The organism is Streptomyces sp. L-9-10 (assembly GCF_004151105.1).
Lineage (GTDB): Bacteria > Actinomycetota > Actinomycetes > Streptomycetales > Streptomycetaceae > Streptomyces.
This window is the reverse complement of sequence record NZ_PHRF01000035.1, coordinates 57672-115342: the sequence shown is the minus strand read 5'-3', so window position 1 is coordinate 115342 and position 57671 is coordinate 57672. Positions and strand designations below refer to the sequence as shown.

The following is a 57671-nucleotide window of genomic DNA, read 5'->3' as shown; positions in this document are numbered from 1 at the left end:
TTCCAGAACCGGTACTCCTCGGCGCTGCGGTCGATGATCGCCTCGGCGCCCATCCCCCGGCACAGCTCCGCCTTCCGGTCGCTGGAGACCACACAGACCGGGTTCGCGCCGCCCGCCAGCGCGAACTGCGTGGCGTACGAGCCGAGTCCGCCGCTCGCGCCCCAGATCAGCACGTTGTCGCCCTGCTTCATCCCGGCGCCGTTGCGGGACACCAGCTGGCGGTACGCGGTGGAGTTGACAAGACCGGGGGCCGCGGCCTCCTCCCAGCTGAGGTGCCGGGCCTTGGGCATCAGCTGATTGGACTTCACCAGTGCCAGCTCCGCCAGACCGCCGAAGTTGGTCTCGAAGCCCCAGATCCGCTGCTCGGGGTCGAGCATCGTGTCGTTGTGGCCGTCGGACGACTCCAGTTCGACGGAGAGACAGTGCGCGACGACCTCGTCGCCCGGGTGCCAGGCGTTGACGCCGGGCCCGGTGCGCAGCACCACGCCGGACAGGTCCGAACCGATGACGTGGTACGGCAGATCGTGCCGCCTGGCGAGCTCGCTGAGCTTGCCGTACCGCTCCAGGAAGCCGAAGGTCGGCAGCGGCTCGAAGATCGAGGTCCAGACGGAGTTGTAGTTCACCGAGCTGGCCATGACGGCCACCAGGGCCTCGCCGGGGCCGAGTTCGGGCACCGGCACCTCGTCGAGATGGAGTGACTTGCGGGGGTCCTTGTCCCGGGTGGGGAGGTCGGCGAACATCTCCGTCTCGTCCTTGTGCACGGTCACCGCCCGGTACGAACCGGGCAGCGGCAGTGCGGCGAAGTCGGCGGACGTACTGTCCGGCGAGAGGATCGCGTCCAGGATTTCCTTCACGGTGTTGCCTCCGGCGAAGCTGAGGGTGCGAGATGCGGGGGGCTGCTTGCTGGTGCGGTGGAGGTGTGCCGTCGGTTCGGCGGGTGCGCGTGCTGATCGAGCCGCTCGTGCTGATCGGCGGCGCCGGGTGGGCGCGGAGGTGCCTGTGACGCAGGCGTCCTGGCGCACAAGCGAGATGGCTTGCGGGAACAGCCGGACAACTTCACGGTATGGCACCCTGTGACAGCTGACAAGGCACTGGGTGCCAACAATTTCTCTCGTTTGTCACCCGTAGGGCACGCATGAGCAATGTCTACCGCTCATTCCGCGACAAATATCACCGGGCGCGGCCAAGCGAGCGCATGGCGTAGGCGAGGGCCGGCAGACGAAAGCGCACCGGACCTCGTGGGTCCGGTGCGCCGGGTGAGGTGCGCCGGGGTGATGAACGGGGGCGCTCAGGCGTTTCTGAGCGCCTGCCTGATGGTGCGCATGACCTCGTCCAGCGGGGCGTCGGTGTGCGCCACCGCCACCAGGACGTCCCCGGTGGTGCGTGCCGAGGCCGCCAGATGCTCCGGCTTGCCGCCGATGGTCCGGCCCGCGCCGATGCCCGTACCGAACGTGTCGCGCACGATCGCGAAGGCGTGGTCGAGCTGCGCCTCCACGTCGCCCTGGCCGCCGGCCCGCAGCCAGCGGCGCAGCACATGGTTGTGCGCGGTGACGACGGCGGACGCGGCCACCTCGGCCAGCAGCGGGTCGTCATTGCCGTCGGTGTGGTCGCGCTCGTCGAAGTGGCCCAGCAGATAGCGGGTGAACAGCCGCTCGTAGCGGGCCACCGAGGCGATCTCGCGCTCCCGGAGCGTGGGGACCTCGCGGGTCAGCCGGTAGCGCTCCACGGAGACCGCGGGGGAGGCCGCGTACATCCGCATGACCTCCTTGATGCCCCGGCAGACCGTGTCGAGCGGATGCTCATGGGCGGGGGCGGCGTTGAGGACCGCCTCCGCCCGTACGAGCGTGTCGTCGTGGTCGGGGAAGATCGCCTCTTCCTTGGAGCGGAAGTGCCGGAAGAAGGTACGGCGGGCCACCCCCGCCGCCGCGGCGATCTCGTCGACGGTCGTCGCCTCGTACCCCTTGGTCGCGAACAGTTCCATGGCCGCGGCCGCCAGTTCACGGCGCATCTTGAGCCGTTGGGCGGCGGCGCGGGTACCGGCGGCACTCTCGGGAACGTCGGTCCTGGGGTTCGTACGGGAGGACTTGGCGGGCTGGGACATGAGGTGAACGTACTGCATCGGTGCAGGAGAGCGCGCCTGCGGGGGCGGACCGCCCGGTGTACCGCCGGTCGTGCCGGACGCCGTCCCCGGCGCCCTGCCGTCCGGTGCCCGGTCCGCCGGATCGAGCAGCCCGCCCCAGCCCGCGCCCGGGTCAGCGCCGGGCATACTCGCGGAAGCCGCGGCCCGTCTTGCGGCCGAGGCAGCCCGCGGCCACCAGGTGTTCGAGGAGTGGCGCCGGAGCCAGCCCCGGGTCCCTGAACGCGCGGTGCAGGACCCGTTCGATGGCCAGCGAGACATCCAGGCCGACCACGTCGAGGAGCTCGAAGGGCCCCATCGGATAGCCGCCGCCCAGCCGCATCGCGGCGTCGATGTCGTCCAGCGTCGCGTAGTGCTCCTCGACCATCTTGATCGCGTTGTTCAGGTACGGGAAGAGCAGCGCGTTGACGATGAAACCGGCGCGGTCGCCGCAGTCCACCGGGTGCTTGCGGACGGCCGTGGACACGGCGTGGACGGTGGCCACCGCCTCGTCGGAGGTGAGGACCGTACGGACCACCTCGACGAGCTTCATCGCCGGGGCCGGATTGAAGAAGTGCATCCCGACGACGTCCCCCGGGCGCGAGGTCGCGCGGGCACAGGCGATCACCGGGAGGGACGAGGTGGTGGTCGCCAGCACCGCGCCAGGCCGGCAGACCTTGTCGAGCGTGGCGAACAGCCGCTGCTTGACCTCCAGATCCTCGGCCACCGCCTCGATGGCGAGGTCCACCTCGGACAGCGCGTCGAGTGAACCGGCCGGGGTGATCCGCGCCAGCGTGCCGGCGCGCTCCTCGGCCGTCATCCGCCCCTTGCCGACCGAGCGGTCCAGGGACTTCGCGATACGGGACACGGCGCCCCCGGCCTTCTCCGGGGTGCGGGCGGCGAGCACGACGTCGTATCCCGCCTTGGCGAAGACCTCCGCGATACCGCTCGCCATCGTGCCGGAGCCCGCCACGCCCACCGAGCGGACGGGCCGCCCCGCGCCGCCCTCCCGGCCGGACCGCGGGGTGAGCGCGTCCGGCACGGCCGTGCCGCTGCCCGGCGCCTCGTACGTATAGAAACCGCGCCCCGACTTGCGGCCGGTCAGCCCGGCATCGCTGAGCTGGCCGAGGATCGGCGCGGGGGCGTGCAGCCGGTCGTGCGACGCCGCGTACATCGCCTCCAGCACGGTACGGGCGGTGTCGACCCCGATCAGATCGATCAGAGCGAGCGGCCCCATCGGCAGCCCGCAGCCCAGCCGCATCGCGGCGTCGATGTCCTCGCGGGAGGCGTACTTCGCCTCGAACATCGCCGCCGCCTGGTTGAGGTAGCCGAAGAGCAGCCCGTCCGCCACGAAACCGGGCCGGTCGCCCACCGCGACCGGCTCCTTGCCCAGCTCCCGGGCGAGCGCCGTGACGGCCGCGACCGCCTGCGGCGAGGTGAGGACCGACGAGACCACCTCGACGAGCTTCATCGCCGGCGCGGGGTTGAAGAAGTGCAGGCCGAGCACGCGCTCGGGGTGCGCGGAGTCGGCGGCCAGCCGGGTCACCGACAGCGCGTTGGTGCCGGTCGCCAGGATCGCGGTGGGGCTGACGATCGTGTCCAGCTCGCGGAAGACCCGCTGCTTCGTCTCGTACGACTCCGGCACGACCTCGATCACCAGCTCGGCGTCGGCGGCGGCCCGGAGATCGGAGAAGGTACGGAACCGGGCGAGCACGGTCCGCCGCTCCTCCTCGCCGAGCCGCCCCCGTTCCACGGCCCGCGCGGTGGAGGCGTCGAGTGCCGCGACGGCCCGGAGGGCGGCGGCGTCGCTGATGTCGATACCGATGACCTCGTGCCCGGCCCGGGTGAGGATCTCGGCGATACCGGTGCCCATCGTGCCGAGGCCGACGACGGCGATGGTGGAGAGAGGGATGTCCATCACGGGACTCCAGGGGATGAGAGTGACGGCTGAGGGCGCGCGCGGCGAGCGCCGGGCGCCGGACGCGCGAGCGCGTGCGGGTCGCGGAGATGTGGCGGCGGTGTGGCGGGCGGACTCTGTTCCGGAGTCACGCCGTACACCGCCGTTTGAAGGCCGTGCGTGGCCGTGCGTGGCCGTGCGTGGCCGTGCGTGGCCGTACATGGCCGCACACGGCCGTGCTGAACCGACAGCACTCACGACGGCTGCGTCACCAGGCCGTCGAAAGCCGCGGAGGGTATCCGCTCATCTGAGGCTAACCGACGAGTAACGAGCGCGCCATAGCGGGGACGCTGTGCGCCGTGTCACGGACGGCCGGAATCGTTCGTCCGGGCGCGAAGTGGCCGGTGGAGCACGCTATTTGGAGCCACAGCGATCCACCGGATCGATACGCTGGACCGATGGACGAGGACTTCCGCTCGCTCGCGGACCGGGTGCGGGACGAGTCCCGGGGCTCCGCCGCCTGCGAGCGGCTGATCGCCACCGAGGACCCCGAGGCCCTGGCCGGCGTCCTCGTCGCGCCGGAACAGCCCCTGTGGGCACGGGAGATCGCGGCATTCCGGCTCGGCTGCGCGGGGGACCGGCGGGCCTTCGAGACGCTGGTGCTGCTCCTCAACCACCGGGATCCGGAGCGCTGCGTCTCCGCCTCGTACGCCCTGGCACGGCTCGGCGACCCGCGCACCCCCAGAGCCGCCGCCGCGCTCGCCACCAACGGGCTGCGCACGGCCTACGCGCTCCACCCCGTACGGCTGCTCACCGAACTGCGCGCGCCCGAGTCCGTGCCGGCGCTGATCAGCACGCTGGAACGGCTGCTGGAGCCCGGCGAACCGCACTGGCGGGTGGCGCTCGCCTGCGTGGAGGGGCTGGGGCGGCTCGGCGACGGCCGGGCGCGCCCCGCCCTGGAAGCCGCCGGGCGTCACCCGAGGCTGACCGCCGCCGCGGCCGACGCGCTCGGCCGCCTCGCGTAACGCACCACCGGCCCGACCCGCGGGCTGGGTTCCGGGTGCGGTCTTCCCGGTGGCGAGTGAGCCGAAGGGGCGCGCCGACGTCGAAAGGGAGGCTGTGCCCGATATGCGGCTCCGCCGCGCGGGCGGAGGTTCGTGAGGTACGAGCGAATCGAGCACGGTCGACCGTCGACGTTGGCTAAAGGCGCCCCGGAGGCGAACCGAGCCCTCAAGAAAGCGGGCCGGAATCCGGGACGATCGCGAACGCCTCTATCTCCAGGAGCAGTTCGGGTCGGAACAGCGCGGACACCTGGACCGCCGAGCTGGCCGGGGGACGCGCCGTGTCGATCACCGCGTCCCGTGCCTCCCGTATCGCCGGCAGATGGGCGACATCGGTGACGAAATACGTCAGCTTGACCACATCGTCGAACGAGGCGCCGGCCGCGGCGAGACAGCGGCGCAGATTCTCGAACACCTGGCGCGCCTGGGCGGCCGGATCGCCCTCGCCCACGAGCGCGCCCTCCTCGTCGAACGCGCACTGGCCGGAGACCGCGACGAACCGGCCGGTGCCCCAGACGACATGGCTGTAGCCGTTGCCCGGTGCGACACCGGCGGGGGAGTGCAGATGCGTGAGTTCCGTCATGGCCCCATCCTCGCCGACGCCACTGACAACGGACCCACGAGGGTGCCCTGACCGGCGGCTCTACAGCAGCGTGAGCTGCGTGGCCGCCGGCCCCGGGTCCGCCGCCACCGGCCTGACCGGCAGGCCCGGAAGGTCCGGATCCCGTGGCACGGTGATCCGCCGGGCCTCGCCACGGCTCGCCGGACCGATGCCGAACTCGTCGGCCAGCTCATGCACCTGCCGGGTGATCCGGCGCTGGTACCACTTGGGGGCGTACGCGCCCTCCGCGTACAGCCGCTCGTACCGCGCCACCAGATGGGGATGGTGCCGTGTCAGCCAGGCCATGAACCACTCGCGCGCGCCGGGCCGCAGATGCAGGACGAGCGGGGTCACGGAGGTCGCGCCGGCCGCGGCGATCGCGCGTACCGTCGCCCGCAGCTGGTCGGGCCCGTCGCCCAGGAAGGGGATCACGGGCGCCATCAGCACCCCGCAGCCGATGCCGTTGTCGCTCATCGCCCGTACGACGTCGAGGCGGCGTTCGGGCGAGGGTGTGCCCGGTTCGACCGTGCGCCACAGCTCCTGGTCGACGAAGCCGACGGAGACGGATATGCCCACGTCCGTGACGGCCGCCGCCTCCCGGAGCAGTTCGAGATCGCGCAGGATCAGGGTTCCCTTGGTGAGGATGGAGAACGGGTTCGCGCGGTCGCGCAGGGCCGTGATGATGCCCGGCATCAGCCGGTAGCGGCCCTCCGCGCGCTGGTAGCAGTCGACATTCGTCCCCATCGCGATATGGGCCCCCTGCCACTGGCGGGAGGCCAGCTGGCGGCGTACCAGCTCCGGCGCGTTGATCTTGACCACGATCTGGGAGTCGAAGCCGAGCCCCGTGTCGAGGTCCAGATAGCTGTGGGTCTTGCGGGCGAAGCAGTACACGCAGGCGTGGGTGCAGCCGCGGTACGGGTTCACCGTCCATTCGAACGGCATACGGGACGCGCCCGGCACCCGGTTCACGATCGAACGGGCGCGGATCTCGTGGAAGGTGATGCCGCGGAACTCGGGTGTGTCGAAGGTTCGGGTGGTCACGGCGTCCGTGCCGAAGAGCGCGATGTCCCCGGTAGGCCCGGTCGGCCCGGTCGTCGAGGCGTTCTCGACCAGATTGTCCCAGCGCATGGGTGCCTCCTCGGTAGCACTGACGACAGAATAGAACACACGTTCCCTTGATCGCCGCAACCGCGATTTGGGCGGGCGTACCGGAGGGTGGTTGGCTGGCCGCACCCCACCGGAAAACGAGTGCTGGAGGAAAGCCATGGCGCAGGTCGAGGCCACGACGGAGCGAATCATCGCGGCGGACCCGGAGACGGTGTTCGACACTCTGGCCGACTATGAGAACACCCGCGCGAAGCTTCTGCCCGGACACTTCAGCGAGTACGAGGTCCGGGAGGGCGGCGACGGCGAGGGCACCCTCGTCCACTGGAGGCTCCAGGCCACCAGCAAGCGCGTCCGCGACTGTCTGCTGGAGGTGACCGAGCCCAGCGACGGCCGGCTCGTGGAGAAGGACCGCAACTCCTCCATGGTCACCACCTGGACCGTCACCCCCGCCGGTGAGGGCAGCTCGAAGGCCGTCGTCACCACCGTCTGGGACGGCGCGGGCGGCATCGGCGGCTTCTTCGAGCGGACCTTCGCCCCCAAGGGCCTGAGCCGCATCTACGACGAGGTGCTCGCGCGGCTCGCCAAGGAGACCGAGAAGGGCAGCACGGACTGATACCTGTCCTTAGGACAGGGACCGGCCGAGTGCCCCTGCCCCCGGGCCGCCTTCGGGCGGTTTGAGGGTGCCTCCCGGCGGATAGTTGCCGGGGTCACCGTTTCGAGTGGTTTTCCCCGCGGCGCCGTAGCGTGCCCCCGCACGACGCGTCGCGGGAAAGCTCCTGATGAGCGCCTCGGCGTCAGCTCAACCGGTCAACCCGCCCCCGTCACAACCCCGTTCAGGGGAGGGCAACCCGCTTGCTCCTGCTTGGCGCGCAATGCGAACAATGACGCCGCGCAGGTGTGACGAGGGGAGCAGTACGTGGGCGGGACCACTCTGGTGAAGGACGTCGGGAACGGCCCCGGGAAAGGTGCCGACGGCGCCGGGAACAGTGCCGACGGCGCCGGGAACGGCGCCGACGAGGCCGCACGGGCCGCGCCACCGCCCGTCCCCGCCGCGGCCGACCGTCCGCCGCCCCCGCCCGCCGACGCCGCCGCCGCGGAAGCCCTCAGCCCCCGCCGGGTACGGCTGGTCTTCGTCGGGCTGATGCTCGCCCTGCTGCTGGCCGCGCTGGAACAGATGATCGTGGCCACCGCGCTGCCGAAGATCGTCGGTGAACTCCAGGGCCTGGACCGGATGTCGTGGGCGATCACCGCGTATCTGCTCACCGCCACGGTCGGACTGCCGATCTACGGCAAGCTCGGCGACCTCTTCGGCCGCAAGGGCGTCTTCCAGTTCGCCATCGTCGTCTTCGTCATCGGCTCCGCGCTGGCCGGCTGGTCGCGCACCATGAACGAACTCATCGCCTTCCGCGCCATCCAGGGCATCGGCGCGGGCGGGCTCATGATCGGCGTCCAGGCGATCATCGCGGACATCGTGCCGCCCCGGGAGCGCGGGCGCTTCATGGGGCTGATCGGCGCGGCCTTCGGTCTCGCGTCCGTGGCCGGCCCGCTGCTCGGCGGATTCTTCACCGACCATGTCTCCTGGCGCTGGTGCTTCTACATCAATGTGCCCTTCGGCCTGGTCACGCTCGCCGTCGTCGCCGTCGTGCTCAAGCTCCCCAAACCGACCGCCCGCGCCCGGCTCGACGTCCTGGGCGCGCTGCTGCTCACCGCCTCGTCCATCTGCCTGATGCTGCTGACCAGTTGGGGCGGTACGGAGTACGCCTGGGGCTCACGCGTCATCCTCGGGCTGACCGCGGGAGCCGTCGGAACTGCCCTGCTCTTCCTGGTCGTTGAGCGCTTCGCAGCCGAACCCCTCATCCCGCTGCGGCTGTTCCGCGACTCCGTCTTCAACATCACCAGCCTGGTCGGGGCGGTGGTCGGCGTGGCGCTGTTCGGTGCCGCCAGCTATCTGCCGACCTATCTCCAGATGGTCGAGGGGTCCAGCGCCACCGAGTCCGGTCTGCTGATGCTGCCCATGATGGGCGGCGTCGTCATCGCCTCCATCGCCTCCGGCCATCTCATCAGCCGCACCGGCCGCTACAAGATCTATCCGGTGCTCGGCGGGGCCCTCTCGGTGGCCGGGATGCTGCTGCTGTCCAGGCTGGACGCCGACACGTCCATGCTGGAGTGCGGTATCGCGCAGGGCGCCCTCGGTCTCGGGACGGGGATGGTGATGCCCGTACTGATCGTCGCCGTGCAGAACGCCGTACCGTCCGCCGACCTCGGCACCGCCACCAGCGCCCACAACTACTTCCGGCAGATCGGCGGCAGTGTCGGCGCCGCCGTCTTCGGCACGCTCTTCGCCAACCGGCTCGCCGACGCCCTCGCCGACCGTGTCCCCGCGGACGCCGGCCTCCCCGACATCGAGTCCATCACCCCGCAGGCGGTCCACGCGCTGCCGCCCGCACTGCGCGAGGGCTATGTCCAGGCATACGCGGACGCGATGCCGCGGGTCTTCCTCTATCTCGTGCCGGTGCTCGTCCTCGGCCTGTTGATCGCCTTCTTCCTCAAGGAGAAACCGCTGGTGTCCCAGAACGTCTCGGCAGCCGAGTCCGGCACCGTCCCCGCCGCGCGCAGCGCGTCCGACCCCGGCATCCCCGCCGCACCGGGACCGGCCCCGTACATCTCGGGTGTCGCGGTCTGCGGCACCGTGCAGCACTACGACGGCTCCACCGTGCCCCGCGCCGCCCTCACCCTCATCGACGTCCACGGCAAGCAGATCGGGCGCGGTGCGAGCGGCGAGGACGGACGGTACGCGCTGAGCGTGCCCGGCTCCGGCTCGTACGTGATGATCGCGGCGGCCGGCGGGCACCAGCCCCAGGCCGTCACGGTCACCGTCGGCGAACGCCCCGTCGAACTGGACGTGGTCCTCGGTGGCGCCGGACGGCTCGCCGGGGCCGTGCTCACCGCGGACGGCACGCCGGTGCGGGACGCCGCCGTGACCCTCACGGATGTACGGGGCGAGGTGGTGGCGAGCACCCGCAGCGGACGCGAGGGCGCGTATGTGATCTCGGAGTTGGTGGCGGGCGAGTACACCCTGGCCGCGAGCGCCCCCGCCTTCCGGCCCGCCGCGCTGCCGGTCAGTGTGCAGGCGTCCCGGGAGACCCGGCAGGACATCGAGCTGGCCGGCGGGGCGGTGCTGCGCGGCACCGTACGCGCCGGGGGCGGCCGTCCCGTCGAGGACGCGCGGGTCACCCTGCTCGACGCGGCGGGCAATGTGGTGGACACCCTCACCACCGGCGCCGACGGCACGTTCCGGTTCGTGGATCTCTCGTCGGGTGAGTACACGGTGATCGCCGCGGGCTATCCGCCGGTCGCCACGGTGCTCCAGGTGGCGGGCGGCGGACGTACCGAACGCGATCTCCAACTCGGCCACGAAGACTGACTGAATTTCAGTCAACAGGGGGTTGTGCGCGGGCGCACTACTGATTAGTTCATTGCCCCGCGCAACCCCGCGCAGGGCCGTACCGTGGAGGGCGGAGCCGCGGATCCTGGCGGCAGGGAAGGAGCCTCCCACCCATGGACAGTGGTGTTCCGCCGGGAGCGTCGCGGCAGCGGCCCGCCGCGGCCGGCCGGATTCCGCTCGCCGTGGTCGTCGTGGACGGGGACGGCCTGGTCTCGCACTGGTCGACCGGCGCACGGAGACTTTTCGGCCATGCGAAGGACGAGGCGGTGGGGCAGCCGGCCACCGATCTGATGCCGGTCGCCGGCGCCCTCGCCGCGGAGGAACGCGGCGTGGCGCACGGCATGTACGACACCGACACCGACATCGAGATCGGCACCGTCCTCGATACCGGTGGCGAGGGCGGCCCGGGGCTGCACCGCCGCGGCTCCTACCCGACCGCGGGGTACGCGACGCTCTCCGAGCGGGGCCGCGACCGGCTCGACGTGGTGTGGTGGGTGTATCCGCTCGTCGGCCCGGGAACCGGGCGCCATCTCGTACTCGCCGCGGACGCCGCCCAGTTCAAGAATGCCGGAGCCAACGGCCCGGACGGCACGGAGAGCCGGGCAGGCGCGGACGGCCGGGCCGGTGACCGGCGGATCTCTCCGGCCTTCGCCCTGCACACCGAGCTCCCCGACGCCGAGGCGCTGGCCCGGCGGCTGCCGGACATCCTGCCGAACATGGGTCCCGCCGAATCCGGTCGCATCGTCGCGCAGGTCCTCGAACTCGGTTATCCGGTCCTGGAGTTCAGCTACCACGACCTGGTGCCCGTCACCCCGGACTGGGGTGTGCCGAAGCGGCCCGCGGGCCGCTTCGGCGTGACGGAGCCGCTGGACGGGGGCGGGGACGGGGATTCCCGGCGGCGGCCGGTCCCCCGTCCCGAGCTGGACCTCGAATACGCGGCGGTACGCGAGCGGCTGGAGTTCCTGAACGAGGTCAGCGGCCGGATCGGCTCGTCCCTCGATCTGGCCCACACCATCCGCGAGGTCACCAGCGCGGCCGTGCCCCGCTTCACCGACTTCGCGGGTACGCATCTGCGTGCCGCCGTACTCGCCGGGGAGGGCTTCCCGGACGGACCGCCCGACGCGACCACCGTCTGGCACCGGGTCTGGGTCGAGCACAACGACGAACCGGGCCGCTGGGACGACACCGTGCCCATCGGCGAGGCCATGGCCTTCCCCGAACACACCCCGTTCTTCCAGTGCATGAGCACCGGCGAGCCCGTGCTCATCCCGCGCCTCAGCGAGGAGGCGGGCGACCGGATCTCGGGCGAGTTCGAGAAGCGTGATCTGCGCCCTCTCATCAACCACCGGTCGATGCTCCTCGTCCCGCTGAAGGCGCGTGACGTGGTGCTCGGCTTCATGGTGCTGATGCGGCGGCCCGACCGGCAGCCGTTCGACGACATGGACCGTACGACCGGCGCGGAGCTCGCCGCCCGCGCCGGGCTCGTACTCGACAACGCCCGGATGTACACGTACCAGGAGAATGTCGCCGACACACTCCAGGACAGCATGCTGCCGCGGGTCCCGCCGCACATGGCGGGGTGTGACATCGCGACCCGCTATCTGCCGGGCGCCCGGCTCGGCCGGATCGGCGGCGACTGGTTCGACGCCGTCAAGCTGCCCGGCTCGCGCACCGCGCTGGTCGTCGGCGATGTGATGGGGCACGGGCTCAACTCGGCCGCGATGATGGGCCAGTTGCGCACCGCCGTGCGGACCATGGCGACCATGGAGCTGCCGCCCGCCCAACTGCTGCGCAATCTCGACGACGTGGCGCAGCGGCTCGGCGAACTGTATCTGGCGACCTGTCTGTACGCGGTGTACGACCCGATCAGGTCCGAGCTCCAGATCGCCAACGCCGGGCACATTCCGCCGGTGCTCGTCCGCGCGGAGAGCGGCGGGGCCGAGGTGCTCGATCTGCCGACCGGTGCCCCCATAGGAGTGGGCGGAGTGGCCTTCGAGACCGCGACCGTGAAGGTGGGGCCCGGCGACCGGCTGGTGCTCTGCACCGACGGTCTCGTCGAGGTCCGCAGGGCGGACGTCGGGGACGGTCTGGCCGCGCTCTGCGCCTCCGCCGCGCACCCCGCCGCCTCGATGGACGACGCCTGCGACACCATCATCCGCGCGTTCAACACCCGGGAGGGGCGCAAGGACGACGTGGCGCTCCTGATGGCCAGGCTGAACGGCATCCCGGACAGGGACGTCGCGGAGTTCCACCTCGCCCTGGATCCGCGCGAGGTGGCCAGGGCCAGACGGCTGGTGCGCGGACAGCTGCTCCACTGGGAGCTGCCGGCCGCGGTGGAGACGGCCCAGCTGATGGTCAGCGAACTGGTCACCAACGCCGTGAAGCACGCGCGGTCCCGGCGGGTCGGGCTGCGTCTCGTCCGTACGGACGCGCTGCTGTGCGAGGTCCTCGATGACGAGCCGGCCCCCGCCGCGCTGCTGGACGCGGGCCGGGACGACGAGTTCGGGCGCGGACTGCGGGTGGTGAGCACCCTGGCCAGGGAGTGGGGCACCAGCAGCTCCGCGCGCGGCAAGACGGTCTGGTTCGAACAGGCCCTGGTGCGCACGTAAGGGCTGCCCCCCGCCCGGCGCGAAAGGACGGGCGCGGTCCAACGGAGTGTGAAAGAGGCATCCTTCCCCTTGCCCCCCGACCTGCGCGGACGGTAGTCCGGTCCTCTACAGCCCGCCTTCGGCGGGCCGGAACAGGGGAGGCCGTATATGGACGTGTCGCAGCGTTACCGCGAGGCATGGGAAGGTTTCTGGGCGGAGACCTCCGACGCGCCCGGCGAGGCGATCTGGGACTCGGACCCGTCCTTCACCTCCGTACCGGACAGCGCTCTGCTGCTGCCGTACGCCGACACCACCCTGCCCGTGGCCGACCTCGGCTGTGGCAACGGCACCCAGACCCGCTATCTGGCCACCCGCTTCGCACGGGCGATCGGAGTGGACCTGTCGCACGCGGCGATCGCGCACGCGCTGCGTGCCGACACCGAGAAGTCCGCGGAGTTCCAGCAGCTCGACCTGGTCGACCACGACGCGGTGCGCGCGCTGCGGGAGCGTACGGGCGACACCAATGTCTATATGCGCGCGGTCATCCACCAGAGCGAGCCCCAGGACCGGCCGGCGGTGGCGGGCGCGGTCGCGGAGCTGCTGGGGGAGCGCGGCCGGGCGTTCGTCGCCGAGCTGACCAGTGCCTCCAAGGCCGTGCTCCAGCAGGCCGCGGCGGGGCCGGGCGGCCCGCCCGCGAAGCTGCGGCGGGTCTTCGACCACGGGCTCAGGCCGGCCGGTGCCGGGGACGAGGAAGTGCCCGAGCTGCTGCGCGCGGCGGGGCTGCGGATCCTGGCGGACGGGGACACCGCGCTGGTCCAGACGGAACAACTGCCGGACGGCACCCGTATCGATCTGCCGGCCAGGTGGTACATCCTCGCCCGCGAGTGAACCGCACCGGCCCCTGAGCCCGCGGTCCAGGCGAGTCACCCGCCCGGGGTCCGGTCGAGTCGTCCGAGCCCCCGGGTCCCCGGTCCGCCGCGGAAATGAGTTGCCGCCCGCGGCGGCCTCTGCTGTACTCCCCGCGACAGCCCATTGATCAAGGAGAAGATTATGCGTGGAGCGTCAATGCCCATCCGGAAGGTCACCACCGCCTATCTAGAGGACATGACGCTCCATGAGTACGTTGAACCTGGGAATTCTGGCGCATGTCGACGCCGGTAAGACAAGTCTGACCGAGCGGCTGCTCTTCACCGCCGGTGTCATCGACGAGATCGGAAGTGTCGATGACGGCAGCACCCAGACGGATTCCCTGACGCTGGAACGACAGCGTGGCATCACCATCAAATCCGCGGTCGTCTCGTTCGTCGTCGGCCACACCACGGTCAATCTGATCGATACCCCCGGCCACCCGGATTTCATCGCCGAAGTGGAACGGGTCCTCGGCGTGCTCGACGGCGCCGTGCTGGTCATTTCCGCGGTCGAGGGCGTGCAGGCGCAGACCCGGGTGCTCATGCGGACGCTGCGGCGGCTGCGCATTCCCACCCTGATCTTCGTCAACAAGATCGACCGCACCGGCGCGCGATACGAAGAGGTGCTGCGGGCCATGTCCGAGAAGCTCTCCCCGTCGGTGATCGCGATGGGGGCGGCCACCGGTCTGGGCACACGCGCCGCGCTGCCCGTGCCGTACGGCGCCGGCGACGCCGCGTTCACCTCCGGGCTCGCCGAACTGCTCGCCGAGCACGACGACGCACTGCTGGCCGCGTACGTGGACGACCCGGCGGCGCTCCCGTACCACCGGCTCCGCGAAGAACTGGCCGGCCAGACCCGACGGGCGCTCGTGCACCCGGTCTACTTCGGCTCGGCGATCACCGGCGCGGGTGTGGACGCGCTCATCACCGGCATCAGGGAACTGCTGCCCAGGGCGGGAGGCGATCCCGAAGGGCCCGTCTCCGGCACGGTCTTCAAGATGGAACGGGGGCCGGCAGGGGAGAAGATCGCATACGTACGGATGTTCTCGGGCACGGTAAGGACGCGGGACCTGCTGCGATACCACCGCGATCCGCAGACCGACACGCAGAGCGATACCGCGGGCCATGCTGGGGGCGATCCGGTGAACGAGGTACGGGACATGGAGGACAAGGTCACCGCGATCAGCGTGTTCGACCGCGGGTCCGCCGTCCGGCGCGCGTCGGTCTCCGCCGGGCGGATCGGAAAGCTCCGGGGCCTCGGCGACATCCGCATCGGCGACGAGATCGGAATTCCGCCCGCCGTCCCCGCGGAGCGCCGGTTCTTCTCCCCGCCGACGCTCGAAACAGTCGTCGTTCCCCGCCGAGCCGCCGACAAGGGCGCGATGTACGCCGCGCTCACCCAGCTCGCCGAACAGGACCCGCTGATCAATCTGCGGCAGGACCGGATCCGGCGGGAAATCTCCGTCTCCCTCTACGGCGAGGTGCAGAAAGAGGTCATCCAGGCGACGCTGCTGGACGAATTCGGGGTCGACGTCACCTTCCGCGAGACCACGACGATCTGTGTGGAACGGCCCGCGGGCAGCGGAGCGGCCGCCGAGATCATGGGAAAGGATCCCAATCCCTTTCTGGCGACCGTCGGGCTGCGCGTCGATCCCGCTCCCGTCGGCGCGGGCGTGGAATTCCGGCTGGAGGTCGAGCTGGGGTCGATGCCGTACGCGTTCATGAAGGCCGTGGAGGACACCGTGAAGGAGTCGCTGCGGCAGGGGATCCACGGCTGGCAGGTCACCGACTGCGTGGTCACCATGACGCACTCCGGCTACGCACCCCGGCAGAGCCACTCCCACGGCGTCTTCGACAAGAGCATGTCGAGCACCGGCAGCGACTTCCGCCATCTCACCCCGCTGGTGCTGATGAGCGCCCTGGAGAGGGCGGGCACCACGGTGTACGAGCCGATGCACCGCTTCCGGCTCGACCTCCCGGCGGACGCGCTCGGCGCCGTACTGCCCGTCCTGGGGCGCCTGCGCGCCGTCCCGCGCACCTCGTCGGCGAACGGCCACGCGTATCTGCTGGAGGGGGAGATTCCGGCGGCCCGGGTCCATGAACTGGAACAGCGGCTGCCTACGCTGACCAGTGGAGAAGGTGTGCTCGAAGCGTCCTTCGACCACTATGAAGCGGTCCGCGACACCATCCCGGCCCGGCCCAGAACGGACCACAATCCGCTCAACCGCAAGGAGTATCTGCTGCATGTCGTACGACGGGTGTAACGTCCCGCCGACGCCCGTGCCGATGCCGTCAAACGTCTCTCCCCCTGGAGAACGGAGCACCTGTGAAGATCCTCATCAGCGCCGACATGGAGGGTGCCACGGGGGTGACCTGGCCGGCCGACGTCCTGCCCGGCACGCCCCAGTGGGAACGCTGCCGCTCCCTGTTCACCTCCGATGTCAACGCCGCCGTACTCGGCTTCCTCGACGGCGGCGCCGATGAGGTGCTGATCAACGAGGCGCACTGGACCATGCGCAATCTGCTGCTGGAACGGCTCGACGAGCGCGCCGAGATGCTGACCGGCCGGCACAAGTCGCTGTCCATGGTCGAGGGCGTCCAGCACGGTGACGTCGACGGCATCGCCTTCGTCGGCTACCACACCGGCGCCGGTACGGAAGGGGTGCTCGCGCACACCTATCTCGCCAACTCCCTCACCGGCGTATGGCTGAACGGCACCCGGGCCAGCGAGGGGCTGCTGAACGCGCGCGTCGTCGCGGAGTACGGCGTCCCGGTGGTCCTGGTCACCGGCGACGACCTGACCTGCGTGGACGCGGAGGGCTACGCGCCGGACGCGCGCAAGGTCGCCGTCAAGGACCATGTCTCGCGGTACGCGGCCGTCTGCCGGACCCCGGCCCGTACCGCCGCCGACATCCGCGCCGCCGCCAAGGAGGCCACGGCCCTCGCCGGACGGTACGAGCCGGTCGCGGGCGGCCCGTTCACCGTGGAGATGGAGTTCGACGCCGCCCATCTCTCCGACGTGGCCACGGTCGTACCGGGCGTGGCCCCCAGCGGGGAGCGCCGGGCCGCCTACACCAGCGGGACGATGTATGAGGCCATTCGTACCTTCAAAGCGGTCACGACGATCGTTTCGGCCGCCGTGGAGGAGCAGTATGGCTGACATGACACCCAGCGACACGAGTGGTGGCCCCGACGCGGCCGCGCTCGACGAGGTGGTCGCGTTCACCTCGGAACTCATCCGTATCGACACCACCAACCGGGGGAGCGGGGACTGCCGCGAGCGGCCGGCGGCCGAATACGTCGCGGAGCGGCTCGCGGACGCGGGGATCGAACCCACGCTGCTGGAGCGGACCCCCGGGCGCACCAACGTGGTGGCCAGGATCGAGGGCACCGACCCCTCGGCCGACGCGCTCCTCGTCCACGGCCATCTGGACGTGGTGCCCGCCGAGCCCGCCGACTGGCGCCTGCACCCCTTCTCCGGCGAGGTCCGCGACGGAGTGGTGTGGGGCCGCGGCGCGGTCGACATGAAGAACATGGACGCGATGGTGCTGTCGGTCGTCCGCGCCTGGGCCAGGGACGGGATCCGGCCACGCCGGGACATCGTGCTCGCCTACACCGCCGACGAGGAGGCCAGCGCCGAGGACGGCTCCGGATTCCTCGCCGACCAGCACCCTGAGCTGTTCGAGGGGTGCACGGAAGGCATCAGCGAATCCGGGGCCTTCACCTTCCACGCCGGGCCCGGCATGGCGCTCTACCCGATCGCCGCCGGGGAGCGCGGCACCGGCTGGCTGAAGCTCACCGCCCACGGCAGGGCGGGGCACGGCTCCAAGGTGAACCGCGCCAACGCGGTCAGCAGGCTCGCCGCCGCCGTCGCCAGGATCGGCAGCCACCCCTGGCCGGTCCGGCTCACCCCGACCGTGCGGGCCGCCCTCGCCGAACTCGCCGCGCTCTACGACATCGACACCGATGTCAACGCCGAGCACTTCGACACGGAAGGGCTGCTCGGCAAGCTCGGCCCGGCCGCCGCGCTGGTCGAGCCGACGATAAGGAACAGCGCCAACCCGACGGTCCTGGAGGCCGGTTACAAGGTCAATGTCATCCCGGGCCAGGCCACCGCCTATGTCGACGGGCGCATGGTGCCCGGCGGCGAGGAGGAGTTCCGCACCACCCTGGACCAGCTCACAGGACCGGATGTGGAGTGGGAGTTCCACCACCGGGAGGTGGCCCTCCAGTCGCCGGTCGACTCGCCGACGTTCGCCAAGCTGCGCGCCGCCGTCGAGCGCTTCGACCCGGCCGGGCATGTCGTGCCGTACTGCATGTCGGGCGGTACGGACGCCAAGCAGTTCTCCCGGCTCGGCATCACCGGCTACGGCTTCTCGCCGCTCAAGCTGCCCCCCGGCTTCGACTACCAGGCGCTCTTCCACGGCGTGGACGAGCGGGTGCCCGTCTCGGCGCTGCACTTCGGCGTCCGTGTCCTCGACCACTATCTGAAGTCCGCTTAGGAGCGTGGCTCATGCTGTCCATGGGGGCCTACGGAACGTGGGCGTCACCGATCGACGCCGCGCTGGCCGCCTCGCACGACGGGCGCCCCGAGTATGTGGGCGTGGTCGGCGACGAGGTGTGGTGGACGGCGCCGCGTCCCGCCGAGGCCGGCCGGCGCGCGCTCGTACGGCGCCGGGCCGACGGCCACGAGGAGTCGCCGCTGCCGGCCCCGTGGAACGTCCGCAGCCGGGTCATCGAGTACGGCGGGGTGCCCTGGGCCGGTGCCACCCGCCCCGAGGGCGGCCCGCTCGTCGTCTTCGTCCACTTCCCCGACCAGCGGCTGTACGCGTACGAACCGGACGGCGGCGGTGCGCCCCGGCCGCTCACCCCGGTGTCCGCGACCGGCGGCGGACTGCGCTGGGCCGACCCGCGGCTCCTCCTCGACCGCGGCGAGGTCTGGTGCGTGCTGGAGGAGTTCACCGGCGAGTCGCCCACCGACGTACGGCGGGTGATCGCGGCGGTCCCGCTCGACGGCTCGGCCGCCGAGAACCGTACGGCCGTGCGCGAACTCTCCGACGACCGGCACCGCTTCGTCACCGGGCCCCGGCTCTCGCCCGACGGGCGCCGGGCCGCCTGGATCGCCTGGGACCACCCGCGGATGCCCTGGGACGGCACGGTCGTGATGCTCGGTGACGTGGCGGAGAGCGGCCCGTTCACCGGCGTCAGGGCCCTCGTCGGGGGCACCGGCGAATCGGTCCCGCAGGCCGACTGGGCGCCGGACGGCTCGCTGCTCTTCGTTTCCGACAGCGACGGCTGGTGGGAGATCCGGCGCATCCGCCCCGAGGCCCTGGACCAGGCCATAGGCCCGGACAGGGCCCCCGGCGTCATCCGGAGCGCCGGCCTCTGCCCCGGCCGCGGGGAGGAGTTCGGCGGACCGCTCTGGAAGATCGGCCTCCAGTGGTTCCATCCCATGGACAACGGGCTGATCGCCGTCATCCACGGCAAGGGCTCCACCGCGCTCGGCGTACTCGACCCGGCGACGGGTGAAGTGGTGGACGCCGCCGGGCCCTGGACCGAATGGGCCGCCACCCTCGCCGTCCAGGGCGACCGAGTGATCGGCGTCGCGGCCAGCCCGCGCAGCGCGTACGAGATCGTGGAGCTGGACACCGGCACCGGACACGCCCGGGTGATCGGCGCGGCACACCGGGACCCGGTGGACCCCGCCTACTACCCCGAGCCCCGGATCCGTACCTTCACCGGGCCCGACCACCGCGAGATCCACGCCCATATCTATCCGCCGCACAGCCCCGATCACAGCGCGCCCCACGACGAACTACCGCCCTATGTGGTGTGGGCCCACGGCGGACCCACCAGCCATGCCCCGCTCGTACTCGACCTGGAGATCGCCTACTTCACCTCGCGCGGCATCGGCGTCGCCGAGGTCAACTACGGCGGCTCCACCGGCTACGGCCGGGCCTACCGCGACCGGCTGCGCGAGCAGTGGGGCGTGGTCGATGTGGAGGACTGCGCGGCCGTCGCCTCCGCGCTCGCCGCCGAGGGCACCGCCGACCCGGCCAGACTCGCCGTACGCGGCGGCAGCGCGGGCGGCTGGACCACCGCCGCCTCCCTCACCTCCACCGATGTCTACGCCTGCGGCACCATCAGCTATCCGATCCTCGACCTGCTGGGCTGGGCCACCGACGAGACCCATGACTTCGAGTCCCAGTACCTCGAATCGCTGATCGGCCCGCTCGCCGAGGTCCCCGGCCGCTACCGGGACCGCTCGCCGCTCAACCACGCCGACCGGGTCAGCGCGCCGTTCCTGCTGTTGCAGGGGCTCGACGACGTGATCTGCCCGCCCGCGCAGTGCGAACGGTTCCTGGAGCGGATGGCCGGAAGCGGTGTACCGCACGCGTACCTCGCCTTCGAGGGCGAGGGCCACGGCTTCCGCAGGGCCGGCACGCTGGTCCGCGCGCTGGAGGCCGAACTGTCCCTGTACGCGCAGACCTTCGGTATCGACCGTACCGACGTCCCCCGGCTGGAGTTCCGCGGATGACGCTCACCCCACTGACCCGGCCCGCACGACTGCGGCCCGGGGCCCGCGTCGCCGTCGTGGCACCCAGCGGCCCCGTGCCGGCCGAGCGGCTCGAAGCGGGCCTGGACATCCTGCGCGGCTGGGACCTCGATCCCGTCGTCGCGCCGCATGTCCTGGACGTCCATCCCCGGCTCGGCTATCTCGCGGGAACGGACGAGGACCGCGCCCGCGACCTCCAGGACGCCTGGTGCGACCCGGCCGTCTCGGCGGTGCTCTGCGCCCGGGGCGGCTACGGCGTGCAGCGCATGGCCGACCTGCTCGACTGGACCGCGATGCGGGCCGCGGGCCCCAAGGTCTTCGTCGGCTACAGCGACATCACCGCGCTGCACGAGGCGTTCGCCCGGCGCCTCGGACTGGTCACCCTGCACGGTCCGATGACCGCCGCGATGACCTTCCTCAAGGACGCCGCCACACAGGAGTCGCTGCGCGCCACGCTCTTCGAGCCCGAGTCGGTGCGCGTGCTCGGCCAGGACACCGCGCGGGGGCTGGTGCCGGGGCGTGCCGCGGGCGTCACGTTCGGCGGCTGCGTCAGCCTGCTCGCCGCCGAACTCGGCACCCCGTACGCGCGGACCTCGGCGGCGGGAGGGCTGCTGCTGATCGAGGATGTCGGCGAGGAGCCGTACCGTCTCGACCGCATCCTCACCCAACTGCTGCGCTCCGGCGGGCTGGACGGCGTCGCGGGGGTCGGCCTCGGCTCCTGGGCGGAGTGCGGGGCGCCCGAGGATGTCAGGGCGCTGCTGCTCGACCGGCTCGGCGGGCTGGGCGTACCGGTCGTGGAGGAACTGGGCTTCGGCCACGGCGAGTCGAACCTGACCGTGCCGCTGGGCGTGTCCGCCGTTCTGGACGCGGAGAGCGCCACCCTCACCCTGGACCTCCCCGCCCTCGTCTGAGGTGGCGGGGCCGGCCGGTCCGGAGTGAGGGTGGCGGCGCTCGGACGTACTCGTCTCAGTCCGTACGGCCCTCCGGGTCGCGGCCCATGGCCTCCGGATGGCTGATGGGGTGGTCGAGAAGGATCTCGTCGGCGATGGCGAAACCACGCGTGAGGGCCGGGGCATGGGGGGCCAGCGCGACGACGGCGTCCTCCGCCAGGTCGGGGAGCAGCCTCACCTGGTCGGCGGTCAGCCGTCCTTCGGCGAGGAGGTCTCCGCTGTGGGCGGCGATACGGCGCAGTGCGAAGAGCCGGTGCAGCGTGTGCAGGAGAGGCCGTGCCCCGGGCTCCGCGGTCGCGTCGGCGGCGGTCAGCAGGGCCTCGGCGGCCCGGCGGTGGGCGTGGGCGTCGACCAGTTCGAGGGCGGGCGTGACCGCCGCGTTCCACCGGTTGAGCGGGTTGCCGGCCTTGCCCGCGCGCAGCCGGGTCCTGGCCCGCTGGTGCCAGACGCTTTCGATGTCCGCCAGGAGGTCCTGGAGGAAGGCCGGATCGGTGAGATCGCGGTCCTCGGGCGCGATGGCGCTCGGCCGCTTCGGGGTGAAGTGTCCGAGAAGCATCTCCCCGGCCGCCTTCACCCAGATGACAAGGTTGTCACCTTCCGCGGTGATGGTGCCCTCGTTGGCCGTCAGCTGGGCGGCGATGCCGTTGGCGAGGAACAGCCCCTGGGCGCCGCACCGTTCGCGGCACTCCGTCATCACGGCGCGGGCCCGCCAGGTGATCCAGCCCTTGGCGACGGCCGCCAGACGTTCGCCGTCCTCGCGCTCCGCCTCCGTCGCCTCGGTCCACTGCCGCACGGCGGTGCGGTGCAGCAGCGTCGCGGCGTAGGTGGTGGCGAGGGCGTCGATCAGCGGGGTGTGATGGCTGCGATGGGCGAACAGCGGCACGCTCCCCCCGGCGGTGACGCCCGAGGTGTGCCGGGTGTGGGCGTGGCGTACCGCGACCGCCAGGGCGTGACGGGTGACCCCGAGGCTGTAGGCGCTCATGCAGAGCTTGCCGGCGGTGACCCGGCTTATGGAGTGCAGGAAACGCTTGCGGGGGCTGCCGATCGCGCTGGTGAAGACGCCGTCCGGGGTGAGCCGTCCATGGCCGGACTGGAGGAGCGCGTCATGGGGCAGCCGGACGTTCTCGAAGGAGGTGACGCAGTGGTCCACCGGGCTGGTGGCCGTCTGCGGCAGCCTGCGTATCTCCACCCCCGGCAGCGGGCCTCCCGTGTCGTCGCTGAGCGGGGTGAGGAACAGGAAGACGCCCCGGTCCGTGCCGTCCGTGATCAGCCGGGCCGCCACGACAGCGGTCTTGGGGCCGCCGGTGGAGCTGGTGTTGGGCATGAACTTGCCCGCGGACGGGGACGGCGTGTGCAGGACGAAGCCGCCGGTCGCCGGGTCGAACGTGGCGGTCGTCTCCAACTGGGAGGCGCTGTTGCCGTGCCCGGCCTCGGTGCACAGGAACGTACCCGTACGCCGCAGTTCGGTGAACGCGCGCAGGTCACGTTTCCCGCCCGCTCTGTGATCCAGGAGGCTGCCGAGGAAGAGGTTGTAGTGGATGCTCGCGACTGTCGTTAATCCCGGGTCCACCGGCCCGGACCACTCGTGGAGGGCGCTGAGGCGTTCCACGTCGGCGACGAGGTCCTCCGGGCTGTCGAGTACGTCATTGACCAGCCGCAGCCGCTCGTAGGACAGCGCGGCACGCTCCTGCGGTGTCAGCCCCTCGCGAAAGCGGAACGGCCCGGTGCTGAAGAGCTTCCGCCAGGGCTGGTGGACCTCTTCGAACCGTTCGCCGAAGAGGACCGTGGTCAGCGCCGCGGCGGCCGGGGAGTCCTGGACAGAGGGAAGCGCGGAAGCGGAAGGGGAAGTCACCATAGTCACAGGGCGGAACGCTAACCCAACGACCAGTCACGTCCCAGTGTGATGATCAACACCCCGTCCGGAGGCGCCGGGGACGTTTGACGGAGTCGGTTCCGAGCCACCCTGGTCCACCCGGCTCAAGATCACGTAGGGTGGCGCGATGCCCGACCTTCCCGAACGGCTCGCCGAAGGCGGGACGGCCGGGCCTGCGGTCCGGTCCGCCCCTGGCCGCACCGGCTCAGCGGCCCTTGCGGTTGATCTTCATGGTGTCCATGTCGGTCACCGTGGAGCGCAGCTCGCGATGGCCGCAGCCCAGGGCCTCCAGCGCCGTCTCCGCACGGTCCTCGGCGAGCGCGCCCGCCATCTCCTCGCCGTCCGCCGCGTCGGAGACCACCACGAAGCGGTAGCTGAAGTGCTTCAGCGCCGCGTCGTAGGTGAGCGAGCCTTCCGGGGTGAACCGCATCTGTGCCAGACCGTGCTGGTCGACGTCCGCGAGCAGCCGGGCGCGGTCGTCGTCCGTCAGCCCGTCCCATGTGCCGCGCACGATCACCCGGTAGGTGTGCTGAGTGGTCATCCCGCCGCCCGTCCTTGTCCGTTCTCACTGTCCTGAATCCATTTGAGGAACAACCCTACGGCGGTAAGGATGGTTCGCATGCGGAATATCGTGGTGATCGACGCGCCCTCCAACCTGGGCCTCCGGCCTCCGGCCCCCGGTGTCGTGCCGGGGTGCTACAAACTCGCGGGCGCCCTGCGCGAGCAGCGGATCGTCCAGCGGCTCGGCGCGTTCGAGGGCGGGGTCGTCGTCCCGCCGCGCTACGACCGCGGCGACTGGAAAGAGGGTGACGGGGTCTTCAACGCGGCGGCGATCGCCGCGTACACGCCCCGGCTCGCCGACCGGATCGAACACCACGTCAGGGCCGGGGACTTCCCGCTCGTACTGGGCGGCGACTGCTCCATCCAGCTCGGCGCCTCGCTCGCGCTGCGCCGCATGGGACGGTACGGACTGGCCGCCATCGACGGCTCGGCCGACTTCCGGCACACGGGCAACTCCGACACCATCGGCGCGGCCGGCGGCGAGGAACTGGCGATCGGCACCGGCCGGGGCCAGCGGGATCTGAGCGACCTGGAGGGACTGCGCCCGTACCTGCGGGACGAGGACGTACGGCTCTTCGGGATCCGCGACGACGACGAGGACCGCGAGGAGCTCGCCCGGCTGAGGATCCACACCGTGACGGTCGGCGAGCTGCGCGAATGGGGCGCGGCGGAGCTGGCGGGAGCCGTGCTCCAGACGCTGGAGGCGCCGGTCACCGACGGGTTCTGGGTCCATCTGGACGCGGATGTGCTCGATCCGGAGGTGATGCCGGCGGTCGACAGCCCGGACGCGGGCGGTCTGCTGCCGGACGAACTCGCTGTACTGCTGCGGACCTTGGTGCGCTCCGAGCGCTGCGTCGGGCTCAACGTGACCATCTACGACCCGGACCTCGACCCGGACGGGACGGCCGGTGCGCTGCTCGCCGATCTGGTGGTGGGGGCCTTCACCGACGAAGGGCCCCCGGCCGCCGGCCGACCGGCCCGGTGATCAGCCCGGAGACTGGACGGCGTTGCGGTCGACGTACTCGAAGACCGAACCGTCGGGGTGCAGGGCGATCACATTGCGCCCCACCGGCGTCGGCACCGGGCCCGCGACGATATGTGCCCCGACGCCGGTGAGGACGGTGATCGCCTCGTCGACGTCCTTGACGGCGATCGTCGCCGTGACCTTGCGCAGGACATCGATTTCCGACGCGGGGCCGCTCATGAGGAGGAAGCAGCCGACGGCGGCGACGGAGACCCCACCGCGCTCGAAGCGGAGCGCGGGGCTTCCGGTGAGGCGTTCGTAGAACACCACCGAGGTCTCCAGGTCGTCGACGCAGATGCGCAGCGTGGTTCCCAGGATTTCCATGCGCACCAGGTTAGTTGGCCGCGCGGGGACGTGTGATCGATTCGGGTGGCCGGGACCGGGAGTGAGCCCGCTTCATACCCGGCAGAGGATCTCCCCGTGCGGGACCATGAACCAGCCGTCCTCGGCGCCGCCCCACTCCCGCCACGCCCCGGCGATCTCGTCCAGCCGCTCCGGTGTCGTATGCCCGCCGCCGACCGCCAGACCCGCATAGCCCGACGCGGTCGTACGGTCCGCCCACAGGCCGCTCCACCAGGCGCGCTCGTCGGGGGTGGCGAAGCACCAGGTGCCGGCGGTCGAGGTGATGTCGGTGAAGCCGGCGCGCCGTGCCCAGGACAGCAGCCGCCGGCCGGCGTCGGGCTCGCCGCCGTTGGCGCGCGCCACCCGGCGGTACAGCTCCTGCCAGCCGTCCAGTGCCGGTACGCCGGGGAACCAGGCGAACGAGCCGTAGTCCGCGTCACGCGCCGCCACGACCCCGCCGGGCCGGCACACCCGGCGCAGCTCGCTCAGGGCCCGCACCGGATCGCCCACATGCTGGAGGACCTGATGCGCGTGCACGATGTCGAAGGAGTCGTCGGGGAAGTCCAGTGCGTGGACATCGGCGACCGCGAAGCGGACGTTGTCCGCACCGGCGGTGGCCGCCGCCGCCCGCGCCTTGTCCAGGACGTCCTCGGCGGCGTCGACGGCCGTGACCGTGCCCGGGGCGACGAGCGCGGCCAGGTCGGCGGTGATGGTCCCGGGTCCGCAGCCGACATCCAGCAGGTCCTGGCCCGGCCGCAGTTCGGGGAGAAGGTACGCGGCGGAGTTGGCGGCGGTGCGCCAGCGGTGCGAACGCAGCACCGATTCGTGGTGCCCGTGGGTGTAGACCGCGGTCTCCTTCGGCATGGCGGGACTCCCTCTCGCGACGTGGCCCGGCTCGTGACGTGGTCCGGCCACGGTACGCCGCCATGTCGCATGATGAGACCTGTGTCTTGTAATGTGGACGCGTTCGGTGGGGGGCGGATCAGGTCCGCGGGGGCCCGGTGACCGATTCCACCGGCCGCACCGCGAGTCCGTCGATCACCGTCGTCGGCGGGTCGCCCCCGGAGAGCAGCAGGGCGGTGATCGCGTCGGCGGGCCCCTCGGTGAAGTGCACCCGGCCGAACGGCAGCGGCACCACCGTGGGCGACGCCCCGGGCGGGATGCCGAGCAGCTCGCCCAGCCAGCGCGCCGAGGCACGCGGATCGGGGGTCTCGACGAGGATCCCGGCGAGGTCGTGCGGGCCCCGGTTGACCCGGCCCGCGCTGTACTTGGCCAGAATCGTCTGCCGGTCGGGCTCGTAGGTGACGAAGAACGGTGCCCAGGGCGGGCCGTCCGTCAGTATCGCCTCGCGGAACGAGACGGGGGAGCCCTCGCGGGCGAAGGTCAGCAGCTCCACCCCGTGCCCGCGTGCGCGCAGCCGCTCCGCCGTGGCACCCGCGTCGGTGACATGGACGCAGAAGACGAGCGCGCCGCCGCCCCGCGCGACGAGTTCGTCGGCCCGCGGCTGCCAGCCCCTCATGGCCCTGCCGTAGGGCGAGTCGAGGAAGACCAGGCGGTTGACGATGCTCGACAGCTCGATATACCGGCTGTCCAGCCGCCACGCGCCATTGCGGTACCCCAGATACTCCGGGTTGGCGTGGGCGGGCAGTCCGGCTTCGGTGTAGCCGCGTACGGCGGACTCGACGTCCGGTACGCAGTGCACCAGATGGTCGAACTCCGGTTGCTCGGCGTCCGGTCGGCCGAAACCGGGCAGCTCGGATCCGGACTGCTCGAACTCCGGCGATTCCGTGGCGGGTTGGACGCGCAAGATGCCTCCCAGGTCGGTTAGGCGAGCCTAACCTTTCCACTGCTCCCGGGTGAGCTCATAGGCCACATCGCCCTGTTCCGATCCCTCGATCGTCTCGGGCCACTCCTCGAAGAAGGTACGGACGTACGTCAGCCCCGCCTTCTCCAGTACGCGCCGCGAACCCGTGTTGACCGTCATGGTCTGCGCGGTCACCCGCTCCGTGCCGAGGCCGGTGAACGCCGCGCGCACCAGGGCGCGGGCCCCCTCGGTGGCGTACCCCCGGCCCCAGGCCGCCCGGCGCAGCCGGTACCCCAGCTCGACGACCCGCCACCCCGGTTCGCTCCCCGGCGCCAGACAGAACCACCCCAGCCACGCGCCCGTGGCGCTCTCCTCGGCGGCCCAGAAGCCCCGGCCGAGCAGTCGCGGCAGCGTCCCGGTCCGTACGGTGTCGCGGGAGACCGGCCGGCCGCCGTCGATGAACCGCCGTACGCCGGGGTCGTTGTCGAGGGCGACCACCCGGTCGAGGTCGTCCTCGGTGAGGGAACGCAGCCGCAGCCGCGGGGTCTCCAGGAAGTAGCGCGTGTCCATGGCGTGATCCTCGGCCGTGCGGTTCCCGGCCGTCCACCGGGATTCCGGGGCACGGCCCGCGGCGGCGCCAGGATCAGCGCGTGGAGGTTCCGTCAGAGCAGCGCCTTCGGCCGGTAGACCGTCAGTGCCTCCTCCGCCTTGTCCAGTACCAACTCCCTCGGAGCCTCGGCCACTTCACCGTCGAACGCGAGCGGCGTACCCGGCGCGATCCGGGCGATCCGTACCCGTCGCATCCGCTCCGCCGCGTGCACGGGCGAACGGCTCAGCGGCCCGGCGAGCGCGGCGGCGATCAGCCGCGGCCCCGGGGCCCGGCCGCCGTGCACGATCCGTACGTCCAGCAGGCCGTCGGCCAGATCGAGCCGGTGGCCCGGCGTCGGCCCCATCGGCTGGTAGATGCCGTTCCCCGCGAACAGCAGCCACAGCGCCCGGTGCCGGCCCTCGAACTCGGCCTCCAGCTGGTGTCCGCCGCGCAGCACCTTCGCCGCGGCCAGGATCCCGGCGGGCCAGCCGCCGATGCGCGGCGCCCAGTGCTCACGCACCCGTACCAGCTCCGGATAGACGCCCAGACTGAAGGTGTTGAGGAAATACCCCGTCGCCGCCCCGTCCGGCCCAGGAGTGAAGCGCCCCAGGTCGACCCGTACGGCGTCACCCGCCGTCAGCGCCCGGCAGGTGTCCTGGACGCTCTCGATGCCCAGGTCGTACGCGAAGTGGTTGAGGGTGCCGCCGGGGAAGACGGCCAGCGGCAGACCGTGCCGCGCGGCGATCGACGCCGCCCGGTTGACCGTACCGTCGCCGCCGAGGACACCGAGGGCCACGCAGCGGTCCGCCGCCTTCGCCAGCTCGGCTTCCACATCCTCCGGCGCGCAATCCACGACCTCCGCGGCCGGCAGCGCGTCCCGTACCAGTGCGGCGGTGTCCGAAGAACCGGAGGCCAGGTTGACCACGACCACCAGCCCGTGGCCGTCGGGCAGCGCGGGGGCCTCGGCGTACGGCCGTCCCGGTGACGGCAGTTGGGAACGGGTCGGCACGATCCCGCGTACCGCGTAGGCGGCCCCCACCCCCAGCGCGGCGCCCGCCAGGACATCGCTCGGATAGTGCACCCCCGTATAGACCCGGGAGAGGGCCACGGCGGCGGCCACCGGCGCCACCACGGCGCCCCAGCCCTTCGACTCCAGCGCGACCCCGGTGGCGAAGGCGGCGGCCGAGGCCGCGTGCCCGGACGGGAAGGACGTCGTGAACGGCTGGTGCTTCAGCCGTCGTATCACCGGTACGGCGTCCAGCAGGGGGCGCTGCCGGCGTACCGCCCGCTTGCCCACGGTGTTGATGGCGGCCGAGGCGAGCCCCAGCGACACCGCGCCCCGCAGGGCGGCCCGGCGTGAGCGCGCCCCGCGCCCCAGCACGGCGATGCCCGCGGCGGCGCCGAACCAGAGCAGTCCGTGGTTGGCGGACCGGCTCAGCCGGGGCAGCACCGGCCCCGCGCCCGGCCAGTGCCGGTCGGCGACGGAGCGGAAGGCCCGCTCGTCCCAGCTGTCGAGCAGTGCCGTGATCCGGGCGCGGGCGCCCGGGACCGGCTGACCGTAGGGAGCGGAGGTGGCAGTGGTGTCTGGCATGGAACGCGGGTACCCCGCGAGCGGTCACCCCAAGCAGACCGTCCGGGGGAGCGGGTGAACGGACCCCGGAGCGCATGGCGGGGAAGCCGGGGGGCGAGGTGTGCGAAACCTCCGTATAAAGGGTCCAGACGAGATACCCGGGCGGGCGGTGACCACGGGAGGTGACGGTATGCGCCGGACGATTCCCGAGGGCCGTGGCCCCGTACGGTTCGGCCCGGCCGCCCCCGACGCCGGGCTGCCCGCGCTGCCCGAACTGGTCGGCGAGTGCGCGGGGGCGGCCGGACACACCTCACCGCAGCCGCCCGGCGGGGACGCGGTCCTGCGGGAGGCGGCCGCCGGCTACTGGTCGCGGCGCGGCCTGCGCACCGGTCCCGACGACGTGGCCGCCGCGCCCGGCGCGCAGCCGCTGCTGTTCGCGCTGCTCGCCGCGTACGACGGGGACGTCCTGATGCCCCGGCCGTGCCCCGCCTCCTGGACCCCGCAGGCCCGGCTGCTCGGCCGGCCCGCCTACCAGGTGCCGGCCCCGGCGGACGCGGGCGGCGTGCCCGATCCGTTCGCCCTGCTGGAGACGGTACGGCGGATCCGGGCCGAGGGCGGCCGGCCGCGGGTGCTGCTGCTCTCCGTCGCCGACGACCCGACCGCCGCGGTCGCCCCGCCGGAACTGGTCCGCGAGGCCTGCGAGGCCGCGGTCGCCGAAGGACTGCACATCATCAGCGACGAGACATGGCGCGACACCCTGCACCGGCCGCACGAGACGGTGCTGCTCAGCCCGGCCGAGATGTGGCCCGACGAGGTCGTCGTCCTCTCCGACCTGGCGGGCGCGCTGCTCCCGGCCGCCTGGCCGATGGCCGTCGCCCGCTACCCGGCCACCGACGCCGGAACCGCGCTGCGGGCCAGGACGCTCGACATCCTCACCGCGCTCGGAGCGATGGTCGCGGGACCCGTCGCCGCTGCCGCCGCCCACGCGCTCGACGAGCCGGACGCCGTCACGGCCAGGGCGCGGGCCACCGCCGCGCTGCACGGGCGTCTGGCCGCCGCCGCCCATCATGCGGTCCTCGCCTCCGGCGCCCTCGCGGTCGTACCGCTGGCAGGCCGCCATCTCTACGCCGACCTCGGGCCGCTGCGCGCACAACTGGCCCGGCTGGGCGTCACCGACTCCATGGAGCTGGAGAACCATCTGAGCCGGCGCCTGGAGGTGCCCGTGCCGGGCGGCCACCGGTTCGGGGACGAACTGGGCGCGCTGCGCGTACGCCTGCCGACGGGACCGCTGCTCGGGGCGACCCCGGAACAGCGGCTGAAGTCCCTCACCGCGACGGCGCCGCTGGAACTGCCGCATGTCGCACGGGCGCTCGGCCATTTCGGAGCGGTCTTCGACGAACTGCGATGAGCCGGAGCCCGCGTGTGAGCTAGGGTCTTTCGTTTGGATCAGGCCGGATCTGGGAGCGGGGTCTGGTGGAGGGGGTCCCTCCCGTGCCGTTCAGGCTACGGGGGAGGATCGCGAGGCGGAGGAGGGAGCCATGGCGGAGCCCTGGTGACCGACGACAACGCGGCGAGGCGCGGCCCGCCGCGGCAGCGGCTGATGTCACCGCGGGCACGCGAGCCCGGCATGATCCAAACGAGAGGCCCTAGGTCGGCCGGCCCTCCGAGCCCGGACTCTCGCGGCCCGGCCGCCGCAGTCTGCGCCAGAGCGCCGGGGCACCGCTGAGCACCAGCGTCAGCGCCACCGCGGCGAGCACCCCCTCCCAGGGCTCCTCGAAGAGCGAGCCGCCGAGCACCCCGATCAGCTGGTAGGTCGCCGCCCAGGCCAGACAGGCGGGCACATCGCCCCGGGCGAACCGGCGCAGTGGCCAGTCCCCCAGCAGGCAGGCCAGCATCACCGGAATCCGCCCGGCGGGCACCAGCCGGGAGAGCACCAGCACCGTCACCCCGTGCTCGCGCAGCTTCGTCTGCGCCTGTTCGAGCCGGTCGGGCGGGGCGTGCCTGCGTATCGCCGCCAGCCAGCGGGACCCGTTCCTGGAGCCGACACCGCGCCGCCCCAGCCAGTAGAGGGATATGTCACCGAGGAAGGCCGCGAACGACGCCACCAGGAAGACATAGAGCATGGAGAGCGGCGCGGTCTGGTGGAAGGCCACCACCGCCGCCGAACTCACCACCGCCCCCGTCGGCACCACCGGCACCAGCGCGCCCAGTGCCACCAGCAGGAAGACGGACGGATAGCCGACGGCCTGCTGCGTCGACTCGGGGGGCAGCTCCGAGAGCTGCGTCAGGAGCCGGTCGATCACAGGCCCGCCTCCGGCCGCACACTCTCGCCGTGCCGCAGCAGATGGACGCTGACCTTCGGCGCGAGCCGCGCCGCGTGCCGTACGAACTCGTCGCCCGGCGCGTAGAACTCGTGGGGGCGGACCCCGTCCAGACCGATCGGCCAGTACGTACCGAAATGCACCGGTACCGCCGCGCTCGGCGCCAGCTCGGCCAGCGCCTGTGCCGCGCGCCCGGCGTCCAGATGCTCGGGCCCCAGATGCGGTCCCCAGCCGCCCACCGGCAGCAGCGCCACATCGACCGGGCCCACGGCGTCCGCCATCCCGTCGAAGAGCCCGGTGTCCCCGGCGAAGTACGTCCGTGACGCGCCGCTGATCACATAGCCCAGGGCGGGGGAGCGGTGCGGTCCGACCGGCAGCCGCCGTCCGTCGTGGCGCGCGGGCACGGCCCGTACCCGCAGCGCCCCGATCTCCACCTCGTCGCCCGGCCCGACCTCGGTGATCCGCAGGCCCGAGGGGTTTCTGCGGGCGTCCAGCCTGCGCAGCCCCGGCACCGACCGCTCGGCGCCGCGCGGCACGATCAGCCGGGTGCCGGGCGCGAGCCTGGTCAGCGACCGCAGATGGAGGTGGTCGGAGTGCAGATGCGACACGAGCACGGCATCGGCGACGGACGCCTGGGGCGGCGGTACCTGACCGCGCCGGCGGCGCAGATGGGCCAGCCGGCGGACGAAGACCGGGTCCGTCAGCACGCGTACCCCGGAGTCCTCGACCGTGCAGGTGGCATGGCCCCACCACGTGATGACAGTTCCCAACCCGACCTCAGCTCCGTCCGCCCGTGGACCGCGCTCCCGCCCCGGGACCCTCTCCGAACTCAGCGTACGGCGGATACCCGCGCGGGCGGAGCGGGATGCGCTGGTCGCGCGCCGTTGACCGCCGGGCACGCGCCTGCCTCGCGGAGGCGTGCGCCGAGTAGGGTCTGCGGACGGAGGCGAGTGCCGGGGGAGCGGGGGGCAGGCATGCGTGAGGTACGAGTGGCCGTGATCGCCAGCCTGACACCGCTGGAGGAGCTGGACCGCGATCCCTTCCTCGTGGACACCCGCGGCCAGCACACGATGTGCGCGCGCTGGGCCGAGGACAAGGGGTATCTCGTCACCCGGCAGCTGCTGCTCTACGGGATGCGCCCCGACCACTGCGCGCTCTGGGCGGATGTCGAGGCGGGGCTGGTGGATCTCTTCGTCGCGGCGAACGAGCGCGTTCTCGAACGGGCGTTCCGTTCGGCGTCCGCCTTCTCCGCGGAGTGCGCGCGCAGAGGCGTACCGCTGGAGACCGTCGGACTGGACGAACCGCTGTACGACGCGGCCATGAAGGCCGACGTGCACCGCAGGCTCTCGATGCCCACGGCCGGGTACGACGGCTGCTGACCCGCGCGGGCCCCGCGGCCCGGGAGGAGACCGCGGCGCTCTGTGCGAGGCTGGGCCGAGCCCGTGACCGTGTACGGGCCGGACGTGAGGTGACGGAGCGACGTGTTCAAGGGGCGGTGGCGTACGACGGGCGGAGCCCTGCTGCGGGTGATCATCGTATGGGCGGTTTCCACGCTGACGATGCTGGCGCTGGCGGGGATCCTGCCGGACTTCAAGCTTCAGTCGGACAACCAGGACAGCATCACCAGGACCGCGGTCACCGCGGCCTGGGGCGCGGGCGCGTTCGGCATCCTCAGCGCGCTGGTCTGGCCCCTGCTCGTCCGCGCGCTGCTGCTCGTTCCCGCGCTGGTCCTCGGTCTGCTGGTGTTCTTCCTGAACGGCTCGCTGCTGCTGATCGCGCTCTGGCTCATCCCCGACGGGCGCGGGGCGGCCAATCCGGAGACCGCCGTGGTGGTCGCGGCCGTGATGTCCGCCGTCGCCTCCGCGACCTCGACGGGGCTCGCGGTCGGTGACGACGACGCGTACCGGCGCCGGCTCTCCCGTCTCGCGGACCGGCGGCGGCGCAGGAGCGGCGAGGACGGCGGGCACGGCGGACCGCCCGGCACGGTGTTCCTGCAACTCGACGGGGTCGGGCACCAGGTGCTGCTCGACGCGGTCACCGCCGGGGTGATGCCGCATGTCGCCGGCTGGCTGGGCGTGCGCCCACCGGATCCGGACGGCGGGTACGGTACGGCCGACGACCCCGCGCACGTCTCGCCGGGAGGCCTGGCGGACGGCGCGGGCCTTGCCGACGGCGCGGGCCGTGCGGACAGCGGGGGCCCGGCGGACAGCCTGACGGGCGACCCGCGGCCGACCCACCGGCTCACCCCCTGGCGCACCGACTGGTCCAGCCAGACGGGCGCGAGCCAGCTCGGCATCCTGCACGGCTCGAACCACGACGTCCCCGCCTTCCGCTGGTACGAGAAGGACACCGGCCGGATCATGGTCAGCAACCGGCCTTCCAGCGCCGCCGAACTCCAGCGCCGCGCCATCGCCCGCACCAACGACGGGGGCCTGCTCACCCTCGACGGCGCCAGCCGCGGCAACCTCTTCAGCGGCGGCGCCGACCAGCTCGCGCTGGTGCTGTCGATCGCCGCGCGGCGCGGCAGGGCCAACCGCTCCCGCGCCGGCTACTTCGCCTACTTCTCCGACCCGGCCAACGCCGTCCGTACGGTGGTCTCGTTCGTCGCCGACGTCGGCCGCGAGATCGGCGAATCGACCCGGGCGCGGCTGCGCGGCGACCGGCCACGGGTCGGCCGGGGCGGGCTCTACCCGTTCATCCGGGCCTTCGCGACCGTCGTCGAGCGCGATGTGGTGGTCGCGGCCGTGATCGGCGACATGCTGGCCGGACGCACCGCCGTCTACGCCGATCTCGTCGCGTACGACGAGGTGGCCCACCACTCGGGACCGCACAGCCGGGACGCCGAGCGGGTCCTCGCCCGGCTCGACCGCTCGGTCGGACTGATCGCCAGGGCCGCCGAGCACGCACCCCGTACCTACCGGATCGTGCTGCTCTCCGACCACGGCCAGAGCCCCGGCGAGACCTTCGAGAGCGCGTACGGACTCACCCTCAAGGACCTGGTCAGGGCCGGCTGCGGACTGCCGGTGTCGCGCAGGGCCGAGCGGACGAGGAGCGGCGCGGAGGCCCGCGAGGCGGCCCGGCACGCCGTCCTCGGCGCGCTGCACAGGCCCGAGCCCGAGGGCGCGGGCGAGCAGCCCGCGCACGGCTCCGACCCGGTCGTTCTCGCGTCCGGGAATCTCGGCCTGATCTCCTTCCCCGATGTGCCGGAGCGGATGAGCCGCGAGCGGATCGACCGGCGCCACCCCGCGCTGCTGCGGACCCTCGCGAGCCATCCGGGGATCGGCTTCCTGCTGGTGCGGAGCGAGGAACACGGCTCGGTGGTGCTCGGCCCCGGCGGGGCGGAGGTGCCGGTCGACGCGCTCGACGACAGCGGACTGCTCGCCGGTATGGGACCCGGCGCGGCCGACGCCGTACGGCGCACGGATTCCTTCCCGCATGTCGCGGACATCATGGTCAACTCGATGTACGACCCGGCGACGGGCCGCGTGCACGCCTTCGAGGAACAGATCGGCTCGCACGGCGGACTCGGCGGCGAGCAGTCGAGCGCCTTCCTGCTGTCACCGCTGGCGCTCTCCGCACCGGTCCCCGACAGCGGCGAACTCGTGGGCGCCGAGCGGGTGCATCAGGTGCTCAGACGGTGGCTGCGGGAGGGCAGCGGACCGCAGGTGCCGCTGGGAACGGTGTCCGTTCCCGTGGCGAATGCACGCTCCGACGAAGCACGAACCGCCGAGGAGGAGAAGGACTCGGCGTAGGGCGCGTACCCCGTGTGAGCGGTTTCCGCCGGTAGCAGGACGGCGCGGGTGTGTTTCTGGGCAGAGGTGCGTTGTCCAGGAGGTCGTGCCCATGAAGCGTGCCACGTCCGTTCCCACCCGCGCCGCGGCTGTCCGCGTCGCCGCCGCGCGCCCGGCCGCCCTGGTGGCGCTGCTGGTGCTGATCGCCTTCCTGGGCATGTCGATCGCGCCGTCCTCGGCGGCGATGCGGGACCCCGAGTCCCTGCCGCCCGCGTCCGGTTCCCGTGATCCGGCGGGCGAGGGACACCAGGACACCGCCGAATCCGAGCAGTCCGCCCCGGCCAGGACCGAGCGGACGGGCAGGGAGCCCCAACAGCCCCTGACCCGGACAGGACTGTCCGGCGAGCGGGTTCGGGTTCCGTACGCCGGACGGTGCGCTCCGGTCTGGCCGCCGCGCGCTCCGGTCACGCCGCGCTGTGTGGTGCTGCGCTGCTGACAGGCCCCGCCCTTCAGTGCCTCGCCCGGCACTGAAGTGCCTTTCGGGCCACAGCAGTCGCTTGTTCCAGCACCTTCTCACCGTGAGGACACAGCCATGCCCATTGACCCCTTCGCCGCGCTCAACGCCATGATCCGCGCCGAGGCCGCACGCTCCGACGCGTCGAACCTCCGTCGCCGGGCCCCGAGTCCGGGCGGTGGCTCGGACGACCCCGGGTGGGACTCCGAACCCATCGCCGCAGCCGACCGGCGCCTCGCCGAGCGGCGTTCCCTGGACCGACGCTCCGTCGACCGCCACGCGAAGGGCCAGGAACGAGGTGAGCGCGGTACCGTCAAGTAACATCCCCCGCGCCCGCGGGCGCTGTTGAGGACGGCCGGCCGCGTGCGCGCGGCCGGCCGTCCGGCGCTCCGGGTCGGACCACGGTCACCCGGTGACGTACCACGGCGTCGAACAGAGTGGCCGAAGTCCACGGCGCCGCCGCGCAGTCGGTCTCGGCGTTGGCGCCCCGGAGGGTGAACACCTCGGACGGCAGCGGCTTCACGATGCCGGGGTCCGCCTCGGCCGCGATGTCCTGGGCGAGCGGGCGGGAAATTCTCCGATGATCCGCGTGACCTTTTGGTCCGTCAAACAGATGAACCGGATGGAAAGTACCGCTGTCCGAGGGACACGAGAGTCAGGAGCCAACGGTGAACGGCACGACAAGGACCATTTCCCGGTGGGCGGTCGGCATCGCGGCGACGGCGGCGGTGACGGGGCTGCCGGCCGGCGCGGCGAGCGCGGACGAGACGCACCGCGACTCCCACAACGGGTCGACGTTCGCGCTGATCCACACCGGCCAGATCGACGACCCGATGGAGGATGTGCTGGAGCACACGCTTCTGTTCGGTGACGGCCACGCCTGGAACTGACCCCGGCGCAACCGTCGGCCACCGCACAACCACGCACCACGGCAAGAGCGTTGGGACATCGAGAGGGGAGGGCCGCCCCGGGGCCCTCCCCTCCCGTCACACGCCGGCTCAGCGCACCGGAGCCCCCGGGCCGAGCGGAATGCCCACCGCCCACCACACGAGGAACAGCGCGGTCCACGCGACCGTCATGGCCAGGGCCAGCGGCAGCGTGTACGAGGCCAGCGTGCCGATCCCCGCACTCTTGCGGTAGCGCTGGAGGAAGCCCAGCGCCATCACGAAGTACGGGCTCATCGGCGTGATCGCCGTCGATCCCGAGTCGGCGATGCGGAAAAGCGCCTGGGTCGTCTCGGCGGGCACGCTCACCAGCATCAGCATCGGCACCAGAACGGGCGCGCACATCGCCCACATCGCCGAACCGCTGGTGACCATGACATTGACCAGCGTCAGCAGGAGGAGGATCAGCAGGAACACCAGGACGATCGGCATCCCGCTCTGTTCAAGCGCCTCAGCCGCCCTGACCGCGAGCACATCACCGATATGGGTCCAGTCGAAGTACGCCAGGAACTGGGCGATCGCGAAGAACAGCACCAGCACCGGCGCCATCTGCATGATGCCGCGGCCCATCAGCTTCGGTATGTCACCGGCCGAGGTCACCGAGCCCGAGCGGTACCCGTAGACGATGCCCACCAGCCCGAAGACCAGCGCGACGACCGCCGCGATGCCGTCCAGGAACGGCGACTCCACGATGCTGCCGCCCTCACCGCGCAGCGGTGACGACTCGGGCACCATGACCACGACGAGCACCACGAGCGCCGCCAGCAGGGCGAGTACGGCCGCGCGCAGCGCCGAGCGTTCCCGGGCGCTGAGGGTGAGTGTGCCGAGGTCCTCCAGATCGGCGTCCGGGTCCGCGTCGAGATCGGGCCGCTTGCTCAGGACGAACTTCGTCACCAGCGTGATGACGAGAGCCAGCAGCAGCGACGAGGCGATATTGAAGAACCAGTTGCTCAGCGGCGACACATACGCGTCGTCGCCGCCCACGATCCGCGCCGCGGCGGTGGTGATCCCCGCGAAGATGGCGTCGTTGGGCGTGGGGATCGGGCTCGCGTCGTACCCCGAGGCGATGGAGGTGTACGCGACGACGATGCCGAGGATGGGGGAGCGCCCCACGGCCCGGAAGGCCAGCCCGCCCAGCGGTACGAGAATGATGTACGCGGCGGCAGAGGCGACATGGGAGACGGTGCCGGCGAAGGCGACGGCGAACACCACCCACGAGGCCGGTACCCGCGAGACACCGACCCGCATCAGCGCCGCGAGGAAGCCGGTGCGCTCGGCCACGGCGACGCCCATGATCACCACCACGATGGTGGCCATCGGCGGGAAGGTGGCGAAGTTCTCGATCATCGTCGAGACGGCCATGGCCAGCCCGTCACCGCTGAGCAGGTTCTGCACCGTGACGGTCTTGTGGTCGCTCGGGGAGACGACGGAGACGTCGGCGGCGGCCAGTATCGCGCTGATCACCGCGAGCAGTGCGGAGAGGATCCAGAACAGCCAGAACGGGTGCGGCAGCGCGTTGCCCGCCCGCTCGATGACGGCCATCGCGCGGACGATGCGCGGGAGCCGGGTCCCGTCGTCGGTCACGGCGGGAGGTGCGGACCCGGGTCCGTCGGCTCCCTCGGATGGTCCGTCGGGCGGTGGGGAGGGTCTGCCGGGTGGTGCGGGTGGCGGGGTGGACATGGGAGCGGGCTCCTTGCTCGGTTCCTGTGATCGGCGGGGACGGGGGGCGGGTCTCAGTGGTGGGAGGACGCGGGGGTACGGAACGGACGCAGGAACCGCCACAGGACCTCGTGGGCCTCGATGGTCTGCGTGGTGTAGCCGCCGCCGCTGTAGCTGTCGGCGCCGGGCCACGTGTGTCCGCCGTCGGTGACCGCGACATGGCGCACCTCGGCCCCCCGGTCGCAGCCGCGCCAGTGCGAGACGGTGATGTCGGGCTCGGTCACCCGGTCACGGGCGCGCGAGGCGCAGCCGTTCCTGGCGGCCCACTCCGCCACCCAGTCCTGGATGGCGGGGAGTCCGCGGTCGGCGTCCCCGGCGTACGGGATGGTGACGTCGCCGGTGCCGTGGAACTCGATGACGGGCACCGGACGGGATGGCTCGCACGGCTCGCCGGTGGGATAGAGGGCGGCGGCCACCGGCGCGATGGCGGCGATCCGGTCCGCCAGGCGGCACGCGAGCAGGGTGGATATGAACCCCGCCCCGTTGGACTTCCCGGTGGCGTACACCCGCCGCTCGTCCACGCAGAGGGTGGACTCCAGCCGGTCGAGCAGGTCCTCGGTGAACCGGACGTCGTCCACCCCGGCCGCCGCGTACGGAGCGCCCTGCCACGCCTGGCGGTCCCCGTCGCCGGTGCCGATGACCCCCTCGGGGTAGACCACGACGGCCGGCAGGGTGGAGAGCTTGGAGAACTCCTCCGTCCCGGCGCCGGTGTTGCCCCGGCCGTGGTAGGCGAGGACGACCGGCCAGTCACGCTTCTTCGCGTAGTCGGCCGGGAGATGGAGCCGGTACGCGCGCTCCCGGCCGCCGCTGCTGATGGTGTGCGACGCGCTGGTGCCGGGCTGCTGCGGCGCGGGCGGCCGGCAGGCGGTCTTCGAGGTGCCCCGCGCCGCGGGGGCGGCGGTCGCTGTCGCGGTCGTCGCTCCGGTCGCGGCGAGACACAGGGCGAGGCCCACGGCGGCTGTCGCCATCCGCTGGAGGGAGTTCATGGCAAGCTCCTTCTGCCGGACGCCTGGGGCGGACGGCTCACTGGATTTCGGCAGGGGTGCCCCGTCGTTCGGGGCGGGGATCGCGGCTCGGACGCGCGATGCGTGACACATGCGATGTGTGGTGCGAGTGCTGTGCTGGTGCCGCGCGCGTGTGTGGTGGTGCGCGCGGTGTTGTGTTGTGCGGTGCTGCGTTGGGCGGTGCGGTGCGGTGCGGTGCGGTGCTGTGTTGTGCGTGCTGTGCGATGCGTACCGTGTGCTGCCTACGGCACCACGCACGCCGTCGCGGCGGCGTGGCGGCGCGGTGCCGTCTGCGGGGAAGTGGCGGGTGCGGGCGCCCGGTTCAGGCGTCCAGCCACTCCTTGACGAAGGCGACCACACGGACCACGACGGCGTCGACGACCGCGTGTCCGTCCTCGGTGGTCGCCCGGCGCGGGTCACCGAGGATGCCATTGGGGCTGAGCCGGTCGTAGCGCACGGCGAGCGCGGGGTGGGCGCCGTGGCGCGAGAGCCGGGAGAGCGGGTCGAGTTGGGCGGTGGAGGTCGTACCGGCGGTGAGCCGGTCGGTGTGCACCAGTCCGGGCGCGAGATGGAGCATCTGCGCGGTCTCGGCCTCGCCGCTGTGACCGTGCACCTCACTGACCCCCATCCCGGACACGACATCGGCCGCGAGCGGGGTGACGGGGGTCCAGGCGAACTGGAGATCGGGGTGGGTGGTGAGCAGATCCTGCGCCACCGTGGACAGCGTGGCGTTGTTGCCGCCGTGGCCGGTGATGACGAGCACCTTCCGCCAGCCGTGCCGGTACAGGCTCTCCACGTACTCACGGACCACCGCGGCCAGGGTCGTGGTGGTGAGCGTGACCGTACCGGCGAAGGCGAGATGGTGCGGGGAGACCCCGACCGGCAGCGGGGGGCCGATCACCGCGCGGCCGGCCAGTGCGGCGGCCACGCGTTCGGCCACGCCCTCGGCCCGGATCGTGTCCGTGGCCAGGGGCATCGCGGGACCGTGCTGCTCGAACGCGCCGGCCGGGATGATCACCACGGGGCTCGCCGTGACGGCGGTGGCCGCCTCTTCGGTGGTCATCTCGGCGAGTCGCAGCGGCTGTGCGGCGTTCATCGGCGGGCCTCCAGATCTGTTTCCGCGCTGTCCTTCGCGCTGTCTCCCGCGCCGTTCGCGCCGTGCGTGGTCGCCGTCGTGCCGGGGTCCGCCGTCCCGGTGCCGGCCGTCCCGGTGCCGGCTGTCCCGGTGTCCGGGAAATCGGCGGCGAGGACCGCCTCGCGGATGCAGCCCAGATGCTCCCGGGTCAGCCGCTCGGCCGCTTCCGCGTCCCCGTCCCGTACCGCCTCGAAGATCTCCACATGCTCCGCGTGGTCCCGTGCGCGGTCGTTATAGCGATGCCGGATCTCGACCTGCTCCCGCGCTCTGACCTGGAGCAATGCCTCGACGGCCTCGCGCAGCAGCGCGTTGCCGCTCGCGGTCGCCAGCACCACGTGGAAGTGCATCGAGGCGAGCAGCGACTCGCGCGGCGGATGCAGCGCGTTGGCCGCCGCGGTGCGCAACTGCTCCACGGCCTCCGGTACGCGGGCACGCGCCGCGGCGGCGGCCACGGCGGGTTCCAGGACCAGCCGCGCCTCGACGAGTTCGAGCACCGATTCCCTGCTGCCACGCGGAAGATGCGGATTGGCGAGCAGCCGCCGTTCGCTGCCCGGTCCCACATACGTCCCCGAGCCGTGCCGGAACTCCACCACGTTGGTGGCCTCGAGCCTGCGCAGGGCCTCGCGGACCGTGGGTGTGGTGACGTCGAACCGGCGGGCGAGGTCACGCGAGGACGCCAGGGCGTCCCCGGGGACCAGCCGTTCGGTACGGATGATCTCGACGATGCTGTCCGCCAGATGCTCGGACAGTGACAGTTCACTGCGACTCATGAAGTGAATAGATCACTTGATCTCTTGGGGTGTCAATGGTCGTGCGCGGATGTATTTCCGGCGCGTTACGACCGTGCCCGGTCCAGGCTCTCCCGCTCGATCAGCCGGGGGAGCGGCACCTGTACGGTGCGGGCCCCGCCGCCGTCGAGCAGCGCGGCCAGCTCGGTCGCGGCGATCCGGCCGAAGGCGACCGAGTCGCGGGAGAGGGCGGTGAGCCAGGGGCGCACCAGCCGGCACAGGGCCGAGTCCTCCCAGGAGATGACCGAGACATCACCGGGTACGGAGAGGCCGAGCCCCGTCGTCACGGCCGCCCCGGCCGCGGCCATCACATCGTTGTCGTAGATCAGGGCGGTCGGCGGGCGGTCCTCCTCCAGTACCCGGCGGGTGGCCGCCGCGCCCTGGGTGTCGGAGTAGTCCGTGGTCAGCGAGCGCGCCTCGGGCAGCCCCCGCCGGTCGGCCTCGATCCGCAGCGACCGGATGCGCCGCTCGGTGTGGGCGAGCGAGGGCAGCCCCGCGATATGCACGATGCGCCGGTGCCCCAACTCGTGCAGCCGGCCCACGATGGCGGCCATCGCGCCCGCGTCGTCGGCCCGTACCTGCGACAGGCCGGGGTGGCGGCCCGTGTCGCCCGCGGGCAGCGCGCCGATGACGACGCCGGGGAGTCCCAGCTCGGCCAGGAGATCGGGCCGGGGGTCGTCGGTCCTGGGGTCCACGACCAGCACGCCGTCGACGCGGTGCTCCGCCCACCAGCGCCGGTAGACCGCGCACTCGGCGGGCACATCCTCCACCACCTGGAAAAGGAGGCCGAGTTGACGTTCTGACAGGATCTCCTGGATGCCGGAGATCAGCTGGAGGAAGAACGAGTCGACGCCGAGGGTCGCCGCCGGACGGGCCAGCACCAGGCCGACCGTCGCCGAGCCCTCGCCCGACAGCGCGCGGGCGGCGGTGCTGGGCCGCCAGCCCAGCTGTTCCGCGACCCGGCGCACCCGGTCGCGGGTCACCGCGGAGACGCCGGGGCGGTCGTTGAGCGCGAAGGAGACCGCGCTCTCCGAGACCCCGGCGCGCTTCGCGATGTCCTTCATGGTCGGACGGCGCGGGGGAGTACGTCTGGCCGTGGGCGTGTCCCTGTCCGACGGCGGGTTCGCTGCCACCCGTGTGCCTCTCTTCTCGCGGTCCCCGTTGCCGTCCCTGCGTTCCCGGCACGCCCCGTCGCGTCCGCGTTCCCGCGTACGTCCGCGCTCCGGGACCCGGGTGTGCAACGGGGGCATCGCAGGGCCTTCCGGCCGTACCGGACGAGCCATGTGGACCCCGTACTAATGCGCTTGAGTCCGAGCATCCTAAAGCGCATTAGTGTCATACCGCAAGGAAAGCAAAAGGGCGGCTCTGACCTGCCGTGATACCAGGATGATGGGCTTTTGTCGCACGAATGTGTTGACTTTCACCCGAACGCATTGCAAGGTCTGCTGGACATAAGCAGCCGTGGCCCGCAGCTCCGGCTGGCCGTACGCACGCCTGGTCCGAGCAAAGGAGCCGTTCTCCGTGCGCATCTCCCGAAGAACAGTCGCTGTCGCCGCTGTTCTCGCCACCGTTCTGCCGCTCAGCGCCTGTAGTGGAGGTTCCGGCGACGGCTCCTCCGACGCCTCGGGCCCGGTCAAGGGCAAGATCACCTTCCAGACCTGGAACCTCCAGGCCAACTTCAAGGACTACTTCAACGGAGTCATCAAGGACTTCGAGAAGAAGTATCCCGACACCGAGGTGAAGTGGGTCGACCGGCCGGCCGAGGGCTACGCCGACAAGCTGAGCGCGGACGCCGCCGGCGGCACGCTGCCGGACGTCGTCAATGTCTCGCCCGACCTGGTGACCCCGCTGGCGAAGGCCGGGCTCGCGCTCGACCTCGACAAGGACGAGACGGCGGCGTCGTTCCGCGACGAGTACCTGCCGGGCGCGTGGCAGAGCCATCAGATCCCGGGCACGGACGGGACGTACGGCTTCCCCTGGTACCTCAACACCGGCCCGATGTTCTACAACAAGCGGCTCTTCCAGGACGCCGGACTCGACCCCGAGAAGCCGCCGACGACCTACGACGAGGTCTTCGACCAGGGACTGAAGCTGGCCGAGCAGAGCGACGGCGAGATCGCCACGCTCGCGCAGGTGCCCACCATCGAGGACTTCGGCCGCTACGGCGTCCAGCTGATGAACAAGGAGGGCACCGGCTTCGCGTTCAACGACGCCAAGGGGGTGGAAATGCTCACCCGCTACAAGGAGTTGTTCGACAAGAAGGCGCTCGACCCGCAGGCGCTCACCGCCACCCCCGAGTCCTCGGGGACCAAGTTCCTCACCGAGGCCGTGGCGATGAACCCGGGCAGCGCGCTGGACCTGGAGAAGTTCAAGAAGGAGGCCCCGAGCCTCTACAAGAACATCGGGATCACCGACCAGGTCACCAGCACCGGCAAGGTCAACATGTACGTCATGGGCGTCATGGTGAACGCGCAGACCAAGCAGAAGCCCGCCGCCGTGGCCTTCGCCCACTTCGTGACCGACGCGACCCGCCAGATGTCGTTCGCCAAGCAGGTCGCCATCTTCCCGAGCACCAAGGGCTCCCTGGACGACCCGTACTTCACCAAGGAGGACGGCACCGACGAGACGCGCGTACGCATCGCCGCCGCCAAGTCCCTGAAGACGGCCGTCAATTACACGCCCGTCCTGTTCAGCGAGCAGATGAAGACCGAGCTGCGCAACCAGGTCGCCAAGGCGCTCCAGGGCAAGCAGAGCCCCCAGGAGGCGCTCGACCGCGCGGTCGAGGCCTGCGACAGCCTGCTCAAGAAGAGCTGAGAGCCGAGCCCCGCACCATGAAAAGCACCACCGCCCCCAGGGCGCTCCCCTCGGACGCGGCCGCGCCGGGGACCACGCTCCGGAGCCCCGGCTCCGGGCGTGGGCCCCGCGGTCCCGCGACCGGCATCAGGCGCCAACTGCCCTCCAGCCCCTGGCTGTTCGCCGCGCCGGGACTGCTGATCGTCGGCGCCTTCAGCCTCTACCCGTTCTTCAGCACACTGGTCAACTCCTTCACCGACCGGCGGACCCTGGTTCCGGGTGAGTTCGTGGGGCTGGCCAACTTCCGGGAACTGATCCATGACGAGATGTTCTGGATCGGCCTGCGCAACAGCGCGCTGTATGTCGTCGGGGTCGTCCCGGCCCTGATCATCCTGCCGCTGCTGCTCGCCATGCTCGTGCAGCGCGAGATCCCCGGCATCACCTTCTTCCGCTCCGCCTTCTACACCCCCGTGGTCGCCTCGATCGTGGTGGTCGGGCTGATCTGGGTGTGGATGCTGGACGACCGGGGGCTCATCAACGCGGTGCTCGAAGCGGTGGGGGTCGGCCGGATCGGCTTCCTCAGCGACCAGTGGCTGCTGCTGTTCAGCGCGATGGCCGTCACGGTCTGGAAGGGCCTCGGCTACTACATGATCATTTACCTGGCCGCGCTGGCCAACGTGCCGCGCGAGCTGCACGAGGCCGCCGCCGTGGACGGGGCGGGCGCCATCCGGCGCTTCGTCACCGTCACCGTACCGGCGGTCCGTTCCACCATGGTCCTCGTCGGCGCGCTGTCCTCGGTCGCCGCCTTCAAGGTGTTCTCCGAGGTCTATCTGATGGCCGGGCCCAGCGGCGGCCCGGCGGGCGAGGACACCACGCTGGTGATGCTCGTCCAGCGCGTGGGGACCGGGCTGAGCGGCCGGGTCGGCTACGCCTCCGCCATCTCCGTGGTCGTCTTCGTCGTCACGGTCGCCCTGATGCTGCTGGTGCTCCGCGCCGACCGCAAGGAGGACGCGTGAGCTTCCCGAAGACCATCGACGCCGACGGCCGGCGCCTCGCACCCTGGCAGCTCGCCCTGCGGTACGCCCTGCTGCTCGTGATGCTGGCCGTGATGATCGGGCCGTTCGTGTGGCAGCTGTCCACCTCGCTCAAGGGCATGCACGAGGACATCTACAGCTCCCCGCCGACGTTCCTCCCGAGCGAGCCGACGCTGGACAACTTCAGCCGTGTCGCCGAGATCATCCCGGTCTGGGACTACGCGTTCAACTCCCTCAAGGTCGCGTCCGCCAACGTGATCACCAACTGCGTCGGCGCCGCGCTGGCCGGCTACGCGCTGGCCCGGATGCGCTACCGGGGCCGCCGCGCGGCGACCCTCGCGTTCATCCTCGCCATGCTCGTGCCCGTCGAGGGCATCATCATCGCCCAGTTCACCACCATGCGTGACCTCGGTCTCAACAACACCCTGATCGGGGTGCTGCTGCCCGGATCCATCGGCGCGATGAACGTCCTGCTGATGCGCAACGCCTTCCTCAATCTGCCGCACGAGGTGGAGGAGGCGGCCTTCGTCGACGGGGCCAACACCTGGCAGCGGTTCCTGCGGATCGCGCTGCCGTCGGTCAAGGGCACCCTCGCGGTGGTGGCGATCTTCGCCTTCATGGGCGCCTGGGACGACTTCCTCTGGCCGCTGATCGTCCTCAGCGACCCGGAGAACTTCACCCTCACCATCGGACTGAACTATCTGCACGGCACCTTCGCCCAGGATCCACGGCTGGTCGCGGCGGGTACGGTCATCGCCGTGGTGCCGCTCATCGTGCTCTTCGCCTGTCTCCAGCGATACTTCTTCCGGGGTGTCGGCGAAGGCGCCGTGAAGGGCTGACCCCAGGCCCGGCCGCACATCCCGAACGCCCGCCCGCACCACCGCTCCCCCGTACCACCGCCCGCTGTCCAACGCGCCACAGAACCAGGACAACGTTGCCAGTATGAGTACTCCCGCGCCGCGCTTCGGCGCCAACTACACGCCCAGCCAGGGCTGGTTCCACCACTGGCTGGACTTCGATCTCGACGAGGTACGCGCCGACCTGGACTCGATCGCGGGACTCGGCCTGGACCACATCCGGGTCTTCCCGCTCTGGCCGCTCTTCCAGCCCAACCGCACGCTGATCAGGCCCCGCGCCGTCGAACAGCTCGTCCAGCTCGCCGACGCCGCCGCCGAACGCGGTCTGGACGTCAATGTCGACGGACTCCAGGGCCACTTGTCGAGCTTCGACTTCCTGCCCGCCTGGACCCAGACCTGGCACCGGCGGAACATCTTCACTGACAACGATGTCGTCGCCGGCCAGGCGGAGTATCTCCGTACGCTCGCCGCCGCCCTCGCCGACCGGCCGAACTTCATCGGCATGACCATCGGCAACGAGATCAACCAGTTCTCCGGACCACCGCACCCCGATCCCGACCCCATCACCCCGGCGCAGGCCGCCGACTGGCTCCGCCGGCTGCTGGACGCCTGTGAGGAGGGGGCGCCCGGCAAGCTCCATCTGCACGCGGAGTACGACGCCGCCTGGTACCAGGACAAGCACGCCTTCACCCCCGCGCACGCGGCCAGGATCGGCGCCGTCACCGCCGTGCACTCCTGGGTCTTCAACGGCACCGCGCAGCGGCACGGCCGGACAGGCACCGCCACCGAGCACCACGCCGCCTATCTGATCGAACTGTCCAAGGCGTGGGCGCTGGAACCGCACCGCCCGGTCTGGCTCCAGGAGGTCGGCGCCCCGGCGCCGCTGATCCCGGCCGAGCACGCCGCCGCGTTCACCGAGGCGACCGTCGCCAACGCGCTGGACTGCCCCGATGTCTGGGGCGTCACCTGGTGGTGTTCGCACGATGTGTCGCGCTCGCTCGCCGACTTCCCCGAACTGGAATACAGCCTCGGCCTGCTGACGAACGACCGGAAGGTCAAGCCGGCCGGGGAGTCCATCGCCCGGATCGTCGAGGAGTGGCGCGGCAGAACGTACAGCCCGGCTCCCCGCACCACCGCGCTCGTGGTCGACATCGGGGACGACGAGACCGCGGACCACCCGACGGGGGACGGCGGGCACGCGCCGCCCCGGAGCACCTGCCGTCCCGGCGGGGCGTTCTTCGAAGCCTTCGCGCGGCTCACCGAGGACGGCGTCCGCCCCACCGCCGTCCTCGCGAGCCGCGCCGGGGACACGGAGCATCTGGCGAGCCGCCACATCACCGAGGTCGTCCACCCGGACCAGGTCCCGTGAGACAGGTGAGTTCGGTAGGAACGGTGAGTGCCGTGCCAGGGGAACAAGGGAAACGGGTAGTCCCTCCCCATGGCCAGTATCCCGTGATCCGTGTACGTGTAGTCCCTGACCCTTCCCGGTAACCCGCACCCACACGCACCTCAGGAGCACCCCCTCATGCACGACGACCGCAGCCTGGTGGAGGCCCGCCTCAAGCGCGTCCTCGACGAGCGCATCCGGCCCGCCGTATACCCCGAATCGATACCGCTGGACGTCGCCGTCTGGAACGCGCCGGGCGAACCCGTACCCGTCGAAGAGGGCCTGGCGGGCCCCGCCGAGCCGGTCAGGGCCGGCGACCGGTGGGGCGCCCCCTGGGGCACCAGCTGGTTCCGGGTCTCCGGGACCGTCCCCGAGAAGTGGGCGGGCCGCACGGTCGAGGCGGTCCTCGACCTCGGCTTCGACGAGAACATGCCCGGCTTCCAGTGCGAGGGCCTGGTCTACCGGCCCGACGGCACCCCGGTGAAGGGCCTCAACCCGCGCAACCAGTGGGTACGGATCGGAGCGCCCGTCGCGGGCGGCGAGGAGGTGCTCCTCCATGTCGAGGCCGCCTCCAACCCGGTGATCCTCGACTACCACCCCTTCCTGCCGACCCGGCTCGGTGACAAGGAGACCGCGGGCAGCGAGCCGCAGTACACCCTGGCCCGGATGGATCTCGCGGTCTTCGACGAGACCGTCTGGCAGCTGATCCAGGACCTGGAGGTGCTGGGGGAGCTGATGGCCGAGCTGCCCGTCGACGGCGCCCGCCGCTGGGAGATCCTGCGGGCGATCAGCCGCGCGCTCGACGCGGTCGACCTCCAGGACGTGAACGGCACCGCGGCCGCCGCCAGGGAACGGCTCGCCGAGGTCCTGGCGACCCCCGCGCCGGCGACCGCCCACCGCCTCAGCGCGGTCGGCCACGCCCATATCGACTCCGCCTGGCTGTGGCCGCTGCGCGAGACGGTACGCAAGGTCGCCCGTACGACCGCCAATATGACCGCGCTGCTGGAGGACGAGCCGGAGTTCGTCTTCGCGATGTCGCAGGCGCAGCAGTTCGCCTGGATCAAGGAGCACCGGCCCGAGGTCTACGCCAAGGTCAAGCAAGCCGTGGCCGACGGCAGGTTCGTACCGGCCGGCGGCATGTGGGTGGAGTCCGACACCAACATGCCCGGCTCCGAGGCGATGGCCCGGCAGTTCGTGCACGGCAAGCGCTTCTTCCTCGACGAGTTCGGCATCGAGAACGACGAGGCGTGGCTGCCCGACACCTTCGGCTTCGCGGCGGGACTGCCGCAGATCATCAAGGCCGCCGGGTCCAAGTGGCTGCTGACCCAGAAGATCAGCTGGTCCACGATCAACAAGTTCCCGCACCACACCTTCCGCTGGGAGGGCATCGACGGCACCCGCATCTTCACCCACTTCCCGCCCGTCGACACCTACAACTGCTCGATGACGGGCCAGCAGATCGCGCACGCGGCGAAGAACTTCAAGGAGAAGGGTGTCGCCAGGCACTCCCTCGCGCCGACCGGCTGGGGCGACGGAGGCGGCGGCACCACCCGCGAGATGATCGCCAAGGCGGCCCGGCTGCGCAGCCTCGAAGGCTCCGCGACGGTCGAGTGGGAGGCGCCCGGCGCGTTCTTCGCGAAGGCCGAGGCGGAATACCCGAACCCGCCGGTCTGGGTCGGCGAGCTGTATCTGGAGCTGCACCGCGCCACCCTCACCAGCCAGGCGAAGACCAAACAGGGCAACCGGCGCAGCGAGCATCTGCTGCGGGAGGCCGAGCTGTGGGCCGCGACCGCGGCCGTACGCACCGGCGCGTCGTACCCGTACGAGCAGCTGGACCGGATCTGGAAGACCGTCCTGCTGCACCAGTTCCATGACATCCTGCCCGGCTCGTCCATCGCCTGGGTGCACCGCGAGGCGGAGAAGACGTACGCGGCCGTCGCGGCCGAGCTGAACGGGATCGTGGACACGGCACAGCGCGCCCTCGCCGGGGACACGTCCGGCGGGACGACCCTGCTCTTCAACTCCGCGCCGCACGCGCGCGGCGGCGTCCCGGCGGGTGCGGCGGGACCGGTCGGCGGGAGCGGCAGCGCGCAGCTGTCGCCGCGCGAGGGCGGCGGATATGTGCTCAGCAACGGGCTGCTGGAGGTGGAGGTCGACGGCCGCGGCCTGGTGGTGTCGGTCTACGACGTGAGCGCGGAGCGCGAGGCCGTCGCCCCGGGCGAGGCGGCCAACCTCCTCCAGATCCACCCCGACTTCCCGAACCAGTGGGACGCCTGGGACGTGGACGAGTTCTACCGGAACACCGTCACCGATCTGACGGATCTCGACGCGCTCACCCCGGTCGAGGAGGGTGCCCCCTCGGCCGGCGCGCTGCCGGCCGGCGCGGTCGGTGTCCGGGTCGTGCGCGGCTTCGGCTCCTCGAAGGTCACCCAGCTGCTGACGCTCACCCCCGGGGTCAAGCGCCTCGACATCGACACCGAGGTGGACTGGCACGAGACCGAGAAGTTCCTCAAGGCGGCCTTCCCGCTGGATGTCCACGCCGAGCGGTACGCGTCGGAGACGCAGTTCGGCCATGTGTACCGGGCCACCCACACCAACACCAGCTGGGAGGCGGCCAAGTTCGAGGCGTGCAACCACCGCTTCGTGCATCTGGAGGAGCCGGGATGGGGCGTCGCGCTGGTCAACGACTCGACGTACGGACATGACGTGACCCGTACCGTCCGCCCCTCGGACGCCGGTACGACCACGACCGTCCGGGTCTCGCTGCTGCGCGCCCCGCGCTTCCCCGACCCGGAGACCGACCAGGGCGTCCACCGCTTCCGGCACGCCCTGGCGCCCGGCGCGTCGATCGGTGACGCGGTCCGTGAGGGCTACCGCGTGAACCTGCCGGAGCGCCGCGTTCCGGGCGACGCGGAGGTGGCCCCGCTGGTGAGCGTCGACAACGACGCCGTCGTCGTCAGCGCCGTCAAGCTCGCCGACGACGGGAGCGGCGATCTGGTCGTACGGCTCTACGAGTCGACCGGCGGCCGGGCCAAGGCACGGGTCGGCATCGGCTTCGAGACCACCGGACTGGCCGTGACCGATCTGCTGGAGCGCCCGCTGGCGGACGTGGCGCCGCCCGAGGCGGTCGACGGGTCGGTCCAGCTGGCGCTGCGCCCGTTCGAACTGATCACGCTGCGGCTGACGCGCGGCTGACCGGCCAGGCCTGGCCGGCACGGCCCGGCCGGCACACGCGGCGGGCGCCCGGGAGACATGGGGCGTCCGCCGCCGTGCGGTCATGTGTGGGGCCGGTGGTCCAGTGCCTGCGCGGCCACCAGATGGAGGAACTCCCGTTCGTTGCCCGCCAGGCCCGCCGCGGTGAGCGCCTCGTCCGCCTCGGCGATCGGGGCGGCGAGCAGCGGCGCCGCCAGGGACGCCCGCGACGGGTCGTCCAGTACCGCGCGCACCGCCGACAGGAGGCGCAGATAGGCCTGCGCGGCGGTGCACTCATCCGACGGGCTCGATGTGACGGACGTGGTGGTGGTCATCCCGGCTTCCTCTCGATGGATCTGTCGGACCCTCAAGTCTGGGTCATGGGTCTGACAACCGGCCCGGCGACGGGGCCGGCCGCGGCCGCCGCCACGGCGCCTTCGGCCGGCGGGACCACAGATCCGGCCAGGCCCGGACCAGCAGCCAGCCCGCGGACACCGCGAACAGCGCGGCGGTGATCAGCAGCCAGCGGCCCAGGAAGACATCGATATCGAGCCGCGTGGCCGGCTCGTAGGGCTCCGGGGTCCGCAGCACCAGCGGCCAGTACACCAGCAGCAACAGCAGCGAGAGAAAGGCCGGAACCCGTACGTGGTTGACGCCGACGCGCGGCACCGGCCGCCGAGGCCGTGCCAGGGCGGCCCTGACGGCCCGGTCGCCGAGCGTGTACAGCGGCACCAGTACGAGATCGTGCAGCACCGCCGCGCCCACGAACCAGAGCACGATCAGCGGCCAGTCGCCCGCGAGCAGCCGGATCCCGGCGTATCCGCAGAGCGCGAACGAGGCCAGCAGAATCAGGAGTTGGGCGGGCGACTCCCCGTACAGCCGACGGAAGCGCCGGCGCACGTTCAGATGACGGCGCAGCTCCCGCAGGTCCCGCAGGCTCACCCGCGGCATTCTCATACGGGCCATGACGACTCCCCGAAGCTCAGCCGCCGGACCCACTTGGTGTTCATCACACCCGGCGCGCCCGGCACGATGATCCTCGCCGGATAGCCGTGATCCGCCGACAGCTCCGCGCCGTTGACCCGGAGCGCGAGCAGCGAGCGCGGATCGCGTACCTGGTTGTCCCGCAGGGCCACCTCCCGGAAGGAGCCGTGCGACTGCACCGACTCCACGAACACGCTGGGCGCCGCGTCCCCCAGCCCCACCAGCGCGGCGAGATCGGTCAGCCGGACCCCCTCCCACCGCTGGTCGGAGGTCGACCAGCCCTCCACGCAGGCGATCGGCAGCGCGGACCCGTGCCGGGGGAGCCGCTCCAGCTCGGCCCGGGTCAGTACGGTCTCCCGGCCGCCGCCCCGTACCGTCAGCCGCCAGTCGGGACCGATGTCCCGCGCCCGGATCCCGACGGACCTCGCCGTCTTGTTGATCTGGAAGCCGTTCGGACCGGGCCCGGGGTTCCGGCCGTGCGGGGCGAGCAGCGCCGTACCGCGCAGCGAGCCGCCGATGCTCTGACCGGCCGTCACCGCGAGCAGCGCCAGCGAGCCCAGCCCGACCATCCCGAGCGCGCCGCGCCGCGAGAGGGTGGGCGGCGCCGGATCGCGGGAGACGAGACCGGTCTCGTCCAGCGGCTCGGGTACGGTCCGCGCCACCGGAGTCCGCAGCTCGGCCCGGAGATCCCGGCCGCGCAGCGCCCGTACCGTACGCGGCAGCCGCAGGGCGGCATGGGCGATGAACGCCCCGATGAACACCCACGCCCCGTAGAAGTGCAGCGGATAGAACGACCCCGGGAAGAGGTACTCCAACTGGACGTTGAGCACGCCGGTGATGAACTCGAACAGCCCGCCGCCGACGAGGAACAGCAGCGACAGCCGGTCCAGCGCGTGGCCGGGCGAGCGCACCGGCGGCATCACGAACAGCTTCGGCACGACCGACCACAGCTTCGCGAGCAGCACCGGCACGAGCACGATCCCGAGCGTCACATGCACGCCCTGCGTGACGCGGTAGAGCCAGTAGGGATCGGTCGGCCAGGCGAAGAGATAGAAGCCGAGCAGCCCCTTGTCCGGAGTCTTGTCGTTGACCGGGGACAGATCGGGGTTGTACGCGAGATAGGACAGCAGCCCCGTCAGGAAGAGGATGGGGATACCGATCAGCAGCACCACGGCGAAGACGGAGGTCAGCCAGGGGCCGCGCAACGGGCTGCGCCACGTCGGGGTGAGGCGGGCGGGGACTTTCATACCGGCGACCGTAGGGCGTGGAACGCGCCGGAGGCGGTTTCGACGCATGACGAAACCCTGACGCCGTCACCGCCGACCCGGACGGCGGGAGACCGGACGGCGGGAGATCTGACGGTTCGGTGACGTGGCCTGTCGGTCGCCCCCGGACGCGGGACCGCGTGCCTAACGTGACGCCGTGACCCTGCTACCCCGCCCCGGCGCGGGCTCCGGAGCCCCAGGAGCCCCAGGAACGCCGGAAGCCCCAGAAGCGGCGGACGCCGCGTGCGCCCCGCCCGCCCCAAGGGAGCGCTCCGGCCGCCGGCCCGACCTGATGGCGGCCGGTGCGGGCGCGCTGCTCTTCGCCGTCGCCGCCGTGGCCGGCACCCTGATCGACCACTACGACGGGACCCTTCACGTCAGCTGGCCGCCCCTGCTGGCCCAGTGGATGCCGCACCTCGGACCCGGCACGCTCCCGGCGCTGCTGACCGCCGTCGCGGTGATCGCGTACGGTCCGCCCCTCGCCGCCCGGCTGTCCTGGCGCCGGCTGACCTGGGCCAGTTGGGCCGCCGCGCTGGCCTGGACCTGGTCACTGGCGCTGGTGGACGGCTGGCAGCGCGGCGTGGCCGGCCGGCTGACCACCCGGCACGAGTATCTGAGCGGTGTCGACCGGTTCGACGACATCCCCGCCACCCTGCGCGACTTCACCCGGCACATCCTGATCGGCCCGCCGGACAACTGGCCGACCCATATCGCGGGCCATCCGCCGGGCGCCGTCCTGACGTTCGTCGGACTCGACCGGATCGGGCTCGGCGGCGGTGCGTGGGCCGGCGCGTTCTGCGTGGTCACCGGCGCCTCGACGGCCGTCGCCGTCCTTGTCACGCTGCGCGCGCTGGGCGCCGGGCGCGCGGCACGCGCGGCGGCCCCCTTCCTCGTCCTCGCCCCGGGCGCCGTATGGGTCGGCGCCTCCGCCGACGGGTACTTCGCGGCCGTCGCCGCCTGGGCGCTCGCCCTGCTGGCGCTCGCGGCCACCCGTACCGTCCGCGCGCCCCGGGCCGCCGCGCTCGGCTCCGGCCTGCTGTTCGGGGTGACGGTCCATCTGTCGTACGGGCTGACGCTGATGGTCTTCCCGGCCGTGGCGGTGCTCGTCCTCGCCCGGCGGGCACGGCCGCTGCCCGTGCTGGGTTTCGCGGCCCTGGGGTTCGCGATGGTGGCGGTGGCGTTCCTGCTGGCCGGGTTCCGGTGGTGGGAGGCGTACGGACTGCTGGTGGAGCGCTACTACCAGGGCGTGGCCAGGGACCGCCCCTACGGCTACTGGGTCTGGGCCAATGGAGCCGGTGTGGTGATCGCGGCGGGACTCGCCGCCGTCGCCGGGATCCGGCGCCTGCCGGCCACCGTCCGCGGCGCCCAGGGCCCCGGGCGAGGGCCACGTACCACCGGCCGGGGGCCACGGAGCGCCGACCGGACGGTCGCCCTGGTGGTGGCCGCCGTGCTCCTGGCGCTGCTGGTCGCGGATCTCTCCGGGATGAGCAAGGCCGAGACGGAGCGCATCTGGCTGCCGTTCACGCTCTGGCTGCCGGCCGCCGCCGCGCTGCTGCCCGCCCGCGACCACCGCGGCTGGCTCGCGGCCCAGGCCGGCCTGGCTCTCCTCGTCAACCATCTGCTGCTGACGCTCTGGTGACCGCGGCGCGCCGGGGCTCGCGCGGGGCGGCGACAGGGCTCGCGCTCCGGCGCGGTCTCAGACGCCGGCCGCGTACCGCCAGAAGTCCCGCATCAGCGGCGGCGGGGTCGGGCCGGTCATCGCCCGCTGGCTGAGCAGGATCGTGACCGCCCCGGTGGACGGGACGAGATGCCCCGCCGTGCCCGTACCGCCGACCCAGCCGTACCGTCCCGGCACATTCCAGGGATCGGTCTCCGCGACATCGACCGAGCCGCCGAAACCCCAGCCCTGGCCCTCCAGGAACAGCGTGCTCGCCGCGCGCTGGGCCGGGGTGAGATGGTCGGTGGTCATCCGCCGGACCGACGCGGGCGACAGCAGCCGGTGGCCGCCGAACGTCCCTTCGGCGAGCAGCATCCGGGCGAAGCCGTACCAGTCGTCGGCGGTCGAGACCAGTCCTCCGGCGCCGGACGGGAACGCGGGCGGGCTGCTCCACTGACCGTCGGGGGCGTCGACCAGCTCGGGGCCGTCCGTCGGACCCGCCCCGTAGTAGCCGGTGAACCGGTCGAGCTTGCCCGCCGGTACCTCGAATCCCGTGTCGGTCATGGAGAGCGGTTCGAACAGCCGCTCCGCCAGGAACTCGGACAGCGGACGGCCCGCCACCCTGGCGATCAGCACGCCCAGGATGTCGGAGCAGGTGTTGTACAGCCAGACGTCTCCCGGCTGGTGCAGCAGGGGGATGCGGGACAGCGTCGCCATCCACGCGTCGGGCGCCGCCACGTGCTGCGGCTGCGGCGCTCCCTGCATCAGCTCGCTGAACAGCAGCGCGACCGCGGGCAGCGAGAAGTCGGACGGGAACCCGTACCCGGCGCGGAAGGTGAGCAGATCGGCCACGGTGATCGCCCGGACGGCCGGGACCACGTCGTCCACCGGACCGACCGGCGTACGGACGACGGTCGGCGAGGCCAGCTCCGGGAGCCAGGGCGCGACCGGGTCGTCCAGCGCGATCAGGCCGTCGTCGACGAGCATCATGACCGCCGCCGCCGTGACGGGCTTGGTCATCGAGGCGATCCGGAAGATCGAGTCCCTGGCCATCGGGGACGTGCCCCCGAAGTCGGTGGAGCCGACGGCCGCCACCTCGACCCGGTCGTCGAGGGCCACCAGGCCCACGGCTCCCGGCATCGAGCCGTCGGCGACGTGCTTCTCCAGGGTGTTGTGCAGAGTGGTCATCGGTCCACCTTCCCGTGTGCGCGGTCGGAGGGGGGACTCCCGACACGGCAAGAACTCATCGCGGTGCGTTACGCGGCGCGCGAGGTCAGATAGGCGACCGTGGCCGGATCCGCCGGGACGAACGTCTCGATGGCCAGTTCGGCGACGGTCACGTCCATCGGGGTGTTGAAGGTGGAGATGGACGACAGGAAGGAGAGCACCCGCCCGTCGTGCTCGATGATCATCGGCAGCGCGAAGCTCGGCCCCGCGACGGAACGGAGCGCGCTCGCGTCCTCGGCCGGCGGCTCGTCCTGCCATGCCCCGGACCCCGGCGGCGGATACGCGGCGACCTCGTCGTACACCGCGCGCAGCGCGGGGGAGCGGTGCAGCGCGAGCTGGCGCTCCATCTGGTCGAGCAGATGTCCGCGCCACTCCCGCAGATTGCGGATGCGCGGAGCGAGACCCTCCGGATGGAGGGTGAGCCGCATCGAGTTGAGCGGGGGCGCGAGCAGCTTCTCGGGCACCCCCTCCAGCAGCATGGCGACGCCCTGGTTGGCGGCCACCACGGTGTACGTCCCGTCCACGACGACCGCCGGATACGGCTCGTACCCCCGGAGCAGCCGGTCCAGGCCCTCACGTACGGCGTCCATGGCCGGGTCGTCCAGCGCCGTCTCGGTGAACCGGGGCGCGTAACCCGCCGCCAGCAGCAGCGTGTTGCGTTCCCGTACCGGTACGTCGAGCCGGTCGGCGAGGCGCAGCACCATCTCCTCGCTGGGGCGGGCCCGGCCCGTCTCGATGAAGCTGATGTGCCGGGCGGACGAATCCGCCCGGATCGACAGCTCCAGCTGGCTGACCCGACGCCGTTTGCGCCAGTCGCGCAGCAGGGGGCCGACGCCCGGCTCGGCGGCACGAGCCGGTGCGACGCCGGGTGCCGTGACCTGAGCCGTCATACCGTGGGCTGCCATACGAGGACCGTAATGCACCGGTCCCGGCAGGGGCGTACGGGGTGCGCGCGGCACGGCGGACCCGGGGGCGCGCGGAGACGACGTATCGTCGGCCGCGTCGCTGCCCGTTCCCGTAAGGAGCCCGGCCATGGCCACCGAGCCGCTGTCGCAGAACGAGATCGAGGACCGGCTGCGGGAGCTTCCCGGCTGGTCCGTGGAGAACGGTCTGCTGACCCGCACCTACCGGCTGGGCACGCACTTCGCGGCGACCGCGATGGTCGTCCATATCGCGCGGACCCAGGAGGAGTTGAACCACCACTCCGCTCTGACCCTGCGCTACAACACCGTCGCCCTGGCGGTGAGTACGCATGACGCGGGCGGCGCGCTCACCGGGCGGGACTTCGAACTGGCGCGGCGCGTCGAGGCGTTCGCCCCCGCGCACGGCGCCTCCTGACGGACGCCACCGGTCCCGCGACCGGCCCTCCGGCCGGTCCATTTACGCTGGTGACCATGGACGTACTGGCGGGACTCCTCGACGGGCCGCGGGCGCGCGGGGCCTTTCTGCTGCGCATGGTGATGGAGCCGCCGTGGTCCGTCCGGATCGAGGACCGGGCCCCGTTGTGTCTGATGTGTGTCACCCGCGGCGAGGCCTGGATCGTCCCCGACGGGGGCGGTGATCCGGTGCCGCTGCGCCCCGGGGATGTCGCGATCGCCCGCGGCCCCGAGCCGTACATCACCGCCGACAGCCCCGGCACCGCACCGCGCGCGCTGATCGGCCCCGGCGGCGCCTGCCGCACCCTGGCGGGCGAGCCGCTCGCGCAGTCCATGCACCTGGGCGTACGGACCTGGGGCAACGCCCCCGACGGCGGGACGACCGTCCTCATCGGTACGTACCAGATGGACGGCGAGGTCAGCAGACGGCTGCTGGACGCGCTGCCGCCGCTGCTCCATCTGCCGGCCGATGTCTGGAACTGCCCGCTGATGCCCGTGCTGGACGACGAGATCTCCCGGGACGAGCCGGGCCAGAGCGTGGTGCTCGACCGGGTGCTCGATCTGATGCTGATCGCCGTGCTCAGGGCGTGGTTCTCGCGGCCCGGCGCGGAGGCACCCGGCTGGTACCGCGCCATGGCCGATCCGGCGGTCGGCAACGCCCTGCGGCTGCTCCAGAGCGAGCCGGCCCGTCCCTGGACGGTCGCCTCGCTCGCCACCGCCTGCGGTGTCTCACGGGCCGGGCTCGCCCGCC

Annotated in this window: 49 protein-coding genes (2 of these 49 cut by a window edge); 25 read left to right on the top strand and 24 right to left on the bottom strand. The window is 72.0% G+C overall.

Annotation, left to right across the window (positions count from 1 at the left end):
- The 3 genes from ccrA to CU044_RS09775 all read right to left on the bottom strand — a co-directional run.
- Window positions 1-854 carry the 5' portion of a crotonyl-CoA carboxylase/reductase gene (ccrA, locus tag CU044_RS09785; protein WP_129768095.1) on the bottom strand. The gene continues 520 nt to the left of window position 1, outside the view, so only the first 854 of its 1374 coding nucleotides appear in the window; its start codon is at window positions 852-854; its stop codon lies off the left edge, out of view.
- Window positions 855-1288: 434 nt separating this feature from the next.
- Window positions 1289-2101 carry a TetR family transcriptional regulator gene (locus CU044_RS09780; RefSeq protein WP_193563919.1) on the bottom strand — a complete coding sequence of 271 codons (813 nt, stop codon included), beginning with the start codon at window positions 2099-2101 and terminating at the stop codon, window positions 1289-1291.
- 151 nt (window positions 2102-2252) lie between these two features.
- Window positions 2253-4034: a 3-hydroxyacyl-CoA dehydrogenase family protein gene (locus CU044_RS09775; RefSeq protein WP_129768093.1), complete on the bottom strand. Its 1782-nt coding sequence runs from the start codon at window positions 4032-4034 to the stop codon at window positions 2253-2255.
- 437 nt (window positions 4035-4471) lie between these two features.
- Between CU044_RS09775 and CU044_RS09770 the strand changes: the two genes are divergently transcribed.
- Window positions 4472-5038, top strand: a complete 567-nt coding sequence (locus CU044_RS09770; protein ID WP_129768092.1) for an adenylosuccinate lyase — start codon at window positions 4472-4474, stop codon at window positions 5036-5038.
- 205 nt (window positions 5039-5243) lie between these two features.
- Here the strand turns inward: CU044_RS09770 and CU044_RS09765 are convergent, their stop codons facing one another.
- Both CU044_RS09765 and CU044_RS09760 read right to left on the bottom strand, forming a co-directional pair.
- Window positions 5244-5657 (bottom strand): RidA family protein, encoded by a 414-nt coding sequence (locus CU044_RS09765; RefSeq protein ID WP_129768091.1) that lies wholly within the window; start codon window positions 5655-5657, stop codon window positions 5244-5246.
- Window positions 5658-5717: 60 nt separating this feature from the next.
- Window positions 5718-6803 carry an Rv2578c family radical SAM protein gene (locus tag CU044_RS09760; protein WP_129768090.1) on the bottom strand — a complete coding sequence of 362 codons (1086 nt, stop codon included), beginning with the start codon at window positions 6801-6803 and terminating at the stop codon, window positions 5718-5720.
- 136 nt (window positions 6804-6939) lie between these two features.
- Between CU044_RS09760 and CU044_RS09755 the strand changes: the two genes are divergently transcribed.
- The 9 genes from CU044_RS09755 (at window position 6940) to CU044_RS09715 (ending at window position 21190) form a co-directional block, all read left to right on the top strand.
- Window positions 6940-7395: an SRPBCC family protein gene (locus CU044_RS09755; protein WP_129768089.1), complete on the top strand. Its 456-nt coding sequence runs from the start codon at window positions 6940-6942 to the stop codon at window positions 7393-7395.
- Between the two features lie 303 nt (window positions 7396-7698).
- Window positions 7699-10206: an MFS transporter gene (locus CU044_RS09750; protein ID WP_193563918.1), complete on the top strand. Its 2508-nt coding sequence runs from the start codon at window positions 7699-7701 to the stop codon at window positions 10204-10206.
- Window positions 10207-10340: 134 nt separating this feature from the next.
- Complete coding sequence (locus tag CU044_RS09745; RefSeq protein ID WP_129768088.1) at window positions 10341-12836, top strand: SpoIIE family protein phosphatase; 2496 nt, start codon at window positions 10341-10343, stop codon at window positions 12834-12836.
- A gap of 147 nt (window positions 12837-12983) precedes the next feature.
- The gene (locus CU044_RS09740) at window positions 12984-13703 is read left to right on the top strand and encodes a class I SAM-dependent methyltransferase (protein ID WP_129768087.1); all 720 of its coding nucleotides are present in this window, start codon (window positions 12984-12986) and stop codon (window positions 13701-13703) included.
- Between the two features lie 226 nt (window positions 13704-13929).
- Window positions 13930-15987: a TetM/TetW/TetO/TetS family tetracycline resistance ribosomal protection protein gene (locus CU044_RS09735; protein ID WP_129768086.1), complete on the top strand. Its 2058-nt coding sequence runs from the start codon at window positions 13930-13932 to the stop codon at window positions 15985-15987.
- Window positions 15988-16049: 62 nt separating this feature from the next.
- Window positions 16050-16883: a M55 family metallopeptidase gene (locus CU044_RS09730; RefSeq protein WP_129768085.1), complete on the top strand. Its 834-nt coding sequence runs from the start codon at window positions 16050-16052 to the stop codon at window positions 16881-16883.
- A complete protein-coding gene (locus tag CU044_RS09725) occupies window positions 16876-18225 on the top strand; it encodes a M20/M25/M40 family metallo-hydrolase (protein WP_129768084.1) in 1350 nt (449 codons plus the stop codon). Before CU044_RS09730 ends, CU044_RS09725 begins: the two co-directional genes overlap by 8 nt.
- 11 nt (window positions 18226-18236) lie before the next feature.
- Complete coding sequence (locus CU044_RS09720) at window positions 18237-20261, top strand: prolyl oligopeptidase family serine peptidase (protein WP_129768083.1); 2025 nt, start codon at window positions 18237-18239, stop codon at window positions 20259-20261.
- The gene (locus CU044_RS09715) at window positions 20258-21190 is read left to right on the top strand and encodes an LD-carboxypeptidase (protein ID WP_129768082.1); all 933 of its coding nucleotides are present in this window, start codon (window positions 20258-20260) and stop codon (window positions 21188-21190) included. Before CU044_RS09720 ends, CU044_RS09715 begins: the two co-directional genes overlap by 4 nt.
- A gap of 55 nt (window positions 21191-21245) precedes the next feature.
- Here the strand turns inward: CU044_RS09715 and CU044_RS09710 are convergent, their stop codons facing one another.
- Together CU044_RS09710 and CU044_RS09705 are read right to left on the bottom strand one after the other, a co-directional pair.
- The gene (locus tag CU044_RS09710) at window positions 21246-23084 is read right to left on the bottom strand and encodes an acyl-CoA dehydrogenase (protein ID WP_129768081.1); all 1839 of its coding nucleotides are present in this window, start codon (window positions 23082-23084) and stop codon (window positions 21246-21248) included.
- 223 nt (window positions 23085-23307) lie between these two features.
- Window positions 23308-23643, bottom strand: coding sequence for a DUF6204 family protein (locus tag CU044_RS09705; protein WP_129768080.1), 336 nt, complete (start codon window positions 23641-23643; stop codon window positions 23308-23310).
- A gap of 78 nt (window positions 23644-23721) precedes the next feature.
- Between CU044_RS09705 and CU044_RS09700 the strand changes: the two genes are divergently transcribed.
- Window positions 23722-24648 (top strand): arginase family protein, encoded by a 927-nt coding sequence (locus tag CU044_RS09700; RefSeq protein WP_129768079.1) that lies wholly within the window; start codon window positions 23722-23724, stop codon window positions 24646-24648.
- Here CU044_RS09700 and CU044_RS09695 read toward each other — a convergent pair whose 3' ends face one another.
- The 5 genes from CU044_RS09695 to CU044_RS09675 form a co-directional block, all read right to left on the bottom strand.
- Window positions 24649-25011 carry a VOC family protein gene (locus CU044_RS09695; protein WP_129768078.1) on the bottom strand — a complete coding sequence of 121 codons (363 nt, stop codon included), beginning with the start codon at window positions 25009-25011 and terminating at the stop codon, window positions 24649-24651.
- 72 nt (window positions 25012-25083) lie between these two features.
- A complete protein-coding gene (locus CU044_RS09690) occupies window positions 25084-25893 on the bottom strand; it encodes a methyltransferase domain-containing protein (protein ID WP_129768077.1) in 810 nt (269 codons plus the stop codon).
- A 118-nt stretch (window positions 25894-26011) separates the two neighbouring features.
- Window positions 26012-26836: a VOC family protein gene (locus CU044_RS09685; RefSeq protein WP_240045459.1), complete on the bottom strand. Its 825-nt coding sequence runs from the start codon at window positions 26834-26836 to the stop codon at window positions 26012-26014.
- Between the two features lie 27 nt (window positions 26837-26863).
- Window positions 26864-27403 carry a GNAT family N-acetyltransferase gene (locus CU044_RS09680; protein WP_129768076.1) on the bottom strand — a complete coding sequence of 180 codons (540 nt, stop codon included), beginning with the start codon at window positions 27401-27403 and terminating at the stop codon, window positions 26864-26866.
- A gap of 92 nt (window positions 27404-27495) precedes the next feature.
- On the bottom strand, window positions 27496-29013 hold the full coding sequence (locus tag CU044_RS09675) for a bifunctional phosphatase PAP2/diacylglycerol kinase family protein (RefSeq protein WP_129768075.1): 1518 nt from the start codon (window positions 29011-29013) through the stop codon (window positions 27496-27498).
- A 169-nt stretch (window positions 29014-29182) separates the two neighbouring features.
- Here CU044_RS09675 and CU044_RS09670 point away from each other — a divergent pair, with 169 nt between their 5' ends.
- The gene (locus CU044_RS09670; RefSeq protein ID WP_129768074.1) at window positions 29183-30400 is read left to right on the top strand and encodes an aminotransferase class I/II-fold pyridoxal phosphate-dependent enzyme; all 1218 of its coding nucleotides are present in this window, start codon (window positions 29183-29185) and stop codon (window positions 30398-30400) included.
- 238 nt (window positions 30401-30638) lie between these two features.
- Here the strand turns inward: CU044_RS09670 and CU044_RS09665 are convergent, their stop codons facing one another.
- Both CU044_RS09665 and CU044_RS09660 read right to left on the bottom strand, forming a co-directional pair.
- Entirely contained in the window at window positions 30639-31292 is a 654-nt protein-coding gene (locus tag CU044_RS09665) for a VTT domain-containing protein (protein ID WP_129768223.1), read from the bottom strand.
- On the bottom strand, window positions 31292-32083 hold the full coding sequence (locus tag CU044_RS09660; RefSeq protein WP_129768073.1) for an MBL fold metallo-hydrolase: 792 nt from the start codon (window positions 32081-32083) through the stop codon (window positions 31292-31294). The genes CU044_RS09665 and CU044_RS09660 overlap by 1 nt, the downstream gene beginning before the upstream one ends.
- A 204-nt stretch (window positions 32084-32287) precedes the next feature.
- Between CU044_RS09660 and CU044_RS09655 the strand changes: the two genes are divergently transcribed.
- The 5 genes from CU044_RS09655 (at window position 32288) to CU044_RS09635 (ending at window position 36448) form a co-directional block, all read left to right on the top strand.
- Window positions 32288-32692 (top strand): hypothetical protein, encoded by a 405-nt coding sequence (locus tag CU044_RS09655; RefSeq protein WP_129768072.1) that lies wholly within the window; start codon window positions 32288-32290, stop codon window positions 32690-32692.
- Window positions 32693-32794: 102 nt separating this feature from the next.
- Window positions 32795-35065: a phage holin family protein gene (locus tag CU044_RS09650; RefSeq protein ID WP_240045458.1), complete on the top strand. Its 2271-nt coding sequence runs from the start codon at window positions 32795-32797 to the stop codon at window positions 35063-35065.
- Between the two features lie 91 nt (window positions 35066-35156).
- Window positions 35157-35540: a hypothetical protein gene (locus CU044_RS09645; protein ID WP_129768071.1), complete on the top strand. Its 384-nt coding sequence runs from the start codon at window positions 35157-35159 to the stop codon at window positions 35538-35540.
- A 96-nt stretch (window positions 35541-35636) separates the two neighbouring features.
- Window positions 35637-35879, top strand: a complete 243-nt coding sequence (locus CU044_RS09640) for a hypothetical protein (protein WP_129768070.1) — start codon at window positions 35637-35639, stop codon at window positions 35877-35879.
- A 347-nt stretch (window positions 35880-36226) separates the two neighbouring features.
- Window positions 36227-36448 (top strand): hypothetical protein, encoded by a 222-nt coding sequence (locus CU044_RS09635; protein ID WP_129768069.1) that lies wholly within the window; start codon window positions 36227-36229, stop codon window positions 36446-36448.
- A 108-nt stretch (window positions 36449-36556) separates the two neighbouring features.
- Here the strand turns inward: CU044_RS09635 and CU044_RS09630 are convergent, their stop codons facing one another.
- The 5 genes from CU044_RS09630 to CU044_RS09610 form a co-directional block, all read right to left on the bottom strand.
- Window positions 36557-38086: an AbgT family transporter gene (locus CU044_RS09630; protein ID WP_240045457.1), complete on the bottom strand. Its 1530-nt coding sequence runs from the start codon at window positions 38084-38086 to the stop codon at window positions 36557-36559.
- A gap of 149 nt (window positions 38087-38235) precedes the next feature.
- On the bottom strand, window positions 38236-39207 hold the full coding sequence (locus CU044_RS09625) for a poly(3-hydroxybutyrate) depolymerase (protein WP_129768067.1): 972 nt from the start codon (window positions 39205-39207) through the stop codon (window positions 38236-38238).
- A 340-nt stretch (window positions 39208-39547) separates the two neighbouring features.
- A complete protein-coding gene (locus tag CU044_RS09620) occupies window positions 39548-40321 on the bottom strand; it encodes a creatininase family protein (RefSeq protein ID WP_129768066.1) in 774 nt (257 codons plus the stop codon).
- Window positions 40318-41130: an FCD domain-containing protein gene (locus tag CU044_RS09615; protein WP_129768065.1), complete on the bottom strand. Its 813-nt coding sequence runs from the start codon at window positions 41128-41130 to the stop codon at window positions 40318-40320. The genes CU044_RS09620 and CU044_RS09615 overlap by 4 nt, the downstream gene beginning before the upstream one ends.
- A 65-nt stretch (window positions 41131-41195) precedes the next feature.
- On the bottom strand, window positions 41196-42212 hold the full coding sequence (locus tag CU044_RS09610; protein ID WP_129768064.1) for a LacI family DNA-binding transcriptional regulator: 1017 nt from the start codon (window positions 42210-42212) through the stop codon (window positions 41196-41198).
- 457 nt (window positions 42213-42669) lie between these two features.
- Between CU044_RS09610 and CU044_RS09605 the strand changes: the two genes are divergently transcribed.
- The 5 genes from CU044_RS09605 (at window position 42670) to CU044_RS09585 (ending at window position 50414) form a co-directional block, all read left to right on the top strand.
- Window positions 42670-43962 carry a sugar ABC transporter substrate-binding protein gene (locus CU044_RS09605; protein WP_129768063.1) on the top strand — a complete coding sequence of 431 codons (1293 nt, stop codon included), beginning with the start codon at window positions 42670-42672 and terminating at the stop codon, window positions 43960-43962.
- Between the two features lie 17 nt (window positions 43963-43979).
- Window positions 43980-44957 (top strand): sugar ABC transporter permease, encoded by a 978-nt coding sequence (locus CU044_RS09600; protein ID WP_129768062.1) that lies wholly within the window; start codon window positions 43980-43982, stop codon window positions 44955-44957.
- Entirely contained in the window at window positions 44954-45814 is an 861-nt protein-coding gene (locus CU044_RS09595) for a carbohydrate ABC transporter permease (protein ID WP_165371835.1), read from the top strand. The genes CU044_RS09600 and CU044_RS09595 overlap by 4 nt, the downstream gene beginning before the upstream one ends.
- Before the next feature lie 103 nt (window positions 45815-45917).
- Complete coding sequence (locus CU044_RS09590) at window positions 45918-47201, top strand: glycosyl hydrolase (RefSeq protein WP_129768061.1); 1284 nt, start codon at window positions 45918-45920, stop codon at window positions 47199-47201.
- A 156-nt stretch (window positions 47202-47357) separates the two neighbouring features.
- The gene (locus CU044_RS09585; RefSeq protein ID WP_129768060.1) at window positions 47358-50414 is read left to right on the top strand and encodes a glycoside hydrolase family 38 C-terminal domain-containing protein; all 3057 of its coding nucleotides are present in this window, start codon (window positions 47358-47360) and stop codon (window positions 50412-50414) included.
- Window positions 50415-50494: 80 nt separating this feature from the next.
- Here CU044_RS09585 and CU044_RS09580 read toward each other — a convergent pair whose 3' ends face one another.
- From CU044_RS09580 to CU044_RS09570, 3 genes are read right to left on the bottom strand one after another with little or no spacing between them, the layout of a single operon-like run.
- On the bottom strand, window positions 50495-50746 hold the full coding sequence (locus tag CU044_RS09580) for a hypothetical protein (protein ID WP_129768059.1): 252 nt from the start codon (window positions 50744-50746) through the stop codon (window positions 50495-50497).
- 43 nt (window positions 50747-50789) lie between these two features.
- Window positions 50790-51368, bottom strand: coding sequence for a hypothetical protein (locus CU044_RS09575; protein WP_240045473.1), 579 nt, complete (start codon window positions 51366-51368; stop codon window positions 50790-50792).
- Window positions 51365-52642, bottom strand: a complete 1278-nt coding sequence (locus CU044_RS09570) for a molybdopterin-dependent oxidoreductase (RefSeq protein WP_129768058.1) — start codon at window positions 52640-52642, stop codon at window positions 51365-51367. The genes CU044_RS09575 and CU044_RS09570 overlap by 4 nt, the downstream gene beginning before the upstream one ends.
- Before the next feature lie 310 nt (window positions 52643-52952).
- On the opposite strand from CU044_RS09570, the gene CU044_RS09565 reads away from it, so the two are divergent.
- On the top strand, window positions 52953-54299 hold the full coding sequence (locus tag CU044_RS09565) for a hypothetical protein (protein WP_205124061.1): 1347 nt from the start codon (window positions 52953-52955) through the stop codon (window positions 54297-54299).
- A gap of 57 nt (window positions 54300-54356) precedes the next feature.
- Here CU044_RS09565 and CU044_RS09560 read toward each other — a convergent pair whose 3' ends face one another.
- Together CU044_RS09560 and CU044_RS09555 are read right to left on the bottom strand one after the other, a co-directional pair.
- Window positions 54357-55505, bottom strand: a complete 1149-nt coding sequence (locus CU044_RS09560; protein WP_129768056.1) for a serine hydrolase domain-containing protein — start codon at window positions 55503-55505, stop codon at window positions 54357-54359.
- A gap of 68 nt (window positions 55506-55573) precedes the next feature.
- The gene (locus CU044_RS09555) at window positions 55574-56434 is read right to left on the bottom strand and encodes a helix-turn-helix transcriptional regulator (protein WP_129768220.1); all 861 of its coding nucleotides are present in this window, start codon (window positions 56432-56434) and stop codon (window positions 55574-55576) included.
- Window positions 56435-56576: 142 nt separating this feature from the next.
- On the opposite strand from CU044_RS09555, the gene CU044_RS09550 reads away from it, so the two are divergent.
- Complete coding sequence (locus tag CU044_RS09550; RefSeq protein ID WP_129768055.1) at window positions 56577-56882, top strand: 4a-hydroxytetrahydrobiopterin dehydratase; 306 nt, start codon at window positions 56577-56579, stop codon at window positions 56880-56882.
- Window positions 56883-56938: 56 nt separating this feature from the next.
- Window positions 56939-57671 carry the 5' portion of an AraC family transcriptional regulator gene (locus CU044_RS09545; RefSeq protein ID WP_129768054.1) on the top strand. 218 nt of this gene lie beyond the right edge of the window, so 733 of the gene's 951 nt are visible here — the first part of the coding sequence; its start codon is at window positions 56939-56941; its stop codon lies beyond the right edge, outside the window.

Bases quoted from the DNA above. Each gene is read 5' to 3' on its own strand.
- CU044_RS09780 (WP_193563919.1), bottom strand. From the start codon at position 2,101: ATGTCCCAGCCCGCCAAGTCCTCCCGTACGAACCCCAGGACCGACGTT.
- CU044_RS09775 (WP_129768093.1), bottom strand. From the start codon at position 4,034: ATGGACATCCCTCTCTCCACCATCGCCGTCGTCGGCCTCGGCACGATG.
- CU044_RS09770 (WP_129768092.1), top strand. From the start codon at position 4,472: ATGGACGAGGACTTCCGCTCGCTCGCGGACCGGGTGCGGGACGAGTCC.
- CU044_RS09765 (WP_129768091.1), bottom strand. From the start codon at position 5,657: ATGACGGAACTCACGCATCTGCACTCCCCCGCCGGTGTCGCACCGGGC.
- CU044_RS09760 (WP_129768090.1), bottom strand. From the start codon at position 6,803: ATGCGCTGGGACAATCTGGTCGAGAACGCCTCGACGACCGGGCCGACC.
- CU044_RS09755 (WP_129768089.1), top strand. From the start codon at position 6,940: ATGGCGCAGGTCGAGGCCACGACGGAGCGAATCATCGCGGCGGACCCG.
- CU044_RS09745 (WP_129768088.1), top strand. From the start codon at position 10,341: ATGGACAGTGGTGTTCCGCCGGGAGCGTCGCGGCAGCGGCCCGCCGCG.
- CU044_RS09740 (WP_129768087.1), top strand. From the start codon at position 12,984: ATGGACGTGTCGCAGCGTTACCGCGAGGCATGGGAAGGTTTCTGGGCG.
- CU044_RS09735 (WP_129768086.1), top strand. From the start codon at position 13,930: ATGAGTACGTTGAACCTGGGAATTCTGGCGCATGTCGACGCCGGTAAG.
- CU044_RS09725 (WP_129768084.1), top strand. From the start codon at position 16,876: ATGGCTGACATGACACCCAGCGACACGAGTGGTGGCCCCGACGCGGCC.
- CU044_RS09720 (WP_129768083.1), top strand. From the start codon at position 18,237: ATGCTGTCCATGGGGGCCTACGGAACGTGGGCGTCACCGATCGACGCC.
- CU044_RS09715 (WP_129768082.1), top strand. From the start codon at position 20,258: ATGACGCTCACCCCACTGACCCGGCCCGCACGACTGCGGCCCGGGGCC.
- CU044_RS09710 (WP_129768081.1), bottom strand. From the start codon at position 23,084: ATGGTGACTTCCCCTTCCGCTTCCGCGCTTCCCTCTGTCCAGGACTCC.
- CU044_RS09705 (WP_129768080.1), bottom strand. From the start codon at position 23,643: ATGACCACTCAGCACACCTACCGGGTGATCGTGCGCGGCACATGGGAC.
- CU044_RS09700 (WP_129768079.1), top strand. From the start codon at position 23,722: ATGCGGAATATCGTGGTGATCGACGCGCCCTCCAACCTGGGCCTCCGG.
- CU044_RS09695 (WP_129768078.1), bottom strand. From the start codon at position 25,011: ATGGAAATCCTGGGAACCACGCTGCGCATCTGCGTCGACGACCTGGAG.
- CU044_RS09690 (WP_129768077.1), bottom strand. From the start codon at position 25,893: ATGCCGAAGGAGACCGCGGTCTACACCCACGGGCACCACGAATCGGTG.
- CU044_RS09680 (WP_129768076.1), bottom strand. From the start codon at position 27,403: ATGGACACGCGCTACTTCCTGGAGACCCCGCGGCTGCGGCTGCGTTCC.
- CU044_RS09675 (WP_129768075.1), bottom strand. From the start codon at position 29,013: ATGCCAGACACCACTGCCACCTCCGCTCCCTACGGTCAGCCGGTCCCG.
- CU044_RS09670 (WP_129768074.1), top strand. From the start codon at position 29,183: ATGCGCCGGACGATTCCCGAGGGCCGTGGCCCCGTACGGTTCGGCCCG.
- CU044_RS09655 (WP_129768072.1), top strand. From the start codon at position 32,288: ATGCGTGAGGTACGAGTGGCCGTGATCGCCAGCCTGACACCGCTGGAG.
- CU044_RS09645 (WP_129768071.1), top strand. From the start codon at position 35,157: ATGAAGCGTGCCACGTCCGTTCCCACCCGCGCCGCGGCTGTCCGCGTC.
- CU044_RS09640 (WP_129768070.1), top strand. From the start codon at position 35,637: ATGCCCATTGACCCCTTCGCCGCGCTCAACGCCATGATCCGCGCCGAG.
- CU044_RS09625 (WP_129768067.1), bottom strand. From the start codon at position 39,207: ATGAACTCCCTCCAGCGGATGGCGACAGCCGCCGTGGGCCTCGCCCTG.
- CU044_RS09620 (WP_129768066.1), bottom strand. From the start codon at position 40,321: ATGAACGCCGCACAGCCGCTGCGACTCGCCGAGATGACCACCGAAGAG.
- CU044_RS09615 (WP_129768065.1), bottom strand. From the start codon at position 41,130: ATGAGTCGCAGTGAACTGTCACTGTCCGAGCATCTGGCGGACAGCATC.
- CU044_RS09610 (WP_129768064.1), bottom strand. From the start codon at position 42,212: ATGAAGGACATCGCGAAGCGCGCCGGGGTCTCGGAGAGCGCGGTCTCC.
- CU044_RS09600 (WP_129768062.1), top strand. From the start codon at position 43,980: ATGAAAAGCACCACCGCCCCCAGGGCGCTCCCCTCGGACGCGGCCGCG.
- CU044_RS09590 (WP_129768061.1), top strand. From the start codon at position 45,918: ATGAGTACTCCCGCGCCGCGCTTCGGCGCCAACTACACGCCCAGCCAG.
- CU044_RS09585 (WP_129768060.1), top strand. From the start codon at position 47,358: ATGCACGACGACCGCAGCCTGGTGGAGGCCCGCCTCAAGCGCGTCCTC.
- CU044_RS09580 (WP_129768059.1), bottom strand. From the start codon at position 50,746: ATGACCACCACCACGTCCGTCACATCGAGCCCGTCGGATGAGTGCACC.
- CU044_RS09575 (WP_240045473.1), bottom strand. From the start codon at position 51,368: ATGAGAATGCCGCGGGTGAGCCTGCGGGACCTGCGGGAGCTGCGCCGT.
- CU044_RS09570 (WP_129768058.1), bottom strand. From the start codon at position 52,642: ATGAAAGTCCCCGCCCGCCTCACCCCGACGTGGCGCAGCCCGTTGCGC.
- CU044_RS09565 (WP_205124061.1), top strand. From the start codon at position 52,953: ATGGCGGCCGGTGCGGGCGCGCTGCTCTTCGCCGTCGCCGCCGTGGCC.
- CU044_RS09560 (WP_129768056.1), bottom strand. From the start codon at position 55,505: ATGACCACTCTGCACAACACCCTGGAGAAGCACGTCGCCGACGGCTCG.
- CU044_RS09555 (WP_129768220.1), bottom strand. From the start codon at position 56,434: ATGACGGCTCAGGTCACGGCACCCGGCGTCGCACCGGCTCGTGCCGCC.
- CU044_RS09550 (WP_129768055.1), top strand. From the start codon at position 56,577: ATGGCCACCGAGCCGCTGTCGCAGAACGAGATCGAGGACCGGCTGCGG.